Below are 53,730 nucleotides of genomic sequence, written 5' to 3'. Positions count from 1 at the left end.
TCGCGCCGCACGGCATCCGCGTGAACATCGTCTCGCCGGGATCGACCGACACCGCCATGCAGCAGGCCATGTGGGCCCTGGGCAGTTCCCGCGACACCGTCATCCGCGGCGATGCCGCGCACTGGCGCCTGGGCATCCCGCTGGGCAAGATCGCCACCCCGGACGAAATCGCCGCATCCGTGCTGTTCCTGCTGTCGGATCAGGCCAGCCACATCACCCTGCACGATCTGCGCGTGGACGGCGGCGCCACCCTGGACCAAGGCTGACGCCGCACGACCGGTAGACGCCGAGATGGCGTCAGATAGCCCCAAGAATCTTTTCATGATTCCATCGGGGTTTTCCCTGCAATCAAACGTTCACCGAAAACAAAATTGGTCTATTTTTCACAGAATATGATGTGTCCCCGTTATTTGAAATAAATCGGCATATCAATCATAAATAGGGACGCATCAAATAAAAACCTATTGTCTACAGGGGTTTGGCAGCGTAATTTTCTGATTCCACCGGACGACGGTGGTATTTGCGATTCCGTCTTGCGAGCCCTGCCATGACCCACCCCATTTCCTGTCCCCCCGGCCTGCCGGCCGCCCAGGGTCTCTATCACCCCGAATACGAACACGACGCCTGCGGCGTGGGTTTCGTGGCCCACATCGAAGGCCATAAAAGCCATTCCGTCATCCAGCAGGCGCTGAAGATCCTGGAAAACCTGGATCACCGGGGCGCGGTGGGCGCCGACGAACTGATGGGCGACGGCGCGGGCATCCTGATCCAGATCCCCGATCAGCTGTACCGCGAAGACATGGCCAGCCAGGGCGTCGCCCTGCCCCCGCCAGACGACTACGGCGTGGCCATGGTCTTCCTGCCCAAGGAAACCGCATCGCGCCTGGCCTGCGAGCGCGAACTGGAACGCGCCGTGCGTGACGAAGGCCAGGTCGTGCTGGGCTGGCGCGACGTGCCCATCGACCACGAAATGGAGATGTCGCCCACGGTGCACGCCTGCGAACCCGTGATCCGCCAGCTGTTCATCGGCCGGGGCCCGGATATCATGGTGCCCGACGCGCTGGAACGCAAACTCTACGTCATCCGCAAGACGGCCAGCCACGCCATCCAGCGCATGCAGCTGGCACACGGCCAGGAATATTTCGTACCGTCGATCTCGGTGCGCACCGTCGTCTACAAGGGCCTGCTGCTGGCCAGCCAGGTCGGCGTCTACTACCGCGACCTGACCGATACCCGCGTGGCCTCCGCCCTGGCGATGGTCCACCAGCGCTTTTCCACCAACACCTTCCCCGCCTGGCCGCTGGCCCACCCCTACCGCATGATCGCGCACAACGGCGAGATCAATACGGTCAAGGGCAACTTCAACTGGTTGCGCGCACGCGAAGGCGTGATGACCTCCGCCGTACTGGGCGACGACCTGGCCAAGCTCTACCCCATCGTCTACGAAGGCCAATCGGATACGGCCACGTTCGACAACTGCCTGGAATTGCTGGTCATGTCCGGCTATTCTCTGGCCCACGCTATGATGATCATGATCCCGGAGGCCTGGGAACAGCACGCGGACATGGACGAGTCGCGGCGCGCGTTCTACGAATACCACGCGGCCATGATGGAGCCCTGGGACGGCCCGGCCGCCGTGACCTTCACCGATGGCCGCCAGATCGGCGCCACGCTGGACCGCAACGGCCTGCGCCCGGCCCGCTACCTGATCACCGACGACAAGATGGTGGTCCTGGCCTCCGAGGCCGGCACCCTGCCCATTCCCGAACACCGCATCGTCAAGAAATGGCGCCTGCAGCCCGGCAAGATGCTGCTGATCGACCTGCAGCAGGGCCGCATCATCGAAGACGCCGAAATCAAGGCGCAACTGGCCAACGCCCACCCCTACCCGCAGTGGATCGAACGCCTGCGCATGAAGCTCGACGACCTGCCAGTCCTGAAGGCCGACGACCTGCCCGAACCCTCCGCCAGCCTGCTGGACCGCCAGCAGGCCTTTGGCTGGACCCAGGAAGACATCAAGTTCATCCTGGAACCCATGGCCAGCACCGGCCAGGAAGCCATCGGATCCATGGGCAATGACGCGCCGTTGACCGTCCTGTCGGATCGGCCCAAGCCCTTCTACCACTACTTCCGCCAGATGTTCGCCCAGGTGACGAACCCACCGATCGACTCGATCCGCGAACAGCTGGTGATGTCGCTGGTGTCGTTCATCGGGCCCAAGCCCAATCTGCTGGACATCAACAACGTCAACCCGCCGCTGCGCCTGGAGATCAGCCAGCCCGTGCTGGACCAGGCCGCCATGGCGCAACTGCGCCACATCAGCAGCCAGACCAACGACAAGTTCCGCTGCTGCGAACTGGATATCACCTACCCGGTCGCCTGGGGCCGCGAAGGCATCGAAGCCTGCCTGGCATCCCTGTGCGCCACGGCCGCCGACGCCGTGCGCAGCGGCAACAACATCCTGCTGCTGAGCGACCGCAAGGTCGACGCCGAACGCGTCGCCATCCCTGCGCTGCTGGCCACATCCGCCATCCACCAGCACCTGATCCGTGCCGGCCTGCGCACCAAGACCGGCCTGGTCGTGGAAACCGGGTCCGCCCGCGAGACGCACCACTTCGCGCTGCTGGCGGGCTACGGGGCCGAGGCCATCCACCCCTGGCTGGCCCTGGAGGTCCTCTCGACACTCGACGAGAAAATCCCCCATGCCACGGAAAACTACATCAAGGCCATCGGCAAGGGCCTGAAAAAGGTCATGTCCAAGATGGGCATCTCGACCTATATGTCCTATACCGGCGCGCAGATCTTCGAGGCCGTCGGCCTGCACAGCAGCCTGGTGAAGAAATACTTCACCGGCACGCCCAGCAACATCGAGGGCATCGACATCTTCCAGGTGGCGGAAGAATCCCTGCGCACGCACCAGGCGGCCTTTGGCGCCAGCCCCGTGCTGGCCGACCGCCTGGACGAAGGCGGCGACTACGCGTACCGCATTCGCGGCGAAGAGCACCTGTGGACGCCCGATTCCATCGCCAAACTGCAGCACGCCACCCGCGCCAACAACTATTCCACTTTCAAGGAATACGCCCAGCTCATCAACGACCAGTCGCGCCGCCACATGACACTGCGCGGCCTGTTCGAATTCCGAGTCGACCCGGCACAGGCCATCCCACTGTCCGAAGTCGAATCCGCCAAGGAAATCGTCAAGCGCTTCGCCACCGGCGCCATGTCGCTGGGCTCCATTTCCACCGAGGCCCACACCACGCTGGCCGTGGCCATGAACCGTATCGGCGGCAAATCCAACACGGGCGAAGGCGGCGAGGATGCCCTGCGCTACCGGGCCGAAATGCGTGCCGGCAAGCCCACCGTGCGCAAGGGCGACTCGCTCGCCTCGGTCCTGGGCAAGGACCGGATCGTGGCCGACGTCCCGCTGGCGGCCGGCGACTCGCTGCGCTCGCGCATCAAGCAGGTAGCCTCGGGGCGTTTCGGCGTCACGGCCGAATACCTGTGCAGCGCCGACCAGATCCAGATCAAGATGGCCCAGGGCGCCAAGCCTGGCGAAGGCGGCCAGCTGCCGGGCCACAAGGTCACGGACTATATCGCCCAGTTGCGCTATTCCGTGCCGGGCGTGGGGCTGATCTCGCCCCCGCCGCACCACGACATCTATTCCATCGAGGATCTGGCCCAGCTGATCCACGACCTGAAGAACGTCAATGAACGCGCCTCCATCTCCGTGAAGCTGGTCGCCGAAGTCGGCGTGGGCACGGTTGCCACCGGTGTGGCCAAGGCCAAGGCCGATCACGTGGTGATCGCCGGCCACGACGGCGGCACGGGCGCATCCCCCGTGTCGTCCATCAAGCACGCCGGCATCCCCTGGGAACTGGGCCTGGCGGAAACCCAGCAGACGCTGGTGCTGAACCGTCTGCGCAGCCGCATCCGCGTGCAGGCCGACGGCCAGATGAAGACCGGCCGCGACGTGGCCATCGCCGCCATGCTGGGCGCCGACGAATTCGGCTTCGCCACGGCGCCACTGATCGTCGAAGGCTGCGTGATGATGCGCAAATGCCATCTGAACACCTGCCCGACCGGCGTGGCGACCCAGGATCCGGTGCTGCGCAAGAAATTCAGCGGCAAGCCCGAATACGTCGTGAACTACTTCTTCTTCGTCGCCGAAGAAGTCCGCGAAATCATGGCGCAGCTGGGCATCCGCACCTTTGATGAACTGATCGGCCGCGTGGACCTGCTGGACATGCGCAAAGGCATCACGCACTGGAAGGCCCACGGCCTGGACTTCAGCCGCATCTTCCACCAGGTGCAGACCGATGATCCCGTGCGCCACACCGACGTCCAGGACCACGGCCTGGCCCACGCGCTGGACCACCAGTTGATCGAGCGCAGCAAGGCCGCCCTGGAACGCGGGGAAAAAGTCTCCTTCATCACACCGGTGCGCAACCGCAATCGCACCATCGGCGCCATGCTGTCGGGTGAAGTCGCCCGGCGCTACGGCCACGAAGGCCTGCCCGACGACACCATCCACATCCAGTGCAACGGCGCGGCCGGCCAGAGTTTCGGCGCTTTCCTCGCGCACGGCGTCACTCTGGACCTGGTGGGCGAAGCCAACGACTACGTCGGCAAGGGCCTGTCGGGCGGCCGCCTGATCGTGCGCTCGCCCAATGACTTCCGGGGCTTTGGCCCGGATCACATCATTGCCGGCAACACCGTGCTCTACGGCGCCACAGGCGGCGAGGCCTACTTCAACGGCGTGGCGGGCGAACGCTTTGCCGTGCGCAATTCCGGCGCCGTCGCGGTCGTCGAGGGCACCGGCGATCATGGCTGCGAATACATGACGGGCGGCACCGTCGTCGTCCTGGGGGAAACCGGCCGCAACTTCGCCGCCGGCATGTCCGGGGGCATCGCCTACGTCTGGGACCCGGAACAGGTCTTCGCTCGGCGCTGCAACAGCGATATGGTGCAACTCGAGCCCATGAGCCCCCACGAGACCCAGCGTCAGGCCGGCGACGTCCAGTTCTGGCACCACCAAAGCCGCGACAGCGAACGCGAAACCGACGAGACCATCGTGCGCCGTCTGGTGGAAAACCATTTCCGCCATACGGGCAGCTTCCGCGCCCGGGAAATCCTGGACGACTGGAACCAGGCCCGCCGCGCCTTCGTCAAAGTCACTCCGACCGAATACCACCGCGCCCTGGGCGAACTGTGGCAAGCCGCCCAAGCCCGCGAACTGGCCGCCTGAAGGAATTACCGCATCATGGGAAAAATCACTGGTTTCATGGAATTCGACCGGATCAAGCCGGCCTACGAGGCGCCTGAAAGCCGCCTGCGTCACTGGAAGGAATTCGTCTCGCCACTGACGAACGAGGAAGCCCGCATCCAGGGCGCCCGCTGCATGGACTGCGGCGTGCCGTTCTGCACTCACGCCTGCCCGGTCAACAACATCATCCCCGACTGGAACGACCTGGTCTACAAACAGGACTGGAAGCGCGCCCTGGACACCCTGCTGTCCACCAACAATTTCCCGGAGTTCACGGGCCGCATCTGCCCCGCGCCCTGCGAGGCCGCCTGCACCCTGAATCTGAACGATACGGCGGTGGGCATCAAATCGATCGAGCACACCATCATCGAACGCGGCTGGCAGGAAGGCTGGGTCATCCCCCAGCCCCCCGCTCGCAAAACCGGCAAGAAAGTCGCCGTCGTCGGGTCAGGGCCCTCAGGCCTGGCCTGTGCCCAGCAACTGGCCCGCGCCGGCCACAGCGTCTCGGTCTATGAGAAAAGCAACCGCATCGGCGGCCTGCTGCGCTATGGCATCCCCGATTTCAAGCTGGAAAAGACCCACATCGACCGGCGCCTGGCGCAAATGGAAGCCGAAGGCGTGGAGTTCTTCCCGTCTACCTACGTCGGCCGCGCCGAGGACGCTGACGACGGCCTGACCGTCGTCACGCCCGACGAACTGCTGGCCCGCCATGATGCCGTCGTGCTGGCGGGCGGCAGCGAGCAGCCGCGCGATCTGCCCGTGCCGGGGCGCGAACTGCGCGGCGTGCATTTCGCCATGGACTTCCTGCGCCAGCAGAACAAAATCAACCACGGCGACCGCATCGCCAAGCCCATCAACGCCAAAGGCAAGCACGTGATCGTCATCGGGGGTGGCGACACCGGTTCGGACTGCGTGGGCACCAGCAACCGCCAGGGCGCGGCCTCGGTCACCCAGTTCGAACTGATGTTCCGCCCGCCGGAAGAAGAAGACAAGATGCTCACCTGGCCGTACTGGCCGATCAAACTGCGCACGTCTTCGTCCCACGAGGAAGGTTGCCAGCGCGATTGGGCCGTCGGCACGCAGGCCTTCGAGGGCAAGGGCGGCAAGGTCGAAAAGCTGGTGGCGACGCGCCTGGAATGGCTGAAAGACAAGGCGACCGGGCAGATGAAGATGCGCGAGGTCAAGGATTCGCGCTTCGAAATGCAGGCCGACCTGGTGCTGCTGGCCATGGGCTTCGTCGCGCCGGTGCGCGCGGTGCTGGACGCTTTCGGTGTCGAGACCAATGGTCGCGGCAACGCGCAGGCCAACACCGACGACTACTGCAGCTCGCGCACCAAGGTCTTTGCCGCTGGCGACATGCGGCGCGGCCAGTCGCTGGTGGTCTGGGCCATCCGCGAAGGCCGCCAATGCGCGCGATCGGTGGACGAATACCTGATGGGCTCGTCGCAACTGCCCCGCTGAAGCAGCCGGACAGTCGCGCGGCCGGCCGATCAGTGCTGAGGGATGCTGACGTTCTTCCAGCCGGGATGGTCGAAGTACTCGCCGTAACGGTTCAGCGCCTGCGCCAACTGCACCACGCCCGACGCGCGCGATTGCCCCGCCTGCTTGCCGCTCACCGTCTCGGTGCCGCCGATCATGTCGGCCAGGATGACGTGCAAGGCCGCATCCGCATCGGGGGCCAGCTTGCAGTGTTCGACGATATAGGCGAATTCCTGACCGGCCTGAGTGCTCAGGGCATCATATTGCGCATCGCTCAACGTGCCGGCATGAGCTGCCGGCAGCGCCGCAACGACGGCCTGCTCCAGCTTGCCCATGGCCAGGCGCAAGGGCGCATCGGTCTCCCACTTCTGGCCATGATTCAGCGTCAAGGGAGCTGCGGAAGCTGCATCATGCTGATGGGCGTCGGCAGCGAAGGCGGGCCCGCCCGCCAGAGTCAGGGGCGCGGCCAGCGCCAGGGCCAGGGCAAGCTGAGAAAAATGCGTTTTCATGAGTCGATTCCTTTCTGAATGGATGGAAATGTCGATCTGACATATCCATCAACGCGCCAACCCGCAGAAAGTTCCCTCCAGCCTGCTTTGCGTGTGATCCGCACGAGGCGCTAACGATGCAGGTGTTCGACTTCGGAGACCTGCTCGCCATATTCGCGCATCAGCAAGGCCCTGAGCGCTGACTGCTGATCGGCAGTCAGCACCTCGCGCTCGGCCAGCAACTGGACGATGACACGTTTCTGCTGCCCGCTCTGCAGGGCTGCGATCTGCGTCTGCAGGTCGGTCAGCTTCTGCTCGTCGGGCTGCGCCGCGAAAATCGCATCCAACAGCGTCTGGCGCAGCGCACGGATATTCACCCAATTGGCCGAAAGATCCTGCAGGAACGGTGTCTCCAATGCGTTCCAGGCCGCTCGTTGATCCGCATCCAGCCCCAGGCGGTCCGCCAGGGCTGCAGGTGGCGCATTCTGCGCATTCCGGGGGGCGGCTCCGTACCGATAGGCGGCCATGCCGATAAAGCCCACATTCAAGGCCAGGGACAGGATGCACAGCGTTTTCAGCGTTCTGGAGGTCATGACCGATCCTTCGGAGTTCCACAAAGTTCAGCGGCCGCACACAGGCCGCCCGGCGGCACCGGATTGAAAAGATCCAGCCGCAGGTCCACTGCCACCGGTCTTTGGGGTGTTACAGGCTCCCAGGACAGATCGGCCAGGCCGACCCCCACAAGCAGCGACGCCGCAGCGGTCAGGCCAACCGGCATCCAGGTATTCCAGCACCGCGCGATCCATGCCCATGCGCGGCGCCGGACCGATGGGCGCGCCGCGTACCGGCGGGAAAAATCCTGCTCCAACACGGGATCCGGCAGGGCCTGCAGTTCCGACGACAAGGCACGCAGATCGGACAGCTCCGCTGCGCAGATCGGGCAGGTCCGGACGTGCGCCGCAATCAGCGTGCGACGCGGCCCGGTCCATTCGGAATCCAGGAAGGCGGACAGCAGGACGGTTCTAGGACAAGGCATGTGCTTCTTCCTTCAGGGGTGGCGCAAGGCGGTCAGCAGAGCCGCCCTCGCGCGAGCGAGGCGGGACCTCACGGTTCCCGGGTTCAGTTCCAGAGTCCGGGCGATATCCTCATAGGACATCTCCTCGATCTCCCGCAGCAGCAGGATTTCACGGTGCGCCGTCGGCAGCGCCGCCAGCGCCGCCTCCAGCTGCAGGACCCGCTGCCGGGTTTCCAGGCGCTCTTCGGGGCCCGGCGCCGAGTCCGGCGTCTCCAGGCCCTCGTCCAGCGGCTGAAATGTCACGCGCTTGGCCCTGCGCAGATGGTCCAGCGCAAGGTTGTGCGCGATGCGAAACAGCCAGGTCCGGAACCGGGCCTCCGGCCGCCAGGACGGCAGTGCCTGGAACGCGCGCATGAATGCATCCTGCGTCAGTTCGCGCGCCGTCTCGGGAATTCCGGTCATCCGCGTCAGATAGCGGTGCATGGCCCCCTGATGCCGCTTCACCAGCCACGAAAAGGCATGCCGATCCCCTGCGCCGGCGCGCAGCGCATATCGGGTATCGTCAGGGTCGGTGTCCATACTCACACACACTTCAACGCACGGCGCCGGAAAAAGTTCCCTGAAGAGTTCAGGCCGTCGCGACTGCTGCACCTAGGATCTCAGAAAATGGCATAGCAGGTACAATTCTTCTCACAGAAAAGAAGAAGCCAGATCCATCCCCATGACCACGCCCCCCGACCCTCTCGTGACCTTCGCCGGCGTTTCGCTGGGCTACGGCGAATTCACGGTGCTGCGCGACATCGACCTGCAGGTCATGCCGGGGCAGGTCGTGGCCATGATGGGCGGATCCGGGTCGGGCAAAACCACGCTGCTGCGAGCCGTCACGGGCCAATTGCCTGCCCAGGCGGGCGCCATCACCGTATTCGGTCGCCGCATGGACGAACTGCGCGGCGAGTCGCTGCGCGAAGCCCGCCAGCGCATGGGCGTGCTGTTCCAGGGTGGCGCCCTGTTCACTGACCTGGACGTCTTCGAAAACGTCGCTTTCCCCCTGCGCGAGCACACCTGCATTTCCGAACAGCAGATCCTCGAAAAGGTGCTCGACAAACTACAGGCCGTCGGCCTGCGAAACGCCGCGCATCTGCGCATTTCAGAGATCTCCGGCGGCATGGCGCGGCGCGTGGCGCTGGCCCGCGCCGTGGTGCTGGAACCCGAACTGATCCTGTACGACGAGCCTTTCGCCGGCCTGGACCCGATTTCCCTGGGCATCACCGCGCAGCTGATCCGCGACATGACCGACAAACTGGGCTGCGCCTCCATCCTGATCACCCACGACGTAGCGGAATCCTTCGCCATCGTGGACCAGGTCTACCTGATCGGCCAGGGGCGACTGATGGCCCAGGGCACGCCGGCCGAACTCTCGGACGCCCAGGACGACTACCTGCAGCAATTCCTGCAAGGCCGCCCGGACGGCCCGATCGGTTTCCACTATCCGCTGACCCCCGCCTTCGAGCGCTGGCTGGCAGCCCGCCGGGGAACGGCATGAACGCATTGTCACGCCGCATCGCCGCGCTGGGCCACGGCTTTGTCTCCATGCTGACGGGCCTGGGCGCCTTCGCCCGCCTGTTCCTGGCCATCCTGGCCCGCAGCAGCATCCTGTGGCGCCGCCCCAGGCTGACGAGCCAGCAGGTGCACTTCATCGGTAACCATTCCCTGCTGATCATCGGGGTCTCGGGCCTGTTCGTGGGCTTTGTCCTGGGGCTGCAGGGCTACTACACCCTGAACCGCTACGGCTCGGAAGAAGCCCTGGGCCTGCTGGTAGCGCTGTCGCTCACCCGCGAACTGGGGCCGGTCGTGACCGCGCTGCTGTTCGCCGGCCGCGCAGGCACCTCGCTCACTGCCGAGATCGGCCTGATGAAAGCCGGCGAACAGCTTTCCGCCATGGAAGTGATGGCCGTCGACCCCATCCGCCGCGTGCTCACGCCGCGCTTCTGGGGCGGTGTCATTGCCATGCCGGTGCTGGCGGCCGTCTTTTCCATGGTCGGCATCCTGGGCGGCTGGTTCGTCGGGGTAGTGCTGATCGGCATCGACCCGGGCGCCTTCTGGTCGCAAATGCAAGGCGGCGTGGACGTCGTCAACGACGTGCTCAACGGAGTCATCAAAAGCCTGGTGTTCGGCGTCGTGGTCACGCTGATCGCCCTGCACCAGGGCTGGACTGCCCTGCCCACCCCCGAAGGGGTGTCCCGCGCAACGACGCGCACAGTCGTCAGCGGCGCCCTGGCCGTGCTGGGACTGGATTTCCTGCTGACGGCGCTGATGTTTGCGCACTGAGGATCATTTCATGACACGCGAAAAAACCGATTTCTGGGTAGGACTGTTCATTCTGCTGGGCCTGATCGCCCTGGTTTTTCTGGCCCTGCGAGCCGGCAACATGAGCTCATTCTCCTTCGCCCCGACCTACCGGGTGCAGGCCCACTTCGATAACATCGGCGGCCTGAAGGTCCGCGCACCCGTGAAAAGCAGCGGGGTCGTCGTCGGGCGCGTGGCGTCCATCGGCTTCGACAACCAGCGATTCCAGGCCACGGTGGCCGTGGACCTGGAACAGCAGTACCAATTCCCGACCGACACGTCGGCCTCCATCCTGACCTCCGGTCTGCTGGGCGAGCAATACATCGGCCTGACCCCGGGCGGCGAGGACAAGAGCCTGGCCAACGGCGGCACCATCGAATTCACCCAGTCGGCCGTCGTGCTGGAAGACCTGATCAGCAAGTTCCTGTACAACTCCGCCGAAAAAGAAGGCTCGGCGGCAGCGCCGCCCGCAGCGCCCGCGGCCAGCGCCTCTCACTGACATCCCGAACGGGCAGGTTACAATGCGCAGCAAATACGGCCTGGCCGCCTGCCCCCACCCGCCCCCGAGTCCCATGACCACGACCGCCCACCCGCATCCTTCCTGTTCCCATCGCAACCGCATGACACGCACCGTCCTGGCGCTGGCGACCATGGCGCTGATGGCGGGCTGCGCCCAGGTGCCCCAGCCCTCGGCCAACGATCCCTGGGAATCGTACAACCGTGGAATGTACGCCTTCAACGACACGGTGGATCGCGCGGTACTCAAGCCCATCGCCACCGGTTACGAGACCGTCACGCCCCGCCCGGTGCGCACCTGCATCCACAACGTCTTCAGCAACCTCAGCGACGTCTGGTCAGGCATCAACAGCCTGCTGCAGGGGCGCGGCCGCGACTTCGTCGATACCTTCGGGCGCATACTGTTCAACACCACGGCCGGCCTGGGCGGCTGCATCGACGTCGCCTCGATGCACGGCGCCCGCAAGATCCCCAACGACTTCGGCATGACGCTGGGCGTCTGGGGTTTCGGCCAGGGGCCATACTTCGTCCTGCCCTTCATGGGCCCCAGCACGGTGCGCGACGGGGTCGGCACAGCCGTCGCCCTGACGGTGCCCTCGTCGCCGGCCGCCGCCGTCTTCACCATCGACAACGTGCCGGTCCGCAATTCCATCCTGGGCCTGTACATCGTCGACACCCGTGCCAATCTGCTGGACGCCGACCGCCTGGTGGACCAGATCGCCCTGGACAAATACAGTTTCATCCGCGACGCCTATTTGCAGCGCCGCAAGGCTATGCTGGATAGCCGGACGCAAGGCGAACGCGCCAGCACCGAAGACGCGCTGGACCAGGCTTCGCCCTCGAACACGTCCGACACGCTGCCGGTCTACGAGGATCCGGACGACCCGGCCACTCACTGAACAACACCGGATCGTGGAGCCCCAGAATGACGAAGCCCTTTTCCCTGTCGAATCTGCATCGCGCCGCCCAGGCCCTTTTGCTGGGCGCCATCCTGGCGCTGGGCGCCCTGCCCGCCGCCCAGGCTGAACACGCCGTCGACCCCAAGGCCGCACCGGATGTGTTCCTGGACGCAGTGGCCAACAACATGCTGGAAGCCGTCAAGGCCGACCCGCTGGCCCTGAAGGGCGACGTCAGCCACATCACGGTCCTGGTGCGCAAATACGCCCTGCCGTACGTGGACATGGACAAGACCACGCGTCTGGCTGCCGGCCGCTACTGGCGCCAGGCGTCGGCCCAGCAACAGACCGATCTGGTGCAGGCCTTCACAGGCACGCTGATCCGCACCTACAGCGGCGCCTTCACGCGCGTGACGCCGGCTACGACCATCACGCTGCTGCCCTTCCGAGGCGACACAAAGGCCGGCGATGCCGTGGTACGCACATCGGTCTCGCAGCCCAACAGCTCGCCCATTGGGGTGGATTACCGGCTGGAACAGACCGATGCGGGCTGGAAGGTCTACGACCTGAACGTGGAAGGCATCTGGCTGATTCAGAACTACCGCAACCAGTTCGCGCAGGAAATCGGCCGTAGCGGCATCGATGGGCTGATCAAGGCCCTGAACGCAAAAAGCGGGCAGTAGTCCGGGCTTACACGCCTGCTGCCGGTTCACCGCTTATAATGCCCAATGGCGCCCATTTTGGGGCGCCATTGTCTGCTCATGCCCGCTCTAGACCTGCAACACGTCTCCAAAATCTATGCTCCGGCCCAGCGATCCCTGCGTGATCGGCTGGCAGGCCGTCCCGCACCCGCCGGATTCCAGGCGCTGCACGACGTCAGCCTGACCATCGAACACGGCGAATTCTTCGGCCTGCTGGGGCCCAACGGCGCCGGCAAGACCACGCTGATTTCGGTGCTGGCCGGCCTGGCGCATGCCACCTCGGGCAGCGCCCGGGTCTGCGGCCACGACGTCGTCGACGATTTTCGCCGTGCCCGTCAATCACTGGGGGTCGTCCCCCAGGAAATCGTCTACGACCCCTTCTTCACCGTGCGTGAAACACTGCGCCTGCAATCCGGCTATTTCGGCCTGCGCAACAACGACGATTGGATCGACGAGATCCTGGACAACCTGGGCCTGCTGGACAAGGCCGACGTCAACATGCGGGCCCTGTCGGGCGGCATGAAGCGCCGTGTGCTGGTGGCCCAGGCCCTGGTGCACCGTCCGCCCGTCATCATTCTGGACGAACCCACAGCTGGCGTGGACGTGGACTTGCGCCGCACCCTGTGGGACTTCATCACGCGCCTGAACCAGGCGGGCCACACCATCCTGTTGACCACGCACTACCTGGAAGAAGCCGAATCCCTGTGCGGGCGCGTGGCCATGCTGAAATCCGGCCACGTCGTGGCCCTGGACACCACCCAGGCCCTGATGGCCCGCTTCGGCGGGGCCGACCTCGAGGACGCCTTCGTCCACATCATGCACGACGATTCCCTGCTGGAGGCCGAACTGTGATCCGACCCGTGGCACAGACCCGCCCCGCCATGGGTTCGGGCTTCCCGACCCTGCTGCACAAAGAACTGATGCGCTTCTGGAAGGTCGGCCTGCAGACCATCGCCGCCCCGGTGGTGACGGCGCTGCTGTACCTGCTGATCTTCTCCCACGTGCTGGAAGACCGCGTGCAGGTCTACGGCAGCCTGTCCTATACCGCCTTCCTGATCCCCGGCCTGATCATGATGAGCATGCTGCAAAACAGCTTCGCCAACCCCTCGTCGTCGCTGATCCAGAGCCGCATCACCGGCAACCTGATCTTCGTGCTGCTGCCGCCCTTCTCGCACCGCCAGATCTTCGTCGCCTATCTGCTGGCCGCCGTCATGCGCGGCCTGGCCGTAGGTATCTGCATCTGGGCCATGGCGCTGTTCTTCGTCCGCCTGCCGGTCACCGAACCCATCTGGCTGCTGGCCTTCGCCATTCTGTCCTGCTGGATCCTGGGCACGCTGGGCCTGATCGCCGGCCTGTGGTCGGAAAAATTCGACCAGTTGGCCGCCTTCCAGAACTTCCTGATCGTGCCCGCGACCTTTCTGTCGGGCGTGTTCTATTCCATCCACAGCCTGCCTCCCTTCTGGCAGGCCGTGTCGGGCTGGAACCCGGTGTTCTACATGATCGACGGGTTCCGCTACGGCTTTTTCGCCGTCTCCGACGTTTCCCCCTGGCACGGATTGGCCGTAGTGCTGACCGTCGCCGTCGTTCTCAGCCTTTTCGCCCTGCGCCTGCTGGCGCGCGGCTACAAACTACGGAGCTAAGCCCATGCAGCCGACCCCCGACCACGTCCGCCAGTACATCGCCGAGCACCTCGACTGCGAACACCTGGAAGTCTATGGCGACGGTGCCCACTTCGAGGCCCTGATCGTCAGCAAGGCCTTTGAAGGCCAGAACACCCTGGCGCGCCACCGCACGGTCTACCAGGCGCTGGGCGATCGCATGCGGGCTGAAATCCACGCCCTGTCGATGCGCAACCTGACCCCGGCAGAATACGCCGCCACCCAGGACGACAATGGATAAACTCCAGATCCAGGGCGGACGCCCGCTGCACGGCGAAGTCACCATTTCGGGGGCGAAGAACGCCGCGCTGCCCATCCTGTGCGCCGCGCTGCTGACCGACGAACCGCTGGTGCTGGGCAACATCCCGGCGTTGCGCGACATCGGCACCACCCTGACGCTGCTGGAACGCATGGGTGTGCGCACCCACCGCCCCGGCACCGAACAAGTCACGCTGCAGGCCGACCAGATCCACAGCCAGGAAGCCCCCTACGAATTGGTCAAGACCATGCGGGCTTCCATCCTGGTGCTGGGGCCGCTGCTGGCGCGCTTCGGCCGCGCACGGGTCAGCCTGCCGGGCGGCTGCGCCATCGGCCAGCGCCCCGTGGACCAGCACATCAAGGGCCTGGCGGCCATGGGCGCCCAGATCCGCATCGAACACGGTTTCGTCGTCGCCGAGGCCACCCGCCTGCGCGGCGCCAGCATCCTGACCGACATGGTCACCGTCACGGGCACGGAAAACCTGCTGATGGCCGCCACCCTGGCCGAAGGCCGCACCGTGCTGGAAAACGCCGCCTGCGAACCCGAAGTCGTGGACCTGGCCCGCGTGCTGATCGCCATGGGCGCCCACATCGAAGGCCACGGCACCGACCGCATCGTCATCGAAGGCGTCGAGCGCCTGCATGGCGCGCACCACCAAGTAGTGCCAGACCGCATCGAGGCTGGCACCTTCCTGTGCGCCGTCGCGGCCACGGGCGGCGACATCACCCTGCGCCGCGCGGCCCCCGACACTCTGGGCGCCGTGCTGGACAAACTGCGCGACACCGGCCTGGAAATCACCACCGGCCCGGACTGGATACGCGCCCGCATGACCGGCCGTCCGCGCGCCACGGGTTTTCGCACCAGCGAATATCCGGGGTTCCCGACCGACATGCAGGCCCAGCTGATGGCCTTGAACACACTGGCCGAAGGCACCGCAGTGATCACGGAGAACATCTTCGAGAACCGCTACATGCACGTGCAGGAACTCTGCCGCATGGGCGCGGACATCGAAATCGACGGCCACACCGCCATCGTCAAGGGCCACCCGGAACTGCTGGGCGCCACCGTCATGGCCACCGACCTGCGCGCATCCGCCAGCCTGGTCATCGCCGGCCTGGCGGCCCAGGGCCAGACCACGGTCGAACGCATCTACCACCTGGACCGGGGCTACGAACGCATGGAACACAAACTCCAGGCGCTCGGCGCGGACATCCAACGCATTCAATAGGCATACCGCAATGGCACAAGCCCCGCTGACCCTGGCCCTGTCCAAAGGCCGCATCTTCGAAGAAACCCTGCCGCTGCTGGCGGCGGCCGGCGTGGGCGTGCCGGAAAATCCAGAAACCTCGCGCAAACTCATCCTGCCGACAGATTCCGACAACCTGCGCATCATCATCGTGCGGGCCTCCGACGTGCCCACCTACGTGCAATACGGGGCGGCGGATTTCGGCATCGCCGGAAAAGACGTGCTGCACGAACACATGGCCCAGCACCCCGGCGGCCTGTACCAGCCCATCGACCTGAACATCGCCCGCTGCCGCCTGTGCGTCGCCGCCCCGGAAGGCTTCGACTACCAGACGGCCGTACGCCAGGGTTCGCGGCTGCGCATCGCCACCAAATACGTGCGCGCAGCCCGCGAGCACTTCGCCGCCAAGGGCGTGCACGTGGACATCATCAAGCTCTACGGCTCGATGGAACTGGCCCCGCTGGTCGGGCTGGCCGACGCCATCGTCGACCTGGTGTCTTCGGGCGGCACGCTGCGCGCCAACCGCCTGGTCGAAGTCGAGGAAATCCGCCAGATCTCGTCGCGCCTGATCGTCAACCAGGCGGCCCTGAAAATGCACGGCCCGCGCCTGCAGCCCTTCCTGGACGCCTTCGCCCAGGCGTCCACGCAGATGGCCTGAAGTAAGATAGGTCTTTACCCCATTGTTGCCGCCATGTCCCTGATCAACCGCCTGGATGCCCGCGCCGCCGATTTTGATGCGGCCCTGACCCGCCTGCTGGCCTACGACGCCTCGCAGGACGAAACCATCGAAGCCACGGTGCGCGACATCCTGCATGACGTGCAGACACGCGGCGATGCGGCGGTGCTCGACTACACGGCCCGCTTCGACCACGTTCAGGCCGACCAACTGCCAGCACTCGAGATCCCTCGCGCAGACTGGCAGGCTGCGCTCGACGCCCTGCCGGCGGACCAACGCAGCGCACTGGAAGCCGCCGCCGACCGCGTGCGCCGCTACCACGAACGCCAACGCGCCGAAACCTGGACCTACACCGAACCTGACGGCACGATGCTGGGCCAGCAGATCACACCTCTGGACCGCGTGGGCCTGTACGTCCCCGGCGGCAAGGCCGCATACCCCTCATCGGTGCTGATGAACGCCATCCCGGCCAAGGTCGCAGGCGTCCCCGAACTGATCATGGTCACGCCCACCCCGGGGGGCGTGCGCAACCCGATGGTGCTGGCCGCCGCCGCACTGGGTGGCGTCGACCGAATGTTCGCCATCGGCGGGGCCCAGGCCGTCGGCGCGCTGGCCTACGGCACGCAGACCCTGGCCGCCGTGGACAAGATCGTCGGCCCGGGCAACGCCTATGTGGCAGCCGCCAAACGCCGCGTCTTCGGTACCGTCGGCATCGACATGATCGCCGGGCCGTCCGAAATCCTGATCGTGGCCGATGGCAGCACCCCCGCCGACTGGCTGGCCATCGACCTGTTCTCCCAGGCCGAACACGACGAGCTCGCCCAAGCCATCCTGCTGTGCCCGGATGCCGCCTACCTGGACGCCGTCCACGCCGCCATCGAACGCCTGCTGCCCGAACAGCCCCGCGCCGATATCCTGCGCGTCAGCCTGTCCCGGCGCGGGGCCCTGATCCAGACGGCCGACCTGGGCCAGGCCTGCGCCATCGTCAACCGCATCGCACCGGAACACCTGGAACTCTCCACCCGTGACCCGCAGGCCCTGCTGCCGCAGATCCGCCACGCTGGCGCGATCTTCCTGGGCGCCTACAGTTCCGAATCCCTGGGCGATTACTGCGCCGGACCCAACCACGTCCTGCCCACCGCCCGCACCGCCCGGTTTTCCTCGCCCCTGGGCGTGTATGATTTTCAGAAACGCAGCAGCCTGATCCAGGTTTCGGCTGCCGGTGCCCAGACGCTGGGCCGCATTGCCGCCACGCTGGCGACCGGCGAGGGGCTGCACGCCCACGCCGCCAGCGCCACGCTGCGTCTGAATACGCCGGCCTGAGGCCGCCGCCAGCCCCATCAGGACTTTGCCCCCGCCATGCGCACCGCCACCATCGAACGCAACACCCAGGAAACCCGCATCCGAGTCGCCCTTAATCTGGACGGCACGGGCACCCGTACATTGAATACCGGCGTGCCGTTCCTGGACCACATGCTGGACCAGATCGCCCGCCACGGCCTGTTCGACCTGGACATCCATTGCGACGGCGACACCCACATCGACGACCACCATAGCGTCGAGGACGTCGGCATCACCCTGGGCCAGGCCTTCGCCGCCGCAGTCGGCAACAAAGCCGGCCTGCGCCGCTACGGCCACGCCTACGTACCACTGGACGAGGCGCTGTCGCGCGTGGTGGTGGACCTGTCCGGGCGCCCGGGCCTGTTCTACCACGTGGATTACGCCCGCGCTCGCATCGGCAGCTTCGACGTCGACCTGGCCCGTGAATTTTTCCAGGGTTTCGTGAACCACGCACTGGCCACCGTGCACATCGACAACCTGCGCGGAGAAAATGCCCACCACCAGTGCGAGACCATCTTCAAGGCATTCGGCCGAGCCCTGCGCGCGGCCACGGAAGTCGACCCTCGCGCCGGTGGCACGATCCCCTCGACCAAGGGCGCGCTCTGATCCCGCCAGGTCCGTTCGACTGTTCGGACCGCACCCTACCCAGGACACCCGCATCGTGACACGCATCGCCATCGTCGATTACGGCATGGGCAACTTCCACTCGGTAGCCCGCGCCTTGCAGGCAGCCGCCCCGGACCACGATATCCGCATCGCCCGTCAGGCCGCCGACATCCAGGCCGCCGACCGCATCGTCTTCCCCGGCCAGGGGGCCATGCCGGACTGCATGCGCACGCTGGATACCTCGGGCCTGCGCGATGCCGTGCTGCGGGCTGCCCGCGACAAGCCGCTGCTGGGCGTCTGCGTGGGCGAGCAGATGCTGTTCGACGGTAGCGACGAGGGCGACACCCCCGGCCTGGGCCTGTTCCCTGGCCGGGTACGGCGCTTCCAGGGGACAGCCTTCGAGCAACCGTCCGCCGATCACGATGCAGGCCGACTGAAAATCCCCCACATGGGCTGGAACGCCGTGACGCAAACCCGGTCCCACCCGATCTGGGATGGCGTCGCCCAGGACACGCCGTTCTACTTCGTGCACAGCTACTACGCCCAGCCGGACGACGCGGACCTGACGGTCGCCACCAGCCTCTACGGACAGCCGTTTTGCTGCGCCGTTGCAGCCGACAATATTTTTGCCGTACAGTTTCACCCAGAAAAGAGCGCAGCGCCCGGCCTGCAGATCTACCAGAACTTCAGCCGCTGGCAGCCCTGATTTCCACCTTCGGTGTTTACCATCCCTTCTGCACTGACACGACGACCATGCTTCTGATCCCCGCCATCGACCTCAAAGACGGGCACTGCGTGCGCCTGCGCCAGGGCGACCTGGCTGACGCCACCGTCTTTTCCGAAGATCCCGCCGCCATGGCGACCCAGTGGGCCGACCTGGGCGCCCGCCGCCTGCACCTGGTGGACCTGAACGGCGCCATCGCCGGCAAGCCGCGCAACCGCGCCGCCATCCAGGCCATCGTGGACGCCACCGACGAAGACCTTCCCATCCAGATCGGCGGCGGCATCCGCGACCTGGACACGGTCGAATACTATCTGGACAACGGCATTTCCTACGTGATCATCGGCACAGCGGCCGTGAAGGACCCCGGCTTTCTCAGCGATGCCTGCTCGGCCTTTCCCGGCCACATCATCGTCGGCCTGGATGCCCGCGACGGCAAGGTCGCTACCGACGGCTGGTCCAAACTGACCCGCCACGATGTCGCGGACCTCGCCCGGAAATTCGAAGACTACGGCTGCGAATCCATCATCTACACCGATATCGGCCGCGACGGCATGCTCAGCGGCGTCAACGTCGAGGCCACCGTGCGCCTGGCGCAGCAGGTCCGCATCCCTGTCATCGCCTCTGGTGGCGTGGCATCCCTGGACGACATCCGCGCGCTGTGCGCCGTGGCCGATCAGGGCATCGACGGCGCCATCCTGGGGCGCAGCATCTACGAAGGCACGCTGGACTTCGCCGACGCCCAGGCCCTGGCCGACACGCTGTGCGGCACCGAGGACGATGCCGCTGCCGGGCAGCCCTCATGACGGGCTCATCCGACCTACGTAACGCCGCCACGCCCCATTCCTCAGTCCCGGCATCCGGCGACTCGGGCCTGTGCTGCCGCATCATCCCCTGCCTGGACGTCAACGCAGGCAGGGTGGTCAAAGGCGTCAATTTCGTCAACCTGACCGACGCCGGCGACCCGGTGGAGATCGCCCGCCGCTACGACGAGCAGGGCGCCGACGAACTGACCTTCCTGGACATCACGGCCACATCCGACGACCGCGACCTGATCCTGCCCATCATCGAATCGGTGGCCCGCCAGGTCTTCATCCCGCTGACCGTCGGCGGCGGCGTGCGCCAGGTGTCCGACATCCAGCGCCTGCTGGACGCCGGCGCCGACAAGGTCTCGATCAACAGCGCAGCGGTCGCACGCCCCGAACTGGTCGCCGAGGCCGCTGCCCACCACGGCTCCCAATGCATCGTGGTGGCCCTGGACGCGCGCCGTGTCTCGGCCACCGGCGAGCCCCCGCGTTGGGAAATTTTCACTCATGGCGGGCGCAAAGGCACCGGTCTGGACGCCGTGCAATGGGCACGCCGCATGGCCGATCTGGGTGCGGGTGAACTGCTGCTGACCAGCATGGACCGCGATGGCACCAAGTCCGGCTTCGACCTGGAATTGACCCGCGCCGTCTCTGATGCGGTGCCCGTGCCCGTCATCGCCTCGGGCGGCGTGGGCAATCTGCAGCACCTGGCCGACGGCGTCACCCAGGGCCACGCCAGCGCCGTGCTGGCGGCCAGCATCTTCCACTTCGGCCAGCATACCCTGGCCGAGGCCAAGGACTTCCTGGCTGCCCAGGGCATCCGGGTGCGGCGATGACACAGACCACGACTCCCGCCTGGCTGGCCGAACTGCGCTTCGACGCTCAGGGCCTGATTCCCGCCATCGCCCAGGATGCCGATACCGGCACCGTCCTGATGATGGCCTGGATGAATGCCGAGGCCGTCCAGGAAACCGCGCTCACCGGCCGCGCCGTGTATTTCTCGCGGTCCCGCCAGCGCCTGTGGCGCAAGGGCGAGGAATCCGGTCATATCCAGCAGGTCCACGATATCCGCCTGGACTGCGACGGCGACGTACTGCTGTTGAAAGTCACCCAGGTGGGAGGCATCGCCTGCCATACGGGGCGCGAACGTTGCTTCTTCCGCAGCCTGGACACGCGGGATGCCCAACCCGCCTGGGTGGTGCAGGACCCGGTCCTGAAAGACCCGGATACCATCTACCACACCCCGCACGCCTAGCGCGTTTCCGGCTGGCGCCCGGCGCCGGCCCGTCCTATTTCATTGCTGCCATGAGCTCTCTCGACACGTCTTCCGCCTCCAACACCGACACCCTGGCCCGGCTGGCTGACACGCTGGCCACCCGTCGCCCGGATCGAGGCGGCAACCCGCAGACTTCCTACACCGCCAAGCTGCTGTCACGGGGCCCGGACGCCTTCCTGAAGAAGATCGGCGAAGAAGCCACCGAACTGGTGATGGCCGCCAAGGACGGCCGCCCGGACCGCATCATTGCTGAAACCGCCGACCTCTGGTTTCACTGCCTGGTGGCGCTGACGCACTTCAACCTGCGCCCCGAAGACGTGCTGGCCGAACTCGCTCGCCGCGAGGGCCTGTCCGGCCTGGAAGAAAAGGCCTCGCGCCCAAAGGACTGAGACCGGCCACAGCCCCGGGACCAGGCCCGATCTAGGGGCATACCCTCAGCCACCGGCGTTCACCCGGCCGATCAGCACAATGCCAGGAAAATTGTGGCAACATACGAGGTTGAGTGGATCGATGTCCGGTCCTGTCTTGTAGAATTCCATGAGCCACGATTGCCTGTTCTGTAAAATCGCGCGGCACGAGATCCCCGCCCGCATCGTGCACGAAGACGACGAATTTCTTGCCTTCCATGACATCAATCCGGCCGCGCCGGTGCACCTGCTGTTGATCCCCAAACATCACGTCGCCTCGCTGGCCGATACCGGATCCCAGGACGCTGCCTGGCTGGCTCGCATGTTGCAGCTCGTGCCCAGGCTCGCTGCCGAAAACGGCTGCAACCCGCTGCCCGAAGGCGGCTTCCGGCTGGTCGCCAATACCGGCCCCGAAGGCGGTCAGGAAATCGACCACCTGCATTTCCACATTCTGGGTGGCGCACGCCCCTGGTCAAAACGCGCGGCACCCGCCGCCTAAGGAGCTCTCATGGGTAGTTTCAGCATCTGGCACTGGCTGATCGTTCTGGTCATCGTCGCCCTGATTTTCGGCACCAAAAAACTGCGCAACATCGGCGAAGACCTCGGCGGCGCCGTCAAGGGCTTCAAAAAGGGCATGAAAGACGCCCAGGCCGAAGGCGGATCCGAATCCGAAGCCAAGCCGTCCGTCACGCAGCAGGTCCAGGATTCCAACACCGTGGACGTCCAGGCTCGCGAGAAAACCGACGCCTGATCCTTCTGCGCACTGAACCGGAACCATAATGTTTGATGTCAGCTTCAGCGAACTGATGCTGATCGGCGTGATCGCGCTGATCGTCATCGGTCCCGAACGCCTGCCCAAGGTCGCCCGCACGGTCGGGCACCTGCTGGGGCGGGCCCAGCGCTACGTGAACGAAGTCAAATCCGACATCCAGAAGGAAATGGACCTCAAGGAAATCGGCGACATCAAGAACCAGATGGAAGACGCGGCCCGATCGGTCCAGTCTTCCATGACCTCCTCCGTGGAAGACCTGAAATCCGCCGTGAACCAGCCGACCCAGGTCGTCCAGGACTCCCTGGACGAGGCGCGGAAAGCTCTCGACGTAAAGAAAGATGACTGACGCCTCCGACGCCTCTTCCCAGGACACCTTCATCTCGCACCTGATGGAGCTGCGCAACCGCCTGTTGCGCGCAGTCATCGCCGTACTGGCCGTGTTCGTGGTGCTGTTCATATACCCCGGACCCTCGGCCATCTACGACGTGCTGGCCCAGCCCATGCTGGCATCCTTGCCGGAAGGCACCCGCATGATCGCCACCGGCGTGATCACGCCCTTCATGGTGCCCATCAAGGTCACCCTGTTGGCGGCTTTCGTGCTGTCTTTGCCCTACGTCCTGTACCAGGCCTGGGCCTTCGTCGCTCCCGGCCTGTACCGGCACGAGCAGCGGCTGGCGCTGCCGCTGATCATCTCCAGCAGCTTCCTGTTCCTGCTGGGCATGGCATTCTGTTATTTCGTGGTGTTTCACACCGTCTTCAGCTTCATCGCCCATTTCGCACCGCACTCGATCACGCCAGCGCCTGACATCGAGGCCTACGTCAATTTCGTGCTGACCATGTTCATCGCCTTCGGGGTTACGTTCGAGGTCCCCGTAGCGGTTGTCCTGTTGGTCAAGACCGGCCTCGTCACGGTCAAGAAACTGCGTGAAATCCGCGGCTACGTCGTCGTCTGCGCCTTTGTACTGGCTGCCATCGTGACCCCGCCGGACGTTCTCAGCCAGATTCTGCTGGCCGCCCCGCTGTGCCTGCTGTACGAAATCGGTATTCTGGCCGGCGCTGCACTGGAAAAGCGCAAGCCCGCCGACGAAGATCCGGCCGATCAGGCCACCGCCGTAGCGGCCCAGGACGACGCCGCACAAAGCAAAGAATAGCCCCGGCGCCGGACGCGGCCTGTGGCCGGCCGGATCCAGGCAGATCTACCGCGTCCCCAGCACCTGATCCTGCACCGGCAGGAAGGCGTCGGCTTTCTTGAATCCCACGACCCGCGCATCAGTCAGCAACTGACCCTGTCGGTCAAAGAACAGGATGCCGGGCGGCCCGAACAGGTCAAACCGCGCCAGCAACGCCCGGTCATCGGCCGTCATCCGGGTAACGTCCGCCTGCAGCAGTGTCATCTGCCCCATGCGGGCGGCCACGCGTGGATCGCTGAAGGTGAACTTTTCCATCTCCAGGCAGGACACGCACCAGTCGGCATAGAAATCCAGCATCACCGGCCGATCCGACGCCGCCAGCTTGGCATCCAGATCAGCCAGAGACGTCACGGGCGTGAAGCGGGCACGGATGGCGTCAGGACCGGGCACAGCCACGCCTCCGGACCCGGACCCGGCCGCGAAGGGCGCCAACGGCCGCAACATGTCCTGACCACCCGCCAGCAGGCCGGCGCCCTGTGCCAGCCCCCACAACGCCAGCATCAGGGCCAGCGCCCGGGTCAGCAGCCGCAAGGGGCCTGCCGCAGGCGGCGCATCACCCTGCGCCATCGACCGCCCGCTGGTCGCATGCCAAAGCACCAGAGCAGCCCAGAGCGCCAGCAAGATCCAGCCGGTAACGGCCACCGTCCCGGCCAGCAGCGGCTGCGCCATCCACCAGGCGGTCGCCAGCAGCAACAGGCCAAAGGCAGCCTTCAATGGCATCATCCAGGCCCCGGCGCGCGGCAACAGGGCGCCAGCCCCCGCGCCCACCAGCAACAGCAGCAGGCCTTCACCCCACGCCATGGCAAACAGGGCCGAGCCGCCGATCACGACGTCGCCCGTCTGGGAAATGAACAGCAACACCCCCGCCAGCGGGGCAGCCACGCAAGGCCCCACGATCAGGGCCGATATCATGCCCATCAGGAACACACCGCCGACCCGGCCGCCGGGCAGGCGTTGCATCCAGCCCTGCATCCGCGACTGCAGGCCCACCGGCGCCTGCAGGGTGAAGACGTCCAGCATGGCCAGCGCGAACAATGCCAGCAGGACGGCGAAAGAGCCCAGAACCCAGGGTGATTGCAGCCAGGCGGCCAGGCCTGCGCCCACCAGGCCGGCCACCACGCCCAGGACGGTATAGACGATGGACATGCCCAGCACGTAGATGGCCGCCATGGACAACCCTCGGCTGCGGCTGATCGGCTGCTGGTCCTGGCCGGCAATGATCGCCAGCAGGATCGGCACCATGGGCAGCACGCAGGGAGTGAAGGACAGCAGGATTCCAAACAGCAGGCTCAGGCCCAGGATCTGCCACAAGGGCGCCTGATGCAGCCAGGCCGCCATGCCGACATCGCCCAGATCCAGCCAGGATGCATCCGGGGCGCCTGAGGCAGTCGACCGGGCCGATCCGGCAGAGCCCGCCGGCAGGGCCAAGGCCAGGCCCGGACCTGACGCGCGATCCCCCGGGGCTCGCGCGACGGGCGCGACGCCTTCGTCCTGCGGCGCAGGCACCTGGGCGCGCACCAGCGGCCCCTGGGCCTGATAGCCTCCGCCCTGGGCCACCAAGGTGAACTGCATTGTCATGGGCGGATAGCACAGGCCCTCATCGGCGCATCCCTGGCCCGTCACTGTCACCTGCAAAGGCGTAGCCGCACCGGCTTTCAGAGGCGCGCGCAGGGTGACACCGCGATGGAAGACTTCCATGTCGCGCTCGAAGGTGGGGTCGTGCTTCACCTGGCCCTTGGGCAGCAGCAGGGGTTGTGTCCAGGCCGGCTGCCGTGTTTCCTCGCCCGGCGGCGTCAAGGTGGACTGCCGGTACAACAGCAACTGCCCCTGAGCGTCCTCGATGCGGACCTCGAAGCGTTCCTGGTACATGTAGTAGCCCGGTGCAATCGCATAATGCACGTCCAGCGTCAGGGGATCGGGCGTGGCGACCGAGGCGATGAACGCCTTTTCGGGATCCAGGAAATCATCGGCGGCCCAGGCCTTGCCGATCACACCCAGCACCATCAGGCTCATCAGCAACAGGGACAGGAACTTCTTCATAAAACCATCTCTCTCAGAGCAGGCCCGGCAACGGCCGGCTGCGGGACATCAGCGAAGCGCAGGGTCAGGAGGCGCGGCGACACTCTGAGCCACCCAATCCAGGTATGTCACGCTGCCGGCTGGCACGCCCATGACCAGGAATTCAGGCACCTCGTAGGGGTGCAGTTCGCACAGGCGCCGATGCAGGGCCGGCAGGACGGCCGCCGTGGTCTTGAAGCTGAGCGGGATTTCCTCGCAGCCTTCCAGGTTGCCCTGCCACAGGTACATGGAAGTCATCGCGCTGCCGACCTGGGCGCACGCCACCAGGGATTCTTCGACCAGTACATGAGCGATCCGCTTGGCCAGCAGCACGTCGGGGGCCGTCGACAGCACCACGACCGAGTCCGTCGGCGCGCCATCCTGGCGCCGCAACCCTCCGAAGGATGGTGCTTCGGGCGGGACGTCTGCCGTCCCGGACGGATGTTCCGGAATTGACATGGTAAATCCCAATGGACAAAACCCTTTGATTTTACACGCAGAAAAATATGCAAAAAGGCCCGAAGCAAGCGCTTCGGGCCTTGGGAATGCGGCGGGCCATGCAGGCGAATCAGGTATCCACCCTGGCGTTGGCCTTATTCAGCGGCGGCGTCGGCTTCGGGACGATCCACCAGTTCCATGTAGGCCATGGGGGCATTGTCGCCTTGGCGAAAGCCCATCTTCAGCACCCGGGTGTAGCCGCCGTTGCGAGCAGCAAAGCGCGGTCCGATGTCGTTGAAGAGCTTGGTGACAGCGTCGCGATCACGCAGGCGGGCAAAGGCCAGGCGGCGATTGGCCAGCGTGGGGTTCTTGCCCAGGGTGATCAGGGGCTCGACCACACGGCGCAATTCCTTGGCCTTGGGCAGAGTCGTCTTGATGGCTTCGTGGGTCAGCAGGGACACGGCCATGTTGCGAAACATGGCCAGACGGTGACTGCTGGTACGGTTCAGTTTGCGAAGACCGCTACGATGACGCATGATGATTTCCTTGTTGAATCTAAAACCCGGATCTTCTATCGCACAGGGCGCGGCCCGGGTGGGTTGAATGCGCCTGCCAGAAATTCGGGCAGGCGCAAGATTTTAGCATGGAGAAACGGTGGCCCCGCGTCCCCATACCGGTTTGCTTACGGGCGCTCCAGCCCGACGGGGGGCCAGTTTTCCAGCTTCATGCCCAGGGTCAGACCGCGTGCGGCCAGGACTTCCTTGATTTCGTTGAGCGACTTGCGGCCCAGGTTCGGGGTCTTCAGCAGTTCGTTCTCGGTGCGCTGGATCAGATCGCCGATGTAGTAGATATTTTCGGCCTTCAGGCAGTTGGCCGAACGCACGGTCAGTTCCAGGTCGTCCACCGGACGCAACAGCACCGGGTCGATCGGCGCGGACTGGCCGCCCACCGGCAGGCTGGTGGTCAGTTGGCCAGCGTCCTTGTCCGCCAGGGACACGAAGACCGACACCTGATCCATCAGGATGCGGGCCGATTGGCGCACGGCTTCTTCGGGGCTGATGACACCGTTGGTCAGAACGTCCAGCACCAGCTTGTCCAGGTCGGTACGCTGTTCCACGCGAGCGTTTTCCACCGCATAGCTGACGCGTCGCACCGGGCTGAAAGAGGCATCCAGCACGATCTGGCCGATCGTGGCCGAACGATCATCGGTCAGCGCGCGCACGTTGCCCGGCACATAGCCGCGACCCTGCTCGACCTTGACCTGCATCTCGATGCGGCCATTGTCGGTCAGCGTGGCGATCAGGTGATCGGGATTGATGATTTCCACATCGTGCGGCAGCTCGATGTCGCGAGCGCGGACCTCGCCCGGGCCCTGCTTGTTCAGTTGCAGCGTGACTTCTTCGCGATTGTGCAGCTTGAACACCACGCCTTTCAGATTCAGCAGGATGTCCACGACGTCTTCGCGCACGCCGGCGATCGTGGAATATTCATGCACGACCCCGCTGATCTGAACTTCAGTCGGCGCGTAGCCTGTCATGGACGACAGCAGGATGCGGCGCAGGGCGTTGCCCAGCGTGTGGCCATAGCCCCGTTCGAACGGTTCCATGACGACTTTGGCGTGATTGACACCCAGCGCTTCCACGGTAATGGTGCGGGGCTTGAGAAAACCTTGTGCGGACATATGCCTTCCTTTTCAATACCCTCGGCTCGTTACACCGATAAGGCTGACGGACATGAAGAACCGGCGGCGAGGCCGGAACAAGACTACAGCCCACCTCGGGCAGATGCCAGAGCGTGGGCTGATTGGCGGCATCCAGGCAGAGACCGGATGCCGCGCGGTGGCGCGACGCCACCCGAATCGATCAACGAGAATACAGTTCCACGACCATGGATTCGTTGACGTCGTGGGCGACGTCGGCGCGATCCGGGGCCTGCTTGAACACGCCCGCCAGCTTGCCTGCATCGACTTCCACCCACTGGGGCAGGCCGTTGCCGGTCGCCAGGTCCAGGGATTCCTTGATGCGGATCTGGCTCTTGGCCTTTTCACGAATCGAGATCACGTCGCCGGCCTTGACCAGGATCGAAGCGATGTCGGCAGTGTGGCCGTTCAGTTCGATGGCGCGGTGATTGACCAGCTGCCGCGCTTCGGCGCGCGTCGAGCCAAAGCCCATGCGGTAGACCACGTTGTCCAGGCGCGATTCGAGCAGCTGGATCAGGGTTTCGCCGGTGTTGCCGCGACGGCGCTCGGCTTCCTGGAAGTAGCGGCGGAACTGCTTTTCCAGCACGCCGTACATGCGCTTGAGCTTTTGCTTTTCACGCAGCTGCAGACCGAAGTCGGAGGTGCGGGAACCCGAGGTACGGCCATGCTGGCCGGGCTTGGATTCGAGCTTGCACTTGGAGTCCAGCGAGCGACGAGCGCTCTTCAGGAACAGGTCGGTGCCTTCGCGACGCGAAAGCTTGCATTTGGGTCCGGTATAACGAGCCAAGATGTTCCCCTTAGATACGACGACGCTTGGGCGGACGGCAGCCGTTGTGCGGCACCGGCGTGATGTCGGAAATGCTGGAGATCTTGATCCCCAGAGCATTCAACGCACGCACCGAGGATTCGCGGCCGGGGCCGGGGCCCTTGATGCGAACTTCCAGGGTCTTGATCCCGTATTCCTGGGCCACGCGGCCGGCGGACTCGGCGGCGACCTGAGCTGCAAACGGGGTCGATTTACGCGAACCCTTGAAGCCTGCGCCGCCCGACGTCGCCCACGACAGAGCATTGCCCTGGCGGTCGGTGATGGTGATGATGGTGTTGTTGAAAGACGCGTGAACGTGAGCAATCCCGTCCGACACGTTCTTCTTGACTTTCTTGCGGACGCGCGAGGCGCCGGCTTGTGCTTTGGCCATGTTGATTCCTATTTATTTCTTCAGGGACGCTGCTGCGCGACGCGGGCCCTTGCGGGTACGCGCATTCGTGCGGGTACGCTGACCACGCACCGGCAGGCCACGCTTGTGGCGCATGCCACGATACGTGCCCAGGTCGATCAGACGCTTGATCGACAGCTGCACTTCGCGGCGCAGGTCGCCTTCGATCGTGTAGCCGTTGATCTGTTCACGGATCTTTTCCAGTTCCTCGTCGGTCAGATCCTTGATCTTCTTCGAGTACTCGATGCCGGTCGCTTCGCAAATCTTGCGGGCGCGGGTGCGGCCGATGCCGAAGATGGCGGTCAGACCGATCTCGGCGTGTTGGTGCGGCGGAATATTGATGCCAGCAATACGGGCCATGACTGTTCCTCGTGAAATCCGTGATGCCCGGCCTTAGCCTTGGCGTTGCTTGTGACGCGGGTCGGTGCAGATGACGCGCACCACGCCGTGACGTTTGATGATTTTGCAGTTGCGGCAGATCCGCTTTACCGATGCCATTACCTTCATGGGATTCTCCTGGTTTTTGACCGGCCGCCTATTTGGAGCGGAAAACTATCCTGGCGCGCGACAGGTCATAGGGCGTGAGCTCCACTGTGACCTTGTCACCCGGAAGGATCCGGATATAGTGCATACGCATCTTGCCTGAAATGTGGCCCAGCACCATGTGGCCATTTTCCAGCTTGACACGAAACGTTGCGTTGGGAAGGTTTTCCACAACCTCCCCTTGCATCTGAATGACGTCGTCCTTGGACATGATTTTTAGCGCATCGGAAGACCCGCGCCCTTGAAGTTCGCCTTCCGGAGCAACGAATCATACTGTTGGGACATCATGTAGGCTTGCGCCTGGGCCATGAAATCCATGGCGACGACGACAATAATCAGTAGCGAAGTGCCACCAAAATAGAACGGCACATTCCAGCGCATCTGCATCAGTTCGGGCAACAGACAGACCAGCGTGACATAGATGGCTCCGGACAGCGTCAGACGCATCAGGATCTTATCGATGTAACGAGCCGTCTGGTCGCCAGGACGGATCCCGGGAACAAAAGCGCCGCTCTTTTTCAGGTTATCTGCTGTCTCGCGGCTATTGAACACCAGCGCCGTGTAGAAGAAACAGAAGAAAATGATCAAGCCAGAATACAGCGTCACATACAAGGGCTGACGCGGCGACAAGGCAGCTGCCAGGTCGCCCAGCCAGCGCATGTTCGGGTTGCTGGAGAACCAGCTGGTCACGGTGGCCGGCAGTAGGATGATGGACGATGCAAAGATCGGCGGAATCACCCCGGACATGTTCAGCTTCAGCGGCAGGTGCGAGGACTGGCCGCCATAGAGCTTGTTGCCGACCTGGCGCTTGGCGTAGTTCACGGTAATGCGACGCTGACCGCGTTCCACATAGACCACGAAGTACGTGACAGCGACCACCAGGGCCAGGATGAACAGCACCGACAGCACCGACATCGAATCCGTACGGACCAGATCCAGCATGCCGCCCAGCGCACCCGGCAGGCCTGCCACGATCCCGGCGAAAATCAGCAGCGAAATACCGTTGCCCAGACCCCGTTCAGTGATCTGCTCGCCCAGCCACATCAGGAACATGGCCCCCGTCACCAGCGTCACGATGGTCGTGAAGCGGAACAGCAGCCCCGGATCGATCACCAGGCCTGGCTGCGATTCCAGTGCGACGGAAATCCCCACCGCCTGGAAAAGGGCCAGGAACACGGTGCCATAGCGCGTGTACTGGGTGATCTTGCGTTGCCCGGATTGGCCTTCTTTCTTGATGGCCTCCAGGGTCGGCACGACCACGGCCAGCAGCTGCATGATGATGGCTGCCGAAATGTACGGCATGATCCCCAGGGCCAGCACGGAAAACCGTTCCAGCGCCCCGCCGGAGAACATGTTGAACAGGCCCAGGATACCGCCCTGGTTCTGCTGGAACAGGTCCGCCAGCGCATCCGGATTGATGCCCGGCACGGGAACGTGCGTCCCCATGCGATAGACGATCAGGGCCAGCACGAGAAACAGGATGCGGCGCTTGAGGTCGCCGTATCCTGCGCTGGGCTTATGTGCCTGAGCTTTCGCCACTGCTGCCCCTTAAGCCAGCGAACCGCCGGCGGCTTCGATCGCGGCGCGGGCGCCGGCCGTCGCATTGATGCCCTTCAGGGCGACCTTGCGGCTGATCTCACCAGTCTTGATGACCTTGACGTAACGCACCAGCTCGCCGACCAGGCCAGCAGCCTTGAGCACCTGCACATCGACTTCATCGATGGGCAGCGCTTGCAGGTCGGACAGGCGGATCTCGGCCTTCAGGTGACGATCCAGCGGGGTGAAGCCACGCTTGGGCAGACGACGCTGCAGCGGCATCTGACCGCCTTCGAAACCGACCTTGTGGAAACCACCGGCACGGGATTTTTGACCCTTGTGGCCACGGCCACCGGTCTTGCCCAGGCCGGAGCCGATGCCACGGCCTACGCGGCGGCGCGGGCGCTTGGCGCCTTCGGCAGGCGCGATCGTATTCAGTTGAGTAACGGACATCTGAATTCCTTTGTTCAGGCTTCCGAGACCGTGACCAGATAATCCACCTTGCGGATCATCCCACGCACCTCGGGAGTATCGATCAGGACGCGGCTGCTGTTGACCTTGCCCAGCCCCAGACCGCGCACCGTGGCGCGGTGAGACTTATGAGTGCCGATCACGGAGCGCACGAGCGTGACTTTGATTTGCTTCTGTGCCATGTCTTACCCCAGGATTTCTTCGACGGTCTTGCCGCGCTTGGCAGCAATTTCCGACGGGGTGGAGCAGGCGCGCAGACCATTCAGCGTGGCGCGCACCATGTTGTAGGGGTTGCTGGAGCCGAGGCTCTTGGCCACGACGTTACGCACACCCATGACTTCGAAGATCGCGCGCATCGGGCCGCCGGCGATCACGCCGGTACCTTCAGCGGCCGGCGAGATCAGGACGGTGGAAGCGCCGTGCTTGCCGACCACGGTGTGGTGCAGCGTGCCGTTTTTCAGAGCGACCTTGAGCAGACCGCGACGGGCCTGTTCCATGGCCTTTTGAACCGCCACCGGCACTTCGCGGGCCTTGCCCTTGCCCATGCCGATGCGGCCATCGCCATCACCGACCACGGTCAGTGCTGCGAAGCTCATGGTGCGACCACCTTTGACGACCTTGCTGACGCGGTTGACCGCAATCATCTTTTCGCGCATGCCGTCGTCGCGTTCCTGCTCGGCGGCGTGCTTGCCTTGTGCTTTAGCCATGTGATTCCCTTAGAACTTCAAGCCGGCTTCACGCGCGGCTTCGGCCAGCGCCTTGACGCGGCCATGGTAACGGAAGCCCGAACGGTCGAAGGCGACGAGTTCGATGCCGGCAGCCTTGGCCTTCTCGGCCACGCGCTTGCCGACCAGGCTGGCGGCGGCGGCGTTGCCCCCGTTGGCCTTCTGGCTGGCGAGTTCCTTGCGGACCTCGGGCTCGAGCGTCGAGGCGCTGACGAGCACGCGGTCGCCTTCCGGCGAAATGATGTTGGCGTAGATGTGCAGATTCGTGCGATGCACCGCCAGGCGATGCACGCGCAGTTCGTGAATCTTGCGGCGGGTAGCCGCAGCACGACGCAAACGGGAGAGTTTCTTGTCCATGATTCGTCCTTGCCTGCGTGCTTATTTCTTCTTGGTTTCCTTCAGGATGACGCGTTCGTCCGCATAACGCACGCCCTTGCCCTTATAGGGTTCGGGTTCGCGATAAGCGCGGATTTCGGCAGCCACCTGACCGACGACCTGCTTGTCGGCGCCCTTGACCACGATTTCGGTCTGGGACGGGCATTCGATCTTGATCCCGTTGGGGATATCGTGCAGCACATCGTGCGAGAAACCCAACTGCAGCTTCAGCACACTGCCCTGAATCTGAGCGCGGAAACCCACGCCCACGAGGGTCAGACGGCGCTCGAAGCCCTGGCTGACGCCAGTGACCATGTTGTTGACCAGCGCACGCACGGTGCCGGACATCGCATTGGCCTGACGGGAATCGTTGGCAACGGCAAACGTCAGCTGGCCGTCTTCCTGGGAAACGCGGACGTTGCCGTCCAGCGTTTGGTTCAGGGTGCCCAGCGGGCCCTTGACGACGATCTGACCGGCGCTGATCGTGGCTTCGACGCCCTTCGGCAGCGCAACGGGATACTTGGCGATACGTGACATAGTGTGATACCTCCTTATGCCACGTAGCAGAGCACTTCGCCGCCTACACCGGTGGCGCGGGCCTTGCGGTCCGTCATGACGCCACGCGGGGTAGAAACGATCGCCACGCCCAGGCCATTCATGACCTGGGGAATGGTGGCGCTGCTCTTGTAGATGCGCAGGCCGGGACGCGAGACGCGGTCGATGCGCTCGATCACCGGACGGCCGGCATAGTATTTCAGGGTGATTTCCAGCACCGGCTTGGCTTGTTCGCCGCCGATCCGGAAATCCTCGATGTAGCCTTCGTCCTTCAGCACGGCGGCAATGGCCGCCTTCAGCTTGGAGGAGGGCATGGAAACCGACGTCTTGTTGACCATCTGCGCATTGCGCACGCGGGTCAGCATATCGGCGATGGGATCGCTCATGCTCATGTGTGATTCTCCTACCAGCTGGCCTTGGTCATGCCCGGCACTTCGCCGCGCATGGCCATTTCACGCAGTTTGTGGCGCGTCAGCCCGAACTTGCTGAACACGCCGCGAGGACGACCCGTCACCACGCAGCGATTACGCTGGCGGGTGGGGTTGGCGTTGCGCGGCAGTTGTTGCAGGGCCAGGCGAGCTTGATAGCGTTCTTCGTCAGATTTGGACTGATCGGCGATGATTGCCTTCAGTGCGGTGCGCTTCGCTGCGAATTTTTCAGCCAGCTTGGCGCGCTTGATGTCGCGATTGATGAGGGAAAGTTTTGCCACGTCAGCCCCTTAGTTGCGGAAGGGGAAGCTGAATGCGCTCAAGAGCGCCTTGGCTTCCTCGTCGGTCTTTGCGGTGGTGGTGATGCTGATGTTCATCCCGCGCACGGCATCGATCTTGTCGTATTCGATTTCCGGGAAGATGATCTGTTCCTTCACCCCGATGTTGTAGTTGCCACGACCGTCGAAAGCACGGCCCGACACACCACGGAAGTCGCGCACGCGCGGCAGGGCGACGGAGATCAGACGATCCAGGAATTCATACATGCGCTGGCCGCGCAGCGTGACCATGCAGCCGATCGGGTAGTCTTCACGAATCTTGAAGCCGGCGATGGCCTTGCGGGTCTTCGTGACGACAGGTTTCTGACCGGAGATCTTGGTCATGTCGCCGACGGCGTTTTCGATGATCTTTTTGTCGGAAACCGCTTCGGACACACCCATGTTCAGGGTGATCTTGGTGATGCGCGGCACCTGCATGATCGACTGGTAGCCGAACTTTTCCTTCAGGTCGGCAGCGACCTTGGAGCGGTAGAAATCTTGTAAACGAGCCATTTGATGCGCCCCTTATGCCTTCGCGCCAACGACAGCGCCGTTGGAACGGAAAATGCGGACCTTGGCTCCGTCCACGACCTTGACGCCGACACGGTCGCCCTTGCCGGTTTCGGGGTTGAAGATCGCCACGTTCGAGATGTGGATGGGCAGGGTCTTGTCGACGATGCCGCCGGGCGTGCCCGCCATGGGGTTGCCCTTGGCGTGCTTCTTCACGACGTTGATGCCCTCGACCAGCACGTGGTCGTCATCGACACGGGCCACCACGGTGCCGCGGCGGCTGCGATCGCGGCCGGTCAGCACAATGACTTCGTCGCCTTTACGAATGTTTTGCATGATCTGCTCCTTACAGCACTTCGGGCGCCAGGGACACGATCTTCATGAACTTTTCGGTACGCAGTTCACGTGTGACCGGTCCGAAGATGCGCGTGCCGATGGGTTCGAGTTTCGCATTGAGCAACACGGCCGCATTGCCGCCGAAGCGGATCAGGGAACCGTCTTTGCGGCGCACGCCCTTGGCGGTACGCACCACCACGGCGTTGTAGATTTCGCCTTTTTTCACGCGCCCGCGAGGTGCTGCTTCCTTGACGGACACCTTGATGACATCGCCAATGGCGGCATAGCGGCGCTTCGAGCCGCCCAACACCTTGATGCACATCACGGAACGCGCACCTGTGTTGTCGGCCACGTCCAGCGTGGTCTGCATTTGGATCATGATTTTTCCTGTTCCAACTTAACAACGATGCCCAGAGCATGCACCCCGGACAACGCAGCCAGTTTTGGTCCCGTCAAGCCGACGCACCTTGCTGCGCGCGGGCTCTGGGTCGAAATTCCTGTTTGTGCAAAATGATTTCGCACATAAACGAGATTACCAATCTCGGCCAGGACCTGGCGGCATGCCAAGACCCCTGGGAAGCACCCGATGTCTCGCATAACGCGCCTGGCAAATAGGCCAAGACGGCCATTATAGACACAATCGCTTGGCAAAGACAAGTGTTTTTAGCAATTGATGGTTGTGCGCGTCATCGCGCCCGGGGCAAGGCCCCATATTCGACCACCATGCGGCGGGTAGCCTCGTCGTCGGCGTCATCCACATAGACGCGCATGCCCATGCCGATTGCGGTCTCCGTGACCGCCACCATCATCTGCACGCCGCCCGGGCTGGACAGCAGTTCGCGGACAAAGGCACCACCCAGCTTCACATAGGCGAAATCGACCTCGTGGATCTTGCGCAAGGCGTCGGGCTGCTGGTCCAGCCCGCGCAAGCCGACGGAAACCCCCGTGTCGATCAGGCCGCTGGCAAAGGCCTTGAAGGCATCCAGGTGACGACTCAGGCCATACGCGTCGAGTTCCACCACCACCCGCCGCAGCAATTCGGGATCCGCGTAGGCGCAGATGCGGCGGACTTCGTCCAGGTACTGGGTGTCCAGGATCGAGGACATGGACATGCGCACGACGAGAACGCCGGGATGCTCGCCCAGCCAGCCCAGCGCCAGGGCCAGGGCGCGCATGTCGCAATCGGACGACAGGCCCAGCCGCGCAGCCGCCGGCATGAACAGATAGCCCGAGAGCGGCGGCTGGTCGCCGTCGTCTTCCTGCAGACTGAGGGACGCCTCATGACGATCCGTGACGTCGTCGCCCTCGTATTGGACAGCGCGCACTTCCAGGGACAGGCGGTCATGGTCCAGGGCCTGGGAAATCAGCGTGCGCCACGAGGCTTCGCCCATGCGCAGTTCGCCGGTCTCGCGATCGGCATGCGACAGGAACTCGACTTCGGCGTGGCCCGCGCTTTCTGCGCACATCAAGGCCAGATCCAGGCGCGTCAGGACTTCTTTGGGCGTGCATTGGGCAGTGTAGTCGGTCAAGGCGAACGCCCAGCGCGACAGATTCTGGCTGTCGAGCTTTACCCGCAGCGTCTCGAACAGTTCATGCAGCCGCTGGATGGGGCGCATGACCTCGGGGCCGCCCCCCACCGGAAACAGAATGGCGAAGTCCGCACCGTTCAGTCGGGCCGGCAGGGCATGCGCCTGCGGGTAATCTGCCAGAACCTCGACCAGCCGCCCGCCCAGCAGACGCAGCCAGTCGTCGATTTCCTGGCGATCGCTCTGGTTCTGCAAACGGGCCATGTCGCGCTGGCGCACCAGCAGGACGTAGCCACTGACCGCGCCCTGGCGCGAATCGTCGCGCAGCACCCGCTTGAGTTCATTCAGGAAGTAGGCGCGATTGGCCAGTCCGGTGACCGGGTCCCGGTTGAGCTCGATTTCGAGCTGTTCGATGCGCGCCATCTGCTCGTCCATAGAGGGCGGCACCCGCTCGCGGACCTCATCCAGCAATTCGGCATTCTCGACCGGGCCCGTTTGCTTGACCTTGATTTCGGGCGCCTCCGGCGCGGGCGCATCCAGCATGACACGTCGCAACCGCGACAACAGGGCCGCCAGGAACAGCGCCCAGAAGGCGGCGATCCCCAGGGCCAGCCACAGCCATTGGATGACATGCGCCCACAGGGCGTCGCGCGCGGGCGCAGGGTCCAGGGCCAGGCGCAGCTGCCCCGCCCCCTCGATCTGTCGTTGCGCCTGGTGGGGCTGGATATTGCTCCAGGCGCCAAACCAGCCAGGGGCATTCGCGGCAGCGGACGTTACGCGGCGCGCCTGAAACACCCCGACCCCGTCAGCCGCCTGCAGGGACAGGTCCGCAAACCGCCCCTGCTGGAATGCGGCTTCCAGGACGCGCACCCGCGCAGCCCGATCGGGCTGGGCACTGACCAGCAACGCCAGGGTGGCGGCGGCATTCTCGCCATCGCTTTGCAGTTGACCGTCCAGCTGCCTATCCATCAGCCGGGTGCCCACCGCCAGCATGCCGATCAGAATGCAGGCAATTACCAAAGAGGAAATCACCAGCAGCTGTCGCACGGATGCCATCACGCGTCCTTTATCACTAGTTGTCACGAATCCTGAAAGTGTATCCTTTGCGCTGCAAAACCCCAAGAAGCGCACAGCTCGCCCTGACGCATCGACGGTCATCTAGGGGGTAACACGGATACCGTTTCCGGGCGGCTTGTGTATAGTTTTAAAACAAACGTTTGAACTACACATGACCATCTCCCGATCGACCCTCACCCGCGATGCCATTCTCGACGCTGCCGAACATCTGTTCGCCGAGCAAGGGCATGACAAGACCTCCATGCGCCAGATCACCAAGGCGGCAGAGGTCAACCTATCGGCCGTCAATTATCACTTCGGCTCGAAAGACGCCCTGATCGAAGCCGTCTTCCAACGTCGGCTGGATGCCCTGAACGATGAGCGCCTGCGCATCCTGGACGCCCTGGAGGGCCAGGCCGCAGGCCAGCCGCTGAAGCCCTCGGCCATCGTGGAAGCCTATTTCGGCCCCCTGGTTCGCCATGCCTGCAGCGCCGGGGCGGAACGCCGCGCCTTCATGCCACTGCAAAGCAGCAACCTGTCGGACCCCAACGGCGCGATCAACGCCCTGTTCGAGGCCGAACGCTCGGCGGTGGCCCATCGCTTCACGCGCGCCCTGCTGGCTTCGGTGCCCGGAGTGCCCGAAGCCGAGATCGTCTGGCGCTTCCATTTCATGCTGGGAGCCACGGCCTACGCCATCATGGGCGCCGATAGTTCCAGCCAGGTGATGAATCTGCACGGCGACACCAGCCTGGATGCCGACGTGCTGCTCGATCGCCTGATGGCTTTTCTACTGGGCGGCCTGCGCGCGCCGCTGCCCGCCCAGTCATTGCCCCAGTCCGGCCTGCAGGCTGGACGGGATCGGTCGCTGACCGGACGCGTCGCGGGGGCGACGGACGGATGCGACACCTCTTCACCGCTTTAGGGGGCTTCCATGAAACCAGACGATGAATGACCCCGACCTGACGCCGGCCTGATCCCGGCTTTCCTCTGAAGTGCCCTTGACGCTGTGCTCTTGAGCGCAGCGCGGGGATTTGCACGTCCAAAAACATCCTGCATGCAATGCCCTCCGGCACGGCACGGGGTTCTGCACGCCTGAATTTCAGCAGATGGACCTTAACATCCTTGGAGACAACACCATGACATTGCAACACTCCATCAAGACCTTGTCAGCCCTGATCATCGGCCTGGGCGCTGTCGGCACCGCCTACGGCGCGGGGTTTCAGCTGCTGGAACAGAACGCCAGCGGCATCGGCAACGCCTACGCGGGTTCGGCCGCCATTGGCGAAAACGCCAGCGCCAACTATTTCAACCCTGCCAGCATCACCTTGCTGCCGGGCATGAACGTCAGCGCCGGCGTGGTCGGGATCAAGCCGAATTTCGAATTCTCGGATGGAGGCAGCACCGGCCCGACCACATTCGGTGGCAAGCCGCTGGGGCCGCTGGGCGGCCGGGCAGCCGGCGGTGGCGACGGCGGCAACGCCGGCACCTGGGGCGTCGTCCCCAATGCCCACTTCACCTGGGAAGTGAATCCTCGCTGGTGGCTGGGCCTGAGCGTGGGCGCGCCCTTTGGCCTGATGACCGACTACGAGAAAGGCTGGGCCGGCCGCTATCACTCAGAGAAATTCTCCATCGAAAGCATCAACATCAATCCATCCATCGCCTTCAAGGCTACCGACACGCTGTCCATCGGCGTAGGGCTGAACTGGATGCAGCTGGATGCGGACTACCGGAAGGCACAGTATGCAGCCGTCGTGCATCCCGCGGCCGGCCTGCTTGGAACCGGTGACATGGAAGCCCGCGTCAAGGCCAAGGGCGACGCCTGGGGCTGGAACGCCGGCATCCTGTGGCAGGCCACGCCGGACACGCGCTTTGGCCTGTCCTATCGATCCAAGGTCAAGATCGACGCGGACGGCACGACCAAAGTCAGCAACCGGTCTCTCAATGCCGCTGCGGCAGCGGGCCTCTCGGCCCTGGGCGTCATCGGCACCCACGACGCCGAAGCTTCCATCGAACTGCCCGACTCCGCGATCTTCAGCGTGGTCCACCAGCTGAATGATCGCTGGACCCTGCTGGGCGACGTGGCCTGGACGGGCTGGAGCAGCATCCCGGAACTGAAGATCCAGAACAGCGGCATCCCGGACGCGGAACTGGACCTGCGCTTCAAGGACGCCTGGCGCGTGTCCCTGGGCGCGAACTACAAGTACAGCGAGTCCTGGACCTTCAAGGGCGGCGTGGCCTGGGACCAGTCGCCGGTGCGAAGCGACGCCTACCGCCCGTCCGCGTTGCCCGACAACGACCGCTACTGGGTTTCGCTGGGCGCGAAGTACAACTTCAGCAAAAACACCGCCATCGACGTCGGCTACGCCCACCTGTTCGTGAAGAGCACTTCCGTCAATAATCACTCGGCTGAAGCGACGGCCGGCGTGCTGAAGGGCGACTACAAGAGCAGCGCGGACATCATCGGCGTGCAGTTCTCGCACCGCTTCTAATTGAAGCTGTCTCAGCTGTCCCGCCTGCCGCGCCAGTGGCAGGCGCGCGCCCTGCGCATGGGCTTCAACCTGCACCCGGCCTTCCGCGCGACGGGGGGCCGGGTGGTGTACGTCGCCCCGGACCTGCTGCACATCCGTGTGCGCCTGGCGCTGACGCGACGCACGCGCAACGTGGTCGGTTCGATCTACGGCGGATCCCTGTTCGCCGTCACAGACGGCGTGCATGCCGGCATGCTGATGGCCCGCCTGGGCCCCGACGTGATCGTCTGGGACAAGGCGGCCACCATCCGCTATCGCAAGCCCGCCTTCCACGCGCTGACGGCGGATTTTCGGCTATCGGACGAGGAACTGCAAGACATCCGCGCCGCGCTGGACCGCGACCATGAGACCGAACGCAGCTACCCGGTGCTGTTGAAGGGACCGGACGGCACCGTGCACACCGAGGTGCAGCGCACCCTCTATCTGGCTGACAAGGCCTGGTACAAACATCACAAGCTGCGCAGCAGCGCGGCAGGAGACATCGCATGACGAAGCCATTCATCCCCACCCCTGGCAGCCGTAACACGCATGCGACCGCCGCCCGCCTCGCTGCTCGCGGAGTACGGACCTGGCTGGCAGGAATCGCGCTGGCAGCAGCCGGCCTGTGCGCCACCCCCGCAGCGCGGGCCGTGACGGTGGCGACCGTGGACGTTCCCGCACAACAGACTCTGGCCGGGCAGACGCTGGTGCTCAACGGCGCGGGGCTGCGCCAGCGCTTCGTCTTCCATGTCTACGTAGCCGCGTTGTACCGCCCTCGGGTCACACACGACGCGCAGACCATCCTGGACAGCCGGGAACCGCAGACATTGCAGCTGACCCTCTTGCGCGACATCAACAGCAAGGCACTGACCGACGCCCTGAACGAGGGCCTGAAGGCCAATAATACCGAGGCCGATCTGGCCGCCATGGCCGACACGACCCGGCACTTCGAGACCTTTATGAAAACCGGTGGCGAAGGCGCTTCCGGCGACCAGGTGAGGATCGATTTCCAGCAGGGCACGGTATCGGTATCATTCAAAGGCAAGACCTTGGGCGAAGTCTCCGACCCGCGCTTTGCCGCCGCGCTTCTGAAGGTCTGGCTGGGGCCGGCCCCGGCGCAGGAATCCCTGAAACAGGCACTGCTGGGCCAAAACACCGCTGCCAACTGATTTTTCGCACTCGCAATAAGGAAACGCACCATGGAACGCATCTGGCTGGAACATTACCCAAAGGGGGTGCCGGCTGACATCACCGACCAGGCGGCCGCCTACGCGTCGCTGGTCGACCTCTTCGAGGACAGCTGCCGAAAATACGCCCACAATACGGCGTACATCAGCATGGGTGCGTCCATGTCCTACGCCCAGACCCGCGACAAGGCCCAGGCCTTCGCAGCCTGGCTGCAATCCCAGGGAGTCGGACAGGGCGATCGGGTCGCGCTGATGATGCCCAATCTGCTGCAATACCCAATCTGCCTGTTCGGCACGCTGATGGCAGGCGCCGTGGTGGTCAACACCAACCCCCTGTACACCGCCCACGAACTGCAGCACCAGCTGGCCGACTCGGGCGCCACCACCGTGGTCGTGGCCGAAAATTTCGCCGGCACGCTGCAGCAGGCCCTGCCGGGCACGGCCGTCAAACGGGTCGTCGTCACATCCCTGGGGGAAATGCTGGGCTTTCCAAAGGGCCTGATCACCGACCTGGTGGTGCGCCACGTAAAGAATCTCGTGCCAGCCTGGCACATCCCGGGGGCCTTTCGCCTGCACAAGGCGCTGGCAGCCGGCGCACGCGCGCCCTACCACCGCCCCGCCCTGTCGCGCAACGACCTGGCCGCCCTGCAGTACACCGGCGGCACCACGGGCGTGGCCAAGGGCGCGATGCTCAGCCACGGCAATCTGGTGGCAAACGTCTGCCAGGCCCACGCCTGGATCAAACCCTTCTGCCGGGGCGAGCAGGAATGCATCGTCACCGCCCTGCCGCTCTATCACATCTTCGCGCTGACGGCGAACTGCCTGACCTTCATGAAACTGGGCGCCAGCAATCTGCTGATCGTCAATCCACGCGACATTCCGGGCCTCGTGAAAGAGCTGGGCACCGTGAAATTTACCGCACTGACCGGGGTGAACACCCTGTTCAACGCTTTGTTGAACCATCCGGATTTCGCCAAGCTGGACTTCAGCAGCCTGCACACCACGCTGGGCGGCGGCATGGCCGTCCAGGAAGCCATCGCCACACGCTGGCTGAAGGTCACCGGCAAACCTATCGCCCAGGCCTATGGGCTGACGGAAACCTCGCCAGCCGTCACCATCAACCCGCTGGACAAGGTCGATTTCAACGGATCCATCGGGCTGCCCGTGTCATCGACCGACGTGGCCGTCCGCACCGACAACCGCACCATGGCCATCGGGGAATCCGGCGAGATCTGCGTCAAAGGCCCCCAGGTCACGGCCGGCTACTGGAACCGCCCGGAAGAAACCGCCAAGGTCTTCGACGCCGATGGCTGGCTGATGACGGGCGACATCGGCTACATGAACGACAAGGGCTACGTCTTCCTGCTGGACCGCAAAAAGGACATGATCCTGGTGTCGGGTTTCAACGTCTACCCGAACGAGGTCGAGGCCGCCGCCATCGAGCACCCCGGCATCCTGGAAGCCGCCGCCATCGGCGTGCCCAACGGGCCTTCCGGCGAAGTCGTGAAACTCTACGTGATCCGCAAGGACCCGACCCTGACCGAGGCCGACGTCATTGCCCACTGCCGCAAACTGCTGACCGGCTACAAAGTGCCGAAGTTCGTGGAATTTCGCGACGACCTGCCGCGCAGCAACGTGGGCAAGATCCTGCGCAAGGAACTGCGCAACAAGGACACGACCACCTGACGATCACGCCGCCCCGAACACCAGCGGGTCTCCATCGCGGTCAAACGCCATCAAGGACCCGACGGTGCCGTACTTGATCATCTGCGTCATGCGCTGGAAGGCCTGGTCCACGTCCTTGTTGTCCGGCAGATAGGCGGACTGGTCCGCCATGGCGGCGACGAACATCACCTGCCAGTCCTGGCCGGTCTGGCGGGATTCCCGCACCAGACCGGCAAAGTCCATCAGCTCGGCGGGGGTCTTGTCCACGCACAACAACGGGGTCAGCTCGCCGCCCTCGCCCCGGGCGTGGCTGGCCTTCTGCGCCGGCGTGGCGTCATCGGGCACGCTGCTGGTGGCAAACACGAACAACAGGCGCTGTGGTTCGGGTTGCAGGCGGGCAGCCTGCAGCAGATCGTCAAAACAAGTGATGTCCATGAAAAGGAATCTCGCGGCTGGGGACAGGCTTCATCCTACCCGATCCCCGGTTCGTGGTGTCCCGACGAACCGGGATGCCGCATGACTGCTTGACGCAGATCAGCGGCTTCCTCGCGCAAATCAACTGCCTCCTGCCGGCGGTGCTGCTGGTCCTGCGTGCAGCGGGCTCACCAGCCGAGGGCCGCCCCATCCGGATTGCGCGGGTCCGCAGCGCCGTACATGACCCCGTCGCGAATCTGGATGGTCTGCGTCTTGCCCATCGTGGGCATGACGGCGATATGCTGGCCGTAGCTGCGCAGCAGCGCCAGGGTGTCGGGGCTGAAGCCCTTTTCCACCCGCAGCTGATCGGGCCACCATTGATGGTGGAAGCGGGGCGTGGCGGCGGCCTCGGCCGGATTCATCCGGAAATCGATGGCGTCGACCACGGTTTCCAGGACGGTGGTGATGATGCGAGCGCCGCCCGGGCTGCCGGTCACCAGCCACGGGTGGCCGTCTTTCATGACCAGTGTCGGCGTCATCGACGACAGCGGCCGCTTGCCCGGTTCGATGGCATTGGCCTCGCCGCCGATCAGGCCATATACGTTGGCCACGCCAGGCTTGGCCGAAAAGTCGTCCATCTCGTTGTTGAGCAGGATGCCGGTGCCGTCCGCCACGATGCCGCTGCCAAAATTGGTATTCAGCGTGTAGGTCACCGCCACGGCATTGCCGGCTGAATCGACGGCCGAGAAATGCGTGGTCTGATCGCTTTCATAAGGCTGGGGCTTTCCTGGCCGGATCTCGGACGAGGGCCGCGCACGCGTGGCGCTGATGGTGGCAGCCAGTTCGCGGGCATAGGCCTTGGACGTCAGGCCCGCCACCGGCACCTTGATGAAATCAGTATCCCCCAGGTATTCCGATCGATCGGCATAGGCGAGTTTCATGGCCTCGGCCATATGCTGGATGGTCTGGGCGCTGCCAGCCCCCCAATCGCTGATCGGCCAGCCTTCCATCATGTTCAGGATCTGCACCAGATGGATGCCGCCGGAACTGGGGGGCGGCATCGTGACAATGCGATAGCCCCGGTAATCGCCCACAATCGGGGTGCGTTCGACCACACGGTATTGCGCCAGGTCCCGCATCGTGATCAGGCCACCATGGCGCGCCATTTCCGCCGCAATCTTCTGGCCGATCGATCCGCGATAAAAGGCGCCGGCCCCCTGGCTGGCAATCAGGCGCAGGGACTGCGCCAGGTCTTTTTGCACCAGCCGATCACCTGCCTTCAGGGGCTGGCCGTCACGCCAGAAAATCGCCTGGGTCGCCGGCCACTGGCCCATGGTCTTGGCGGTCTTGTCCAGGGTCTCCGCCAGCGTCCGGCTGACCGGATAGCCGTTTTCCGCCAGGCGGATGGCGGGCGCCAGCACCTGCGCCAGGGTCAGCTTCCCCCAGCGCCGCTGGGCATGCGCCAGGCCCGCCACGCTGCCTGGCACCCCCACGGCCAGATGCGTGAACAGCGACCGGCCATTGACGACCTTGCCCTGCGCATCCAGGTACATGTCGCGCGCGGCATGACTGGGGGCCATTTCCCGGAAATCCAGGGCGATGTCCCTGCCATCCTGAGCGGTATGCACCATCATGAAGCCACCGCCGCCGAGATTGCCGGCATTGGGCAGAACCACAGCCAGCGTAAAGCCCACCGCGACAGCGGCATCGATGGCATTGCCTCCGGCTTTCAACATTTCCAGGCCAGCCCGGCTGGCCAGTTCCTGTTCGGACACCACCATGCTGCGGCGGGCGACAATCGGATGGAACACGTCCATGTCGAAGTCGTAGGCCGCAGCGGCAGCCGTCGCCGCCGCCGTGGTGGTCGGCGCAGTGGCTTGCGCGCCGGATGCGGCATCCGGCGGTGGTGGCGTTGCGCAGGCAGCCAGCAGCATGGCCAGCAAAACGGATGGAATCAGGCGACGACAAGACAGCATCACGGTGTTCTCCTCACTCTTCGACGAAAGCCTCGTCGCGCTTCTTGCGGATCACCGGCACGGCGATCAGCACCAGCAGTCCGGCCGCCACCAGCAGCAGGGACAAGGACACGGGCCGATTCAGGAATGTCGTGAAATCACCGCGCGACAGCAGCAGGGCACGGCGGAAGTTCTCCTCCATCATCTGGCCCAGTACCAAGCCCAGCAGCAACGGCGCCGATTCGCAGCCCAGCCGCGCCCACAGATAGCCGGCCGCCCCGAAGAGCGCGAGGGTCCAGACGTCGAACAGACTGTTGTCCAGAGAATAGACGCCAATGGAGCAGAACACCAGGATGGCCGGGAACAGCACCCGGTAAGGCAGTTTCAGCAATTTGACCCACAGCCCGATCAGAGGCAGGTTCAGGATCACCAGCATCAGATTGCCCACCCACATGGACACCACCAGGCCCCAGAAGACTTCCGGGTGCCCGGTCATCACCCGAGGGCCGGGCTGCACATCATGGATGATCATGGCACCCAGCATCAGGGCCGTGACCGCGTTACCGGGAATGCCCAGGGTCAGCAGAGGAATGAACGAGGTCTGCGCTGCCGCGTTATTGGCGGATTCGGGGCCCGCCAGGCCGGCCGGATGCCCGTGGCCGAACCGATCCGGATCCCGCGCGATCTTCTTTTCCAGGGTATAGGATGCAAAAGACGACAGCACCGCGCCACCGCCGGGCAAAATCCCCAGGATCGATCCCAGAAAGGTGCCGCGCACGCTGGCTGGCCAGGATTCGCGGAACTCCTGGCGGCTGGGATAAAGCGGCCCGACCTTGTCCATGACCTGGACGCGGCGTTCGCGCTGTTCCAGATTGGCCATGATCTCGGCCAGACCGAAGATGCCCATGGCCACCACGGCAAAATCCAGGCCATCCTGCAACTTCAGGAAACCCAGATCGAAACGCGGCATGCCGGAATTGACGTCGGTGCCGATCATGCCCAACGCCAATCCCAGGATCGTCATGGCGATCGCCTTGAGCAAGGATCCCGAGGCCATGACCACGGCCGCCAGCAGGCCCAGTGCCATCAGGGAAAAATATTCGGCCGGCCCGAACTTGAATGCCACCTGGGCCAGCAGCGGCGCGAACGCCGCCAGCAGCACCGTGGCCACGCAGCCGGCAAAGAACGACCCCAGTGCGGCAATCGCCAGCGCCGCGCCGGCGCGGCCCGCCCGGGCCATCTGATATCCATCCAGCACCGACACCACCGAGGACGTCTCGCCCGGCAGCGCCACCAGAATGGCCGTGGTCGACCCGCCGTACTGCGCGCCGTAATAGATGCCGGCCAGCATGATCAGCCCGGCCTCGGGCGGCAGCACGTAGGTGATGGGCAGCAGCATGGCGATGGTCGGCACCGGACCGATGCCAGGCAGCACGCCGATCAGGGTTCCCAGCAGGCAACCCAGCAGGCAGTAGCTGAGATTCTGCAGACTGAACGCCACGGACACGCCCAGCGCCAGATGATCCAGCCATTCCATCGCGCCCCCCTCAGCCCAGCCAACCGGCCGGGAACACCAGACCCAGGCCTTGGATGAACACCAGCCAGACGAACGCCATCATGCCCAGCCCCACCAGAACGGCCACCCTCCAGTCGAAGTCATGGCCAGCCATGCTGCTGACGAAGACCAGGATGAACACGGACGACAAGACACCCAGCGTCGGCAAGGCCACGGCAAACAGGCAGACCGCGCCCAGCACGATACCGGCCACTCGCCAATCCGGGCGCCGGATGGACGCACGCTGCGCCCTGGACCGACAGGCCTGCCAGGCCAGGGCCGCACCCAGCAGGATCAGACACAGGCCCAGCAGGGCCGGGAAATACCCCGCCCCCATGCGACTGGCCTGCCCGATGGGGTAGCGCAGCGCGCCCAGCCCGAAGGCCAGGCCAGCACCGACGAACAGGACACCCGCCCAGAAGTCGGGTTGATTTCGGATGCTCAAGCGCATGGCGTGTCCGTCATGTCCGGCAGGCGGCAACGTGCTGCGCCTCAGTTGTCAAAGCGGATGTTGTTGGCCTTGATGACCGGCGTCCAGCGTTCCAGATCGCCCTGCACGACGGCCTGCATCTCGGCGGGCGTGCTGGCCACGGGCTCTTCATGCAGCTTGGCCAGCTGCTTGACGACGGCCGGGTCCTTCAGCATCTGCACGACTTCCTGGGTAAAGCGGTCCTCGGCAGCCTTGGGCGTGCCATGCGGCGCGACGAACCCCATCCAGGCGTCCGCTTCGATGCCCTGCACACCCGATTCCGCCAACGTCGGCAACTTGGGCAGGATGGCAGATCGTTTGGCGGTGGCAACGGCCAGCGCCCGCAGCTTGCCGGATGCGACCTGTTCCATCACCGCAGCGGCCGGCAGGATCCCCATCTGGGTCTCGCCCGACAGGATCGAGGTCACAACCTGGGCAGACGTCGAATACGGCACGTGGACGATGTCCGTGCCGCTGGTCGCAGCCAGCGCGGCCATGGCCAAATGGGAAATGCTGCCCACGCCCATGGATCCGTAGTTATAGTCGCCCGGCCGGGCGCGCAAGGCCTTGAGCAAGTCGTCGACACCCTGGGCATCCAGCGACGGCGCCACCACCAGCACGCTGGGCTGCGTGGCCGCGATGGTCAGGAAATCGAGATCCTTGGCCGGTTGATAGGGCAATTTAGGAAACAGCACCGTGTTGGCCGCCAACGGCCCGGAGATCGTGATGCCAAAGGTATAGCCATCCGGTGCGGCCTTGGCCATGGCAGCGGTACCGATATTGCCCCCTGCCCCGGCCTTGTTCTCGACCACGACCGGCACGCCCAGCTTGGGGCCGATGTAATCGGCGGTCATGCGCGCCATGGTGTCAGGCGTCGAGCCGGGACCAAAGGGCACCAGGATCCGGATCGTCCTGGATGGCCAGGTGTCCGCATCCGCAGCCTGCGCAGATACGGTTCCCAGACTGGACAAACAAATGGCGGCCGCGCCGAGCAACTTCAACAGTTTCATGCGTGTCTCCTGAATATAAAAAAAACCCCGCTCGCGGCGGGGTCTGGTCCACAGCGTGGAGGCTGTGGGGTCGGCAATGACGCCCGAGACCGGGCGTCACCCGCATCATCAGATGATGCGCACGGCCTCGATCAGGCGCACCACCGTCCAGGATTTGGACTTGGAGATGGGACGACCTTCGGCGATTTCCACGGTATCGCCCTCGTTGTACTGGTTGGATTCGTCATGCGCCTTGTATTTGGCGGTGCGGTTGACGAACTTACCCAGCACGGGGTGCTTGACGCGGGTCTGGACGCTGACGACGATCGTCTTGTCCATCTTGTTGCTGACGACCTTGCCGACCAGCGTGCGCTGACGCTTGGTGGTGTCTTTCTGGGTTTCGGTGGTCATGTTACTTTCCTGCGTTCTCAGTCATGATGGTGCGGATGCGCGCGATGTCGCGACGCACCTTGCCCAACTGGCTGGTGTTGGAAAGCTGCTGGGTGGCACGCTGCATGCGCAGGTTGAATTGTGCCTTCAGCAGGCTCTCGAGCTCGGTCTGGAGCCCGGCGGCGTCTTTTTCGCGCAGTTCACTGGCTTTCATCTATGTACCCCTTAGGCGCCCGCGCGACGCGACACGAAGGTCGTGCGCAGGGGCAGCTTGGCGGCGGCCAGGCGGAATGCTTCGCGTGCGACGTCTTCGGACACGCCTTCCATTTCGTACAGCACCTTGCCAGGTTGAATTTCGGCGACCCAGAATTCCGGGTTGCCCTTCCCGTTACCCATCCGGACTTCGGCGGGCTTCTGGGAGATGGGCTTGTCCGGGAAAATCCGGATCCAGATACGGCCACCACGCTTGATGTGGCGGTTGATGGCACGACGAGCAGCCTCGATCTGGCGAGCCGTCAGACGGCCCCGATCGGTGGCTTTCAGGCCGAACTCACCAAAAGACACGTTGGTGCCGCGCGTCGCCAGGCCGGTGTTGCGGCCTTTCTGCTCTTTGCGGTATTTCCTGCGGGAGGGTGACAACATGGTTATTCTCCTTCGGGCGCGGGAGCTGCCGAGGCGGCATCGCGGCGCGGGCCACGGCCACGGCCGCGGTTGTCGCCAGGACGGCCAGGGCGGTCGCCACGCGGGGCGCGGCGCGGACGGCGCTCTTCATCGCGCGGGGCTGCGGTTTCCACGGGCAATTCGCCATTCGGCTGCATGTCGCCCTTGTAGACCCAGACCTTGACACCGATGATGCCGTAGGTGGTCTGGGCTTCGGACGTGCCGTAGTCGATGTGGGCGCGCAGCGTGTGCAGAGGCACACGGCCTTCGCGATACCATTCGGTACGAGCGATTTCAATGCCGTTCAGACGACCCGAGGACATGATCTTGATGCCCTGGGCGCCCAGGCGCATGGCGTTCTGCATGGCGCGCTTCATGGCGCGGCGGAACATGATGCGCTTTTCGAGCTGCTGGGTGATCGAGTCGGCGATCAGCTGCGCGTCGGTTTCCGGCTTGCGGATTTCCTCGATGTTGACGTGCACGGGCACGCCCATCAGGCGCTGCAGGTCGGCCTTCAGCGTTTCGATGTCCTCGCCGCGGCGACCGATCACCACGCCCGGGCGGGCCGAGTACACGGTGATGCGGGCGTTCTTGGCCGGACGCTCGATGACGATGCGGCCCACGGAAGCGGATTTCAGTTTCTTCTTCAGGTATTCACGCACACGAATGTCTTCGGCCAGCATGCTGCCGTAGACCTTGTCGTTGGCGTACCAGCGAGAAGTCCAGTTGTGGTTGACCGCGAGGCGGAACCCGATTGGGTGAATTTTCTGTCCCATTGCGACTCCTTAGGCCCCGACCTTGACCACGATGTGGCAGGTCTGCTTTTCGATGCGGTTGCCCCGGCCCTTGGCGCGGGCCGAGAAACGCTTCATCGACTGGGCTTTGTCGACATAGATCGTGGTGATCTTCAGTTCGTCGATGTCGGCACCGTCGTTGTGCTCGGCATTGGCGATCGCCGATTCCAGCGCCTTTTTCAGGATGCCGGCGGCCTTCTTCGGGCTGAAGTTCAGGATATTGAGCGCGTGCGCCACGGATTTTCCGCGGATCAGATCCGCCACCAGGCGGGTCTTCTGGGCGGAAATATGGACGCCGCGAATGATTGCGGTGGTTTCCATGGCTTACCTCTTGGCCTTTTTGTCCGCCGCGTGACCCTTGAAGGTGCGCGTCAGGGCAAATTCACCGAGCTTGTGACCGACCATGTTCTCGTTGATGTAGACGGGAACGTGCTGGCGGCCGTTGTGCACGGCAATGGTCAGCCCGATGAATTCGGGCAGGATGGTGGAACGACGCGACCAGGTCTTGATCGGCTTCTTTTCTTTGCCCCCGACGGCGGCATCGACCTTCTTGATCAGATGCGCATCGACGAACGGGCCTTTCTTGACAGAACGTGACATAGTGTTCGCCCCTTATTTGCGCTTGCGGCGCGAGACAATCATATTGTCCGTGCGCTTGTTACGACGAGTCCGATAGCCCTTGGTGGGAGTACCCCACGGGCTGACGGGTACGCGGCCTTCGCCAGTGCGGCCTTCGCCGCCACCGTGCGGGTGATCCACCGGGTTCATGGCCACGCCACGAACGGTCGGGCGGATACCACGCCAGCGCACGGCACCGGCCTTGCCGATCTGGCGCAGGCTGTGGTCGCCGTTGCCGACTTCACCGATGGTGGCGCGGCAGTCGATGTGCACGCGGCGGACTTCGCCGGAGCGCAGTCGGACCTGGGCGTACACGCCTTCGCGAGCCAGCAGCACGGCGGAAGCACCGGCCGAGCGAGCGATCTGGGCGCCCTTGCCAGGCTGCATTTCGATGCAGTGGATCGTGGCACCGACGGGGATGGCGCGGATCGGCAGGGTGTTGCCGGCGCGGATCGGAGCTTCCAGGCCAGAGACGACCGTGGCACCGACTTCCAGCCCACGCGGGGCGATGATGTAGCGGCGTTCGCCATCGGCGTAGCACAGCAGGGCCAGGTGGGCCGTGCGGTTCGGGTCGTATTCCAGGCGCTCGACGCGGGCGACGATGCCGTCCTTGTTGCGACGGAAATCGACGACGCGATAGTGCTGCTTATGACCACCGCCACGATGACGCACGGTGATGTGGCCGTTGTTGTTGCGGCCGGAATTGCGCGATTGGCTTTCCAGCAGGGGCGCATAGCCCGGGCCTTTGTGCAGTTCAGGGTGCACGACCTTGATCATGCCCCGACGGCCGGCGGACGTGGGTTTGACTTTTACCAGCGGCATTTAGTTCACCTCCGAAAAGTCGATTTCCTGCCCGGCCTTGAGCGACACATAGGCCTTGCGTTCGTTGCGGCGACGGCCCATGAAGCGACCGAAGCGCTTTTCCTTGCCCTTGCGGTTCGCGACCTGCACGGACGCGACTTCGACCTTGAACAGCAGTTCGATGGCGGCCTTGATCTCGGGCTTGGTGGCGTCGGCAGCGACGCGGAAAGCGACCTGGTTGTTCTTTTCGGCGATCATCGTGGCCTTTTCAGTGACCACGGGCGCCAGAATGACTTGCATCAGACGTTCGGCATTCATCCCAGCAACTCCTCGAGTTGGGCGATCGCCGGCTTGGTGATCAGCACTTTCTTGTAGTGGACCAGGGACAGCGGATCGGCATAGCGCGTTTCAATCACTGCCACGTGGGGCAGGTTGCGCGTTGCGAGATAGACGTTTTCGTCCAGCGCATCGGTGATGATCAGGACGGACTCGGAAATGCCCAGGTCCTTGAGCTTGGCGGCAGCCAGCTTGGTCTTGGGGGCTTCGAGGGTGAAGCTTTCCAGCACGGCCAGACGGTCTTCGCGCACCAGCTGCGAGAAAATGGCGCGCAAACCGGCGCGGTACATTTTCTTGTTGACCTTGTGGCTGAAGTTTTCGTCGGGCGAATTCGGGAATGCACGGCCACCCCCACGCCAGATCGGCGAGGAAGTCATCCCGGAACGGGCGCGGCCGGTGCCTTTCTGGCGCCACGGCTTCTTGGTGGAGTGCTTGACGGTTTCGCGGTTCTTCTGAGCGCGGTTACCCATGCGTGCGTTGGCCTGATAGGCCACGACGATCTGGTGCACCAGCGCTTCGTTGAATTCGCGGCCGAAGATGTCATCGGCGCCGGCCACGGTGGCCGAGGATTGACCCTGATCGTTCAGGAGCTTGAGTTCCATGATTAGGCTCCTTTCTTGGGCGTGGCCTTGACGGCCGGACGCACGACGATGTCGGCGTTCTTGTGGCCCGGGACAGCGCCCTTGACCAGCAGCAGACCGCGCTCGACATCTACGCGCACCACGTCCAGGTTCTGGACGGTGCGGGTCACGTCACCCAGGTGGCCGGACATTTTCTTGCCCGGGAAGACGCGACCGGGATCCTGGGCCTGGCCGATGGAGCCGGGCACGCGGTGCGAGCGAGAGTTACCGTGCGAGGCACGCTGGGATCCGAAATTGTGGCGCTTGATCGTGCCGGCAAAGCCTTTACCGATCGAGGTGCCGGTCACGTCGACCTGTTCGCCGACCTGAAAGACGGATTCCACGGACACGACGGCGCCAGCCGTGAACTCGGCGGCACGGGCGGGATCCAGGCGGAATTCCTTCAGGATGGAGCCGGCTTCGATGCTGGCTTTGGCGTAGTGGCCGGCTTCGGCCTTGGTCACGCGGGAGGCGCGGCGGCTGCCGTAGGCCAACTGAACGGCGGCATAGCCGTCGACTTCAGGCGTCTTGACCTGGGCGACGCGGTTGTTGGACACGTCCAGCACCGTCACCGGGATGGAATCACCTTCCTCGGTAAAGATGCGGGTCATGCCGACCTTGCGCCCCACAAGCCCGAGGCGCCAGGCCGCGGGCGTAGGTGTCGAATTCGACATTGTTTTCTCCGGGGTATTGTTACCCTTAAGCTTAAATCCCGACTGCGATTGGCCGGGGCTCGGATACCGTCTTGCGACGATATGGCCGTACCGAAAACCGATACGACAGCTCGCCACCTGAATAAACAGACGGCGAAGCCCAGGATTCTAACATGAAAAAACCGCCCTGCCTAGACAGCAGGGCGGTTTTCGGATCGGCACCCCGCCAGGGGCTGCGAATCCGGATTACTGCAGCGCGATTTCGACGTCGACGCCGGCCGGCAGGTCCAGACGCATCAGGGCGTCCACGGTCTTGTCGGTCGGATCCACGATGTCCATCAGGCGCTGGTGCGTGCGCATTTCGAACTGATCGCGCGAGGTCTTGTTGACGTGCGGCGAACGCAGCACGTCGTAGCGACGGATGCGCGTGGGCAGCGGCACGGGACCACGAACCACAGCGCCAGTGCGCTTGGCCGTCTCGACGATTTCGGCGGCCGACTGATCGATCAGCTTGTAGTCAAACGCCTTCAGGCGGATGCGGATTTTCTGGCTTTTCATGGGTATCCCTAAAGAACGAGTCTGGGCGGGGGCACTGCCCCCGCCAGCGCATCAATTACTTGATGATTTTGGCGACGACGCCGGCGCCCACGGTGCGGCCGCCTTCGCGG

General features: G+C 64.4%; 70 protein-coding genes (1 of these 70 only partly in view). 29 read left to right on the top strand and 41 right to left on the bottom strand.

Annotated elements, in window-relative coordinates; genetic code table 11:
• The 3 genes from dhbA to VDP74_RS08305 form a co-directional block, all read left to right on the top strand.
• Positions 1–266, top strand: partial view of a 2,3-dihydro-2,3-dihydroxybenzoate dehydrogenase gene (gene dhbA / locus VDP74_RS08315; protein WP_322999157.1) — the 3' portion only. 601 nt of this gene lie to the left of the window's left edge; only the last 266 of its 867 coding nucleotides appear in the window; its start codon lies off the left edge, out of view; it ends in the stop codon at positions 264–266.
• Between the two features lie 281 nt (positions 267–547).
• A complete protein-coding gene (locus VDP74_RS08310; RefSeq protein WP_322999156.1) occupies positions 548–5,245 on the top strand; it encodes a glutamate synthase-related protein in 4,698 nt (1,565 codons plus the stop codon).
• Positions 5,246–5,260: 15 nt separating this feature from the next.
• Complete coding sequence (locus VDP74_RS08305) at positions 5,261–6,724, top strand: glutamate synthase subunit beta (protein WP_322999155.1); 1,464 nt, start codon at positions 5,261–5,263, stop codon at positions 6,722–6,724.
• A gap of 29 nt (positions 6,725–6,753) precedes the next feature.
• On the opposite strand, the gene VDP74_RS08300 is transcribed toward VDP74_RS08305, so the two are convergent.
• The 4 genes from VDP74_RS08300 to VDP74_RS08285 all read right to left on the bottom strand — a co-directional run bounded on the left by VDP74_RS08300 (position 6,754) and on the right by VDP74_RS08285 (position 8,824).
• A complete protein-coding gene (locus tag VDP74_RS08300) occupies positions 6,754–7,251 on the bottom strand; it encodes a hypothetical protein (protein ID WP_322999154.1) in 498 nt (165 codons plus the stop codon).
• Positions 7,252–7,361: 110 nt separating this feature from the next.
• Entirely contained in the window at positions 7,362–7,823 is a 462-nt protein-coding gene (locus VDP74_RS08295) for a periplasmic heavy metal sensor (protein ID WP_322999153.1), read from the bottom strand.
• A complete protein-coding gene (locus tag VDP74_RS08290) occupies positions 7,820–8,266 on the bottom strand; it encodes a hypothetical protein (RefSeq protein WP_322999152.1) in 447 nt (148 codons plus the stop codon). The genes VDP74_RS08295 and VDP74_RS08290 overlap by 4 nt, the downstream gene beginning before the upstream one ends.
• A 12-nt stretch (positions 8,267–8,278) precedes the next feature.
• Entirely contained in the window at positions 8,279–8,824 is a 546-nt protein-coding gene (locus VDP74_RS08285) for an RNA polymerase sigma factor (RefSeq protein ID WP_322999151.1), read from the bottom strand.
• A 142-nt stretch (positions 8,825–8,966) separates the two neighbouring features.
• Here VDP74_RS08285 and VDP74_RS08280 point away from each other — a divergent pair, with 142 nt between their 5' ends.
• From VDP74_RS08280 to tatC, 21 genes are all read left to right on the top strand, one after another.
• Positions 8,967–9,788, top strand: coding sequence for an ABC transporter ATP-binding protein (locus tag VDP74_RS08280; RefSeq protein ID WP_322999150.1), 822 nt, complete (start codon positions 8,967–8,969; stop codon positions 9,786–9,788).
• Entirely contained in the window at positions 9,785–10,573 is a 789-nt protein-coding gene (gene mlaE / locus VDP74_RS08275) for a lipid asymmetry maintenance ABC transporter permease subunit MlaE (RefSeq protein ID WP_322999149.1), read from the top strand. Before VDP74_RS08280 ends, mlaE begins: the two co-directional genes overlap by 4 nt.
• Before the next feature lie 10 nt (positions 10,574–10,583).
• Positions 10,584–11,090 carry an outer membrane lipid asymmetry maintenance protein MlaD gene (mlaD, locus tag VDP74_RS08270; RefSeq protein ID WP_322999148.1) on the top strand — a complete coding sequence of 169 codons (507 nt, stop codon included), beginning with the start codon at positions 10,584–10,586 and terminating at the stop codon, positions 11,088–11,090.
• A gap of 121 nt (positions 11,091–11,211) precedes the next feature.
• Positions 11,212–12,006: a VacJ family lipoprotein gene (locus VDP74_RS08265; protein ID WP_322999147.1), complete on the top strand. Its 795-nt coding sequence runs from the start codon at positions 11,212–11,214 to the stop codon at positions 12,004–12,006.
• Positions 12,007–12,032: 26 nt separating this feature from the next.
• The gene (locus tag VDP74_RS08260; protein WP_322999146.1) at positions 12,033–12,686 is read left to right on the top strand and encodes an ABC transporter substrate-binding protein; all 654 of its coding nucleotides are present in this window, start codon (positions 12,033–12,035) and stop codon (positions 12,684–12,686) included.
• Positions 12,687–12,764: 78 nt separating this feature from the next.
• Positions 12,765–13,556, top strand: coding sequence for an ABC transporter ATP-binding protein (locus VDP74_RS08255; RefSeq protein WP_322999145.1), 792 nt, complete (start codon positions 12,765–12,767; stop codon positions 13,554–13,556).
• 29 nt (positions 13,557–13,585) lie between these two features.
• Complete coding sequence (locus VDP74_RS08250; protein ID WP_322999192.1) at positions 13,586–14,344, top strand: ABC transporter permease; 759 nt, start codon at positions 13,586–13,588, stop codon at positions 14,342–14,344.
• 4 nt (positions 14,345–14,348) lie between these two features.
• A complete protein-coding gene (locus tag VDP74_RS08245) occupies positions 14,349–14,603 on the top strand; it encodes a BolA family protein (protein ID WP_322999144.1) in 255 nt (84 codons plus the stop codon).
• Positions 14,596–15,849 carry a UDP-N-acetylglucosamine 1-carboxyvinyltransferase gene (murA, locus tag VDP74_RS08240; protein WP_322999143.1) on the top strand — a complete coding sequence of 418 codons (1,254 nt, stop codon included), beginning with the start codon at positions 14,596–14,598 and terminating at the stop codon, positions 15,847–15,849. Before VDP74_RS08245 ends, murA begins: the two co-directional genes overlap by 8 nt.
• Before the next feature lie 10 nt (positions 15,850–15,859).
• The gene (gene hisG, locus VDP74_RS08235) at positions 15,860–16,525 is read left to right on the top strand and encodes an ATP phosphoribosyltransferase (RefSeq protein WP_322999142.1); all 666 of its coding nucleotides are present in this window, start codon (positions 15,860–15,862) and stop codon (positions 16,523–16,525) included.
• Between the two features lie 33 nt (positions 16,526–16,558).
• The gene (gene hisD / locus VDP74_RS08230) at positions 16,559–17,866 is read left to right on the top strand and encodes a histidinol dehydrogenase (RefSeq protein WP_322999141.1); all 1,308 of its coding nucleotides are present in this window, start codon (positions 16,559–16,561) and stop codon (positions 17,864–17,866) included.
• Positions 17,867–17,902: 36 nt separating this feature from the next.
• On the top strand, positions 17,903–18,490 hold the full coding sequence (hisB, locus tag VDP74_RS08225) for an imidazoleglycerol-phosphate dehydratase HisB (protein WP_322999140.1): 588 nt from the start codon (positions 17,903–17,905) through the stop codon (positions 18,488–18,490).
• A gap of 55 nt (positions 18,491–18,545) precedes the next feature.
• Positions 18,546–19,196 carry an imidazole glycerol phosphate synthase subunit HisH gene (gene hisH / locus VDP74_RS08220; protein ID WP_322999139.1) on the top strand — a complete coding sequence of 217 codons (651 nt, stop codon included), beginning with the start codon at positions 18,546–18,548 and terminating at the stop codon, positions 19,194–19,196.
• 47 nt (positions 19,197–19,243) lie between these two features.
• A complete protein-coding gene (gene hisA / locus VDP74_RS08215) occupies positions 19,244–20,017 on the top strand; it encodes a 1-(5-phosphoribosyl)-5-[(5-phosphoribosylamino)methylideneamino]imidazole-4-carboxamide isomerase (protein WP_322999138.1) in 774 nt (257 codons plus the stop codon).
• Positions 20,014–20,853 (top strand): imidazole glycerol phosphate synthase subunit HisF, encoded by an 840-nt coding sequence (gene hisF, locus VDP74_RS08210; RefSeq protein WP_322999137.1) that lies wholly within the window; start codon positions 20,014–20,016, stop codon positions 20,851–20,853. Before hisA ends, hisF begins: the two co-directional genes overlap by 4 nt.
• The gene (gene hisI, locus VDP74_RS08205; protein ID WP_322999136.1) at positions 20,850–21,272 is read left to right on the top strand and encodes a phosphoribosyl-AMP cyclohydrolase; all 423 of its coding nucleotides are present in this window, start codon (positions 20,850–20,852) and stop codon (positions 21,270–21,272) included. Before hisF ends, hisI begins: the two co-directional genes overlap by 4 nt.
• Positions 21,273–21,322: 50 nt before the next feature.
• A complete protein-coding gene (locus VDP74_RS08200) occupies positions 21,323–21,682 on the top strand; it encodes a phosphoribosyl-ATP diphosphatase (protein ID WP_322999135.1) in 360 nt (119 codons plus the stop codon).
• Between the two features lie 148 nt (positions 21,683–21,830).
• Positions 21,831–22,199, top strand: a complete 369-nt coding sequence (locus VDP74_RS08195) for a histidine triad nucleotide-binding protein (protein ID WP_322999134.1) — start codon at positions 21,831–21,833, stop codon at positions 22,197–22,199.
• A 9-nt stretch (positions 22,200–22,208) separates the two neighbouring features.
• Positions 22,209–22,451, top strand: coding sequence for a Sec-independent protein translocase subunit TatA (tatA, locus tag VDP74_RS08190; RefSeq protein ID WP_322999133.1), 243 nt, complete (start codon positions 22,209–22,211; stop codon positions 22,449–22,451).
• Positions 22,452–22,479: 28 nt separating this feature from the next.
• Complete coding sequence (tatB, locus tag VDP74_RS08185; RefSeq protein ID WP_416232957.1) at positions 22,480–22,818, top strand: Sec-independent protein translocase protein TatB; 339 nt, start codon at positions 22,480–22,482, stop codon at positions 22,816–22,818.
• Entirely contained in the window at positions 22,811–23,623 is an 813-nt protein-coding gene (gene tatC, locus VDP74_RS08180) for a twin-arginine translocase subunit TatC (RefSeq protein ID WP_322999132.1), read from the top strand. The genes tatB and tatC overlap by 8 nt, the downstream gene beginning before the upstream one ends.
• A 45-nt stretch (positions 23,624–23,668) precedes the next feature.
• Here the strand turns inward: tatC and dsbD are convergent, their stop codons facing one another.
• The 21 genes from dsbD to VDP74_RS08075 form a co-directional block, all read right to left on the bottom strand.
• On the bottom strand, positions 23,669–25,702 hold the full coding sequence (gene dsbD, locus VDP74_RS08175) for a protein-disulfide reductase DsbD (protein ID WP_322999131.1): 2,034 nt from the start codon (positions 25,700–25,702) through the stop codon (positions 23,669–23,671).
• Positions 25,703–25,750: 48 nt separating this feature from the next.
• Positions 25,751–26,179, bottom strand: a complete 429-nt coding sequence (gene cutA, locus VDP74_RS08170) for a divalent-cation tolerance protein CutA (protein ID WP_416232956.1) — start codon at positions 26,177–26,179, stop codon at positions 25,751–25,753.
• 134 nt (positions 26,180–26,313) lie between these two features.
• Positions 26,314–26,694, bottom strand: coding sequence for a 50S ribosomal protein L17 (gene rplQ / locus VDP74_RS08165; protein ID WP_322999130.1), 381 nt, complete (start codon positions 26,692–26,694; stop codon positions 26,314–26,316).
• Between the two features lie 146 nt (positions 26,695–26,840).
• On the bottom strand, positions 26,841–27,839 hold the full coding sequence (locus VDP74_RS08160) for a DNA-directed RNA polymerase subunit alpha (RefSeq protein WP_322999129.1): 999 nt from the start codon (positions 27,837–27,839) through the stop codon (positions 26,841–26,843).
• A 181-nt stretch (positions 27,840–28,020) separates the two neighbouring features.
• Positions 28,021–28,644 carry a 30S ribosomal protein S4 gene (rpsD, locus tag VDP74_RS08155; RefSeq protein ID WP_322999128.1) on the bottom strand — a complete coding sequence of 208 codons (624 nt, stop codon included), beginning with the start codon at positions 28,642–28,644 and terminating at the stop codon, positions 28,021–28,023.
• A gap of 10 nt (positions 28,645–28,654) precedes the next feature.
• The gene (gene rpsK, locus VDP74_RS08150; RefSeq protein ID WP_298014659.1) at positions 28,655–29,053 is read right to left on the bottom strand and encodes a 30S ribosomal protein S11; all 399 of its coding nucleotides are present in this window, start codon (positions 29,051–29,053) and stop codon (positions 28,655–28,657) included.
• Between the two features lie 12 nt (positions 29,054–29,065).
• Positions 29,066–29,431 carry a 30S ribosomal protein S13 gene (gene rpsM, locus VDP74_RS08145; protein WP_043678921.1) on the bottom strand — a complete coding sequence of 122 codons (366 nt, stop codon included), beginning with the start codon at positions 29,429–29,431 and terminating at the stop codon, positions 29,066–29,068.
• Between the two features lie 33 nt (positions 29,432–29,464).
• The gene (gene rpmJ / locus VDP74_RS08140) at positions 29,465–29,578 is read right to left on the bottom strand and encodes a 50S ribosomal protein L36 (protein ID WP_003805360.1); all 114 of its coding nucleotides are present in this window, start codon (positions 29,576–29,578) and stop codon (positions 29,465–29,467) included.
• Positions 29,579–29,606: 28 nt separating this feature from the next.
• Entirely contained in the window at positions 29,607–29,825 is a 219-nt protein-coding gene (infA, locus tag VDP74_RS08135; protein ID WP_298014710.1) for a translation initiation factor IF-1, read from the bottom strand.
• A gap of 5 nt (positions 29,826–29,830) precedes the next feature.
• Positions 29,831–31,153, bottom strand: a complete 1,323-nt coding sequence (gene secY / locus VDP74_RS08130; RefSeq protein WP_322999127.1) for a preprotein translocase subunit SecY — start codon at positions 31,151–31,153, stop codon at positions 29,831–29,833.
• A 9-nt stretch (positions 31,154–31,162) separates the two neighbouring features.
• Positions 31,163–31,603: a 50S ribosomal protein L15 gene (gene rplO / locus VDP74_RS08125; RefSeq protein ID WP_322999126.1), complete on the bottom strand. Its 441-nt coding sequence runs from the start codon at positions 31,601–31,603 to the stop codon at positions 31,163–31,165.
• Positions 31,604–31,617: 14 nt separating this feature from the next.
• The gene (gene rpmD / locus VDP74_RS08120; protein WP_066454712.1) at positions 31,618–31,803 is read right to left on the bottom strand and encodes a 50S ribosomal protein L30; all 186 of its coding nucleotides are present in this window, start codon (positions 31,801–31,803) and stop codon (positions 31,618–31,620) included.
• Between the two features lie 3 nt (positions 31,804–31,806).
• On the bottom strand, positions 31,807–32,328 hold the full coding sequence (gene rpsE / locus VDP74_RS08115; RefSeq protein ID WP_298014715.1) for a 30S ribosomal protein S5: 522 nt from the start codon (positions 32,326–32,328) through the stop codon (positions 31,807–31,809).
• A 9-nt stretch (positions 32,329–32,337) separates the two neighbouring features.
• Positions 32,338–32,703, bottom strand: a complete 366-nt coding sequence (gene rplR / locus VDP74_RS08110) for a 50S ribosomal protein L18 (RefSeq protein ID WP_322999125.1) — start codon at positions 32,701–32,703, stop codon at positions 32,338–32,340.
• A gap of 21 nt (positions 32,704–32,724) precedes the next feature.
• Positions 32,725–33,258 carry a 50S ribosomal protein L6 gene (rplF, locus tag VDP74_RS08105; protein WP_322999124.1) on the bottom strand — a complete coding sequence of 178 codons (534 nt, stop codon included), beginning with the start codon at positions 33,256–33,258 and terminating at the stop codon, positions 32,725–32,727.
• A gap of 14 nt (positions 33,259–33,272) precedes the next feature.
• Entirely contained in the window at positions 33,273–33,668 is a 396-nt protein-coding gene (gene rpsH / locus VDP74_RS08100; protein ID WP_322999123.1) for a 30S ribosomal protein S8, read from the bottom strand.
• Positions 33,669–33,679: 11 nt separating this feature from the next.
• The gene (gene rpsN / locus VDP74_RS08095) at positions 33,680–33,985 is read right to left on the bottom strand and encodes a 30S ribosomal protein S14 (RefSeq protein WP_298014721.1); all 306 of its coding nucleotides are present in this window, start codon (positions 33,983–33,985) and stop codon (positions 33,680–33,682) included.
• Between the two features lie 9 nt (positions 33,986–33,994).
• Positions 33,995–34,534 (bottom strand): 50S ribosomal protein L5, encoded by a 540-nt coding sequence (gene rplE / locus VDP74_RS08090; protein WP_322999122.1) that lies wholly within the window; start codon positions 34,532–34,534, stop codon positions 33,995–33,997.
• Positions 34,535–34,546: 12 nt separating this feature from the next.
• Positions 34,547–34,867, bottom strand: coding sequence for a 50S ribosomal protein L24 (rplX, locus tag VDP74_RS08085; RefSeq protein WP_322999121.1), 321 nt, complete (start codon positions 34,865–34,867; stop codon positions 34,547–34,549).
• A gap of 10 nt (positions 34,868–34,877) precedes the next feature.
• Entirely contained in the window at positions 34,878–35,246 is a 369-nt protein-coding gene (rplN, locus tag VDP74_RS08080; RefSeq protein ID WP_043678954.1) for a 50S ribosomal protein L14, read from the bottom strand.
• Between the two features lie 307 nt (positions 35,247–35,553).
• Positions 35,554–37,449: an EAL domain-containing protein gene (locus VDP74_RS08075; RefSeq protein ID WP_322999120.1), complete on the bottom strand. Its 1,896-nt coding sequence runs from the start codon at positions 37,447–37,449 to the stop codon at positions 35,554–35,556.
• A 172-nt stretch (positions 37,450–37,621) separates the two neighbouring features.
• On the opposite strand from VDP74_RS08075, the gene VDP74_RS08070 reads away from it, so the two are divergent.
• From VDP74_RS08070 to VDP74_RS08050, 5 genes are all read left to right on the top strand, one after another.
• A complete protein-coding gene (locus VDP74_RS08070) occupies positions 37,622–38,371 on the top strand; it encodes a TetR/AcrR family transcriptional regulator (RefSeq protein WP_322999119.1) in 750 nt (249 codons plus the stop codon).
• 214 nt (positions 38,372–38,585) lie between these two features.
• A complete protein-coding gene (locus tag VDP74_RS08065) occupies positions 38,586–39,938 on the top strand; it encodes an OmpP1/FadL family transporter (RefSeq protein ID WP_322999118.1) in 1,353 nt (450 codons plus the stop codon).
• Positions 39,939–40,466 carry a DUF4442 domain-containing protein gene (locus VDP74_RS08060; protein ID WP_322999117.1) on the top strand — a complete coding sequence of 176 codons (528 nt, stop codon included), beginning with the start codon at positions 39,939–39,941 and terminating at the stop codon, positions 40,464–40,466. It abuts the gene before it with no gap.
• Complete coding sequence (locus tag VDP74_RS08055) at positions 40,463–41,125, top strand: chalcone isomerase family protein (RefSeq protein WP_322999116.1); 663 nt, start codon at positions 40,463–40,465, stop codon at positions 41,123–41,125. The genes VDP74_RS08060 and VDP74_RS08055 overlap by 4 nt, the downstream gene beginning before the upstream one ends.
• 30 nt (positions 41,126–41,155) lie before the next feature.
• Complete coding sequence (locus VDP74_RS08050) at positions 41,156–42,829, top strand: AMP-binding protein (RefSeq protein WP_322999115.1); 1,674 nt, start codon at positions 41,156–41,158, stop codon at positions 42,827–42,829.
• Between the two features lie 3 nt (positions 42,830–42,832).
• On the opposite strand, the gene VDP74_RS08045 is transcribed toward VDP74_RS08050, so the two are convergent.
• The 16 genes from VDP74_RS08045 to rpsJ form a co-directional block, all read right to left on the bottom strand.
• Positions 42,833–43,243, bottom strand: coding sequence for a ribonucleotide reductase subunit alpha (locus VDP74_RS08045; protein WP_322999114.1), 411 nt, complete (start codon positions 43,241–43,243; stop codon positions 42,833–42,835).
• Positions 43,244–43,410: 167 nt separating this feature from the next.
• The gene (ggt, locus tag VDP74_RS08040) at positions 43,411–45,198 is read right to left on the bottom strand and encodes a gamma-glutamyltransferase (RefSeq protein ID WP_322999113.1); all 1,788 of its coding nucleotides are present in this window, start codon (positions 45,196–45,198) and stop codon (positions 43,411–43,413) included.
• A gap of 13 nt (positions 45,199–45,211) precedes the next feature.
• Positions 45,212–46,714 (bottom strand): tripartite tricarboxylate transporter permease, encoded by a 1,503-nt coding sequence (locus VDP74_RS08035; protein ID WP_322999112.1) that lies wholly within the window; start codon positions 46,712–46,714, stop codon positions 45,212–45,214.
• A gap of 10 nt (positions 46,715–46,724) precedes the next feature.
• Positions 46,725–47,177, bottom strand: coding sequence for a tripartite tricarboxylate transporter TctB family protein (locus VDP74_RS08030; protein ID WP_322999111.1), 453 nt, complete (start codon positions 47,175–47,177; stop codon positions 46,725–46,727).
• Positions 47,178–47,224: 47 nt separating this feature from the next.
• A complete protein-coding gene (locus VDP74_RS08025; protein ID WP_322999110.1) occupies positions 47,225–48,211 on the bottom strand; it encodes a tripartite tricarboxylate transporter substrate binding protein in 987 nt (328 codons plus the stop codon).
• Between the two features lie 108 nt (positions 48,212–48,319).
• Entirely contained in the window at positions 48,320–48,601 is a 282-nt protein-coding gene (rpsQ, locus tag VDP74_RS08020) for a 30S ribosomal protein S17 (protein WP_322999109.1), read from the bottom strand.
• Position 48,602: 1 nt separating this feature from the next.
• Complete coding sequence (gene rpmC / locus VDP74_RS08015; RefSeq protein ID WP_298014760.1) at positions 48,603–48,794, bottom strand: 50S ribosomal protein L29; 192 nt, start codon at positions 48,792–48,794, stop codon at positions 48,603–48,605.
• 11 nt (positions 48,795–48,805) lie between these two features.
• On the bottom strand, positions 48,806–49,222 hold the full coding sequence (rplP, locus tag VDP74_RS08010) for a 50S ribosomal protein L16 (protein ID WP_322999108.1): 417 nt from the start codon (positions 49,220–49,222) through the stop codon (positions 48,806–48,808).
• A 2-nt stretch (positions 49,223–49,224) separates the two neighbouring features.
• Entirely contained in the window at positions 49,225–50,016 is a 792-nt protein-coding gene (rpsC, locus tag VDP74_RS08005; RefSeq protein ID WP_322999107.1) for a 30S ribosomal protein S3, read from the bottom strand.
• A gap of 9 nt (positions 50,017–50,025) precedes the next feature.
• Positions 50,026–50,355, bottom strand: a complete 330-nt coding sequence (gene rplV, locus VDP74_RS08000) for a 50S ribosomal protein L22 (protein ID WP_322999106.1) — start codon at positions 50,353–50,355, stop codon at positions 50,026–50,028.
• A 3-nt stretch (positions 50,356–50,358) separates the two neighbouring features.
• Positions 50,359–50,634 carry a 30S ribosomal protein S19 gene (rpsS, locus tag VDP74_RS07995; protein ID WP_298014773.1) on the bottom strand — a complete coding sequence of 92 codons (276 nt, stop codon included), beginning with the start codon at positions 50,632–50,634 and terminating at the stop codon, positions 50,359–50,361.
• Between the two features lie 12 nt (positions 50,635–50,646).
• Positions 50,647–51,474: a 50S ribosomal protein L2 gene (gene rplB / locus VDP74_RS07990; RefSeq protein WP_322999105.1), complete on the bottom strand. Its 828-nt coding sequence runs from the start codon at positions 51,472–51,474 to the stop codon at positions 50,647–50,649.
• Complete coding sequence (gene rplW / locus VDP74_RS07985) at positions 51,475–51,771, bottom strand: 50S ribosomal protein L23 (protein ID WP_322999104.1); 297 nt, start codon at positions 51,769–51,771, stop codon at positions 51,475–51,477. It abuts the gene before it with no gap.
• Positions 51,768–52,391: a 50S ribosomal protein L4 gene (gene rplD / locus VDP74_RS07980; RefSeq protein ID WP_322999103.1), complete on the bottom strand. Its 624-nt coding sequence runs from the start codon at positions 52,389–52,391 to the stop codon at positions 51,768–51,770. Before rplD ends, rplW begins: the two co-directional genes overlap by 4 nt.
• Positions 52,392–52,393: 2 nt before the next feature.
• A complete protein-coding gene (rplC, locus tag VDP74_RS07975) occupies positions 52,394–53,083 on the bottom strand; it encodes a 50S ribosomal protein L3 (protein WP_322999102.1) in 690 nt (229 codons plus the stop codon).
• A 225-nt stretch (positions 53,084–53,308) separates the two neighbouring features.
• Complete coding sequence (gene rpsJ, locus VDP74_RS07970) at positions 53,309–53,620, bottom strand: 30S ribosomal protein S10 (protein WP_291771496.1); 312 nt, start codon at positions 53,618–53,620, stop codon at positions 53,309–53,311.
• Positions 53,621–53,730: the final 110 nt, after the last annotated feature.

This window comes from Castellaniella sp. (assembly GCF_034674885.1).
Lineage (GTDB): Bacteria > Pseudomonadota > Gammaproteobacteria > Burkholderiales > Burkholderiaceae_B > Castellaniella.
Note: the sequence above shows the minus strand (reverse complement) of the source record. Positions and strands in the feature narration are given on the sequence as shown.

Excerpts from the sequence above, each read along its gene's own strand:
- VDP74_RS08310 (WP_322999156.1), top strand. The coding sequence starts at position 548 with ATGACCCACCCCATTTCCTGTCCCCCCGGCCTGCCGGCCGCCCAGGGT.
- VDP74_RS08305 (WP_322999155.1), top strand. The coding sequence starts at position 5,261 with ATGGGAAAAATCACTGGTTTCATGGAATTCGACCGGATCAAGCCGGCC.
- VDP74_RS08300 (WP_322999154.1), bottom strand. The coding sequence starts at position 7,251 with ATGAAAACGCATTTTTCTCAGCTTGCCCTGGCCCTGGCGCTGGCCGCG.
- VDP74_RS08295 (WP_322999153.1), bottom strand. The coding sequence starts at position 7,823 with ATGACCTCCAGAACGCTGAAAACGCTGTGCATCCTGTCCCTGGCCTTG.
- VDP74_RS08290 (WP_322999152.1), bottom strand. The coding sequence starts at position 8,266 with ATGCCTTGTCCTAGAACCGTCCTGCTGTCCGCCTTCCTGGATTCCGAA.
- VDP74_RS08285 (WP_322999151.1), bottom strand. The coding sequence starts at position 8,824 with ATGGACACCGACCCTGACGATACCCGATATGCGCTGCGCGCCGGCGCA.
- VDP74_RS08280 (WP_322999150.1), top strand. The coding sequence starts at position 8,967 with ATGACCACGCCCCCCGACCCTCTCGTGACCTTCGCCGGCGTTTCGCTG.
- mlaE (WP_322999149.1), top strand. The coding sequence starts at position 9,785 with ATGAACGCATTGTCACGCCGCATCGCCGCGCTGGGCCACGGCTTTGTC.
- mlaD (WP_322999148.1), top strand. The coding sequence starts at position 10,584 with ATGACACGCGAAAAAACCGATTTCTGGGTAGGACTGTTCATTCTGCTG.
- VDP74_RS08265 (WP_322999147.1), top strand. The coding sequence starts at position 11,212 with ATGACACGCACCGTCCTGGCGCTGGCGACCATGGCGCTGATGGCGGGC.
- VDP74_RS08260 (WP_322999146.1), top strand. The coding sequence starts at position 12,033 with ATGACGAAGCCCTTTTCCCTGTCGAATCTGCATCGCGCCGCCCAGGCC.
- VDP74_RS08255 (WP_322999145.1), top strand. The coding sequence starts at position 12,765 with ATGCCCGCTCTAGACCTGCAACACGTCTCCAAAATCTATGCTCCGGCC.
- VDP74_RS08250 (WP_322999192.1), top strand. The coding sequence starts at position 13,586 with ATGGGTTCGGGCTTCCCGACCCTGCTGCACAAAGAACTGATGCGCTTC.
- VDP74_RS08245 (WP_322999144.1), top strand. The coding sequence starts at position 14,349 with ATGCAGCCGACCCCCGACCACGTCCGCCAGTACATCGCCGAGCACCTC.
- murA (WP_322999143.1), top strand. The coding sequence starts at position 14,596 with ATGGATAAACTCCAGATCCAGGGCGGACGCCCGCTGCACGGCGAAGTC.
- hisG (WP_322999142.1), top strand. The coding sequence starts at position 15,860 with ATGGCACAAGCCCCGCTGACCCTGGCCCTGTCCAAAGGCCGCATCTTC.
- hisD (WP_322999141.1), top strand. The coding sequence starts at position 16,559 with ATGTCCCTGATCAACCGCCTGGATGCCCGCGCCGCCGATTTTGATGCG.
- hisB (WP_322999140.1), top strand. The coding sequence starts at position 17,903 with ATGCGCACCGCCACCATCGAACGCAACACCCAGGAAACCCGCATCCGA.
- hisA (WP_322999138.1), top strand. The coding sequence starts at position 19,244 with ATGCTTCTGATCCCCGCCATCGACCTCAAAGACGGGCACTGCGTGCGC.
- hisF (WP_322999137.1), top strand. The coding sequence starts at position 20,014 with ATGACGGGCTCATCCGACCTACGTAACGCCGCCACGCCCCATTCCTCA.
- hisI (WP_322999136.1), top strand. The coding sequence starts at position 20,850 with ATGACACAGACCACGACTCCCGCCTGGCTGGCCGAACTGCGCTTCGAC.
- VDP74_RS08200 (WP_322999135.1), top strand. The coding sequence starts at position 21,323 with ATGAGCTCTCTCGACACGTCTTCCGCCTCCAACACCGACACCCTGGCC.
- VDP74_RS08195 (WP_322999134.1), top strand. The coding sequence starts at position 21,831 with ATGAGCCACGATTGCCTGTTCTGTAAAATCGCGCGGCACGAGATCCCC.
- tatA (WP_322999133.1), top strand. The coding sequence starts at position 22,209 with ATGGGTAGTTTCAGCATCTGGCACTGGCTGATCGTTCTGGTCATCGTC.
- tatB (WP_416232957.1), top strand. The coding sequence starts at position 22,480 with ATGTTTGATGTCAGCTTCAGCGAACTGATGCTGATCGGCGTGATCGCG.
- tatC (WP_322999132.1), top strand. The coding sequence starts at position 22,811 with ATGACTGACGCCTCCGACGCCTCTTCCCAGGACACCTTCATCTCGCAC.
- dsbD (WP_322999131.1), bottom strand. The coding sequence starts at position 25,702 with ATGAAGAAGTTCCTGTCCCTGTTGCTGATGAGCCTGATGGTGCTGGGT.
- cutA (WP_416232956.1), bottom strand. The coding sequence starts at position 26,179 with ATGTCAATTCCGGAACATCCGTCCGGGACGGCAGACGTCCCGCCCGAA.
- rplQ (WP_322999130.1), bottom strand. The coding sequence starts at position 26,694 with ATGCGTCATCGTAGCGGTCTTCGCAAACTGAACCGTACCAGCAGTCAC.
- VDP74_RS08160 (WP_322999129.1), bottom strand. The coding sequence starts at position 27,839 with ATGTCCGCACAAGGTTTTCTCAAGCCCCGCACCATTACCGTGGAAGCG.
- rpsK (WP_298014659.1), bottom strand. The coding sequence starts at position 29,053 with ATGGCCAAAGCACAAGCCGGCGCCTCGCGCGTCCGCAAGAAAGTCAAG.
- rpsM (WP_043678921.1), bottom strand. The coding sequence starts at position 29,431 with ATGGCCCGTATTGCTGGCATCAATATTCCGCCGCACCAACACGCCGAG.
- rpmJ (WP_003805360.1), bottom strand. The coding sequence starts at position 29,578 with ATGAAGGTAATGGCATCGGTAAAGCGGATCTGCCGCAACTGCAAAATC.
- infA (WP_298014710.1), bottom strand. The coding sequence starts at position 29,825 with ATGTCCAAGGACGACGTCATTCAGATGCAAGGGGAGGTTGTGGAAAAC.
- rplO (WP_322999126.1), bottom strand. The coding sequence starts at position 31,603 with ATGTCCGTTACTCAACTGAATACGATCGCGCCTGCCGAAGGCGCCAAG.
- rpmD (WP_066454712.1), bottom strand. The coding sequence starts at position 31,803 with ATGGCACAGAAGCAAATCAAAGTCACGCTCGTGCGCTCCGTGATCGGC.
- rpsE (WP_298014715.1), bottom strand. The coding sequence starts at position 32,328 with ATGGCTAAAGCACAAGGCAAGCACGCCGCCGAGCAGGAACGCGACGAC.
- rplR (WP_322999125.1), bottom strand. The coding sequence starts at position 32,703 with ATGGACAAGAAACTCTCCCGTTTGCGTCGTGCTGCGGCTACCCGCCGC.
- rplF (WP_322999124.1), bottom strand. The coding sequence starts at position 33,258 with ATGTCACGTATCGCCAAGTATCCCGTTGCGCTGCCGAAGGGCGTCGAA.
- rpsH (WP_322999123.1), bottom strand. The coding sequence starts at position 33,668 with ATGAGCATGAGCGATCCCATCGCCGATATGCTGACCCGCGTGCGCAAT.
- rplE (WP_322999122.1), bottom strand. The coding sequence starts at position 34,534 with ATGGCTCGTTTACAAGATTTCTACCGCTCCAAGGTCGCTGCCGACCTG.
- rplX (WP_322999121.1), bottom strand. The coding sequence starts at position 34,867 with ATGCAAAACATTCGTAAAGGCGACGAAGTCATTGTGCTGACCGGCCGC.
- rplN (WP_043678954.1), bottom strand. The coding sequence starts at position 35,246 with ATGATCCAAATGCAGACCACGCTGGACGTGGCCGACAACACAGGTGCG.
- VDP74_RS08075 (WP_322999120.1), bottom strand. The coding sequence starts at position 37,449 with ATGGCATCCGTGCGACAGCTGCTGGTGATTTCCTCTTTGGTAATTGCC.
- VDP74_RS08070 (WP_322999119.1), top strand. The coding sequence starts at position 37,622 with ATGACCATCTCCCGATCGACCCTCACCCGCGATGCCATTCTCGACGCT.
- VDP74_RS08065 (WP_322999118.1), top strand. The coding sequence starts at position 38,586 with ATGACATTGCAACACTCCATCAAGACCTTGTCAGCCCTGATCATCGGC.
- VDP74_RS08055 (WP_322999116.1), top strand. The coding sequence starts at position 40,463 with ATGACGAAGCCATTCATCCCCACCCCTGGCAGCCGTAACACGCATGCG.
- VDP74_RS08050 (WP_322999115.1), top strand. The coding sequence starts at position 41,156 with ATGGAACGCATCTGGCTGGAACATTACCCAAAGGGGGTGCCGGCTGAC.
- VDP74_RS08045 (WP_322999114.1), bottom strand. The coding sequence starts at position 43,243 with ATGGACATCACTTGTTTTGACGATCTGCTGCAGGCTGCCCGCCTGCAA.
- ggt (WP_322999113.1), bottom strand. The coding sequence starts at position 45,198 with ATGCTGTCTTGTCGTCGCCTGATTCCATCCGTTTTGCTGGCCATGCTG.
- VDP74_RS08035 (WP_322999112.1), bottom strand. The coding sequence starts at position 46,714 with ATGGAATGGCTGGATCATCTGGCGCTGGGCGTGTCCGTGGCGTTCAGT.
- VDP74_RS08025 (WP_322999110.1), bottom strand. The coding sequence starts at position 48,211 with ATGAAACTGTTGAAGTTGCTCGGCGCGGCCGCCATTTGTTTGTCCAGT.
- rpsQ (WP_322999109.1), bottom strand. The coding sequence starts at position 48,601 with ATGACCACCGAAACCCAGAAAGACACCACCAAGCGTCAGCGCACGCTG.
- rpmC (WP_298014760.1), bottom strand. The coding sequence starts at position 48,794 with ATGAAAGCCAGTGAACTGCGCGAAAAAGACGCCGCCGGGCTCCAGACC.
- rplP (WP_322999108.1), bottom strand. The coding sequence starts at position 49,222 with ATGTTGTCACCCTCCCGCAGGAAATACCGCAAAGAGCAGAAAGGCCGC.
- rpsC (WP_322999107.1), bottom strand. The coding sequence starts at position 50,016 with ATGGGACAGAAAATTCACCCAATCGGGTTCCGCCTCGCGGTCAACCAC.
- rplV (WP_322999106.1), bottom strand. The coding sequence starts at position 50,355 with ATGGAAACCACCGCAATCATTCGCGGCGTCCATATTTCCGCCCAGAAG.
- rpsS (WP_298014773.1), bottom strand. The coding sequence starts at position 50,634 with ATGTCACGTTCTGTCAAGAAAGGCCCGTTCGTCGATGCGCATCTGATC.
- rplB (WP_322999105.1), bottom strand. The coding sequence starts at position 51,474 with ATGCCGCTGGTAAAAGTCAAACCCACGTCCGCCGGCCGTCGGGGCATG.
- rplW (WP_322999104.1), bottom strand. The coding sequence starts at position 51,771 with ATGAATGCCGAACGTCTGATGCAAGTCATTCTGGCGCCCGTGGTCACT.
- rplD (WP_322999103.1), bottom strand. The coding sequence starts at position 52,391 with ATGGAACTCAAGCTCCTGAACGATCAGGGTCAATCCTCGGCCACCGTG.
- rplC (WP_322999102.1), bottom strand. The coding sequence starts at position 53,083 with ATGTCGAATTCGACACCTACGCCCGCGGCCTGGCGCCTCGGGCTTGTG.
- rpsJ (WP_291771496.1), bottom strand. The coding sequence starts at position 53,620 with ATGAAAAGCCAGAAAATCCGCATCCGCCTGAAGGCGTTTGACTACAAG.